The sequence below is a fragment of the Geomonas sp. Red276 genome (assembly GCF_054784495.1).
Window position 1 is genome coordinate 111,989 of record NZ_BLXW01000005.1, and the last position, 56,749, is coordinate 168,737.

General features: G+C 64.2%; 47 protein-coding genes, 1 tRNA gene and 1 other RNA gene (2 of these 49 cut by a window edge). 26 read left to right on the plus strand and 23 right to left on the minus strand.

Going from position 1 to position 56,749, the window contains the following annotated elements; genetic code table 11:
* From ACYVL5_RS05555 to ACYVL5_RS05565, 3 genes are all read right to left on the minus strand, one after another.
* Positions 1-298: the beginning of a peroxiredoxin gene (locus tag ACYVL5_RS05555; RefSeq protein WP_460594562.1), read on the minus strand. 311 nt of this gene lie to the left of the window's left edge; only the first 298 of its 609 coding nucleotides appear in the window; it begins with the start codon at positions 296-298; its stop codon lies beyond the left edge, outside the window.
* Positions 299-489: 191 nt separating this feature from the next.
* A complete protein-coding gene (locus tag ACYVL5_RS05560; RefSeq protein ID WP_460594563.1) occupies positions 490-1,227 on the minus strand; it encodes an ATP-binding protein in 738 nt (245 codons plus the stop codon).
* A 59-nt stretch (positions 1,228-1,286) separates the two neighbouring features.
* Positions 1,287-1,640, minus strand: coding sequence for a nitrous oxide-stimulated promoter family protein (locus ACYVL5_RS05565; protein ID WP_460594564.1), 354 nt, complete (start codon positions 1,638-1,640; stop codon positions 1,287-1,289).
* A 184-nt stretch (positions 1,641-1,824) separates the two neighbouring features.
* Here ACYVL5_RS05565 and ACYVL5_RS05570 point away from each other — a divergent pair, with 184 nt between their 5' ends.
* Positions 1,825-3,294, plus strand: a complete 1,470-nt coding sequence (locus ACYVL5_RS05570; protein WP_460594611.1) for a poly(A) polymerase — start codon at positions 1,825-1,827, stop codon at positions 3,292-3,294.
* Positions 3,295-3,442: 148 nt separating this feature from the next.
* Here ACYVL5_RS05570 and uvrB read toward each other — a convergent pair whose 3' ends face one another.
* Together uvrB and ACYVL5_RS05580 are read right to left on the minus strand one after the other, a co-directional pair.
* Complete coding sequence (gene uvrB / locus ACYVL5_RS05575; RefSeq protein WP_460594565.1) at positions 3,443-5,428, minus strand: excinuclease ABC subunit UvrB; 1,986 nt, start codon at positions 5,426-5,428, stop codon at positions 3,443-3,445.
* 102 nt (positions 5,429-5,530) lie between these two features.
* Positions 5,531-5,977, minus strand: coding sequence for a response regulator (locus ACYVL5_RS05580; protein WP_460594566.1), 447 nt, complete (start codon positions 5,975-5,977; stop codon positions 5,531-5,533).
* A 266-nt stretch (positions 5,978-6,243) separates the two neighbouring features.
* On the opposite strand from ACYVL5_RS05580, the gene ACYVL5_RS05585 reads away from it, so the two are divergent.
* The 3 genes from ACYVL5_RS05585 to ACYVL5_RS05595 all read left to right on the plus strand — a co-directional run bounded on the left by ACYVL5_RS05585 (position 6,244) and on the right by ACYVL5_RS05595 (position 9,375).
* Positions 6,244-6,432, plus strand: a complete 189-nt coding sequence (locus ACYVL5_RS05585) for a twin-arginine translocase TatA/TatE family subunit (protein WP_460594567.1) — start codon at positions 6,244-6,246, stop codon at positions 6,430-6,432.
* A gap of 153 nt (positions 6,433-6,585) precedes the next feature.
* Positions 6,586-8,478 carry a GspE/PulE family protein gene (locus ACYVL5_RS05590; protein ID WP_460594568.1) on the plus strand — a complete coding sequence of 631 codons (1,893 nt, stop codon included), beginning with the start codon at positions 6,586-6,588 and terminating at the stop codon, positions 8,476-8,478.
* Between the two features lie 30 nt (positions 8,479-8,508).
* On the plus strand, positions 8,509-9,375 hold the full coding sequence (locus ACYVL5_RS05595; protein WP_460594569.1) for an HDOD domain-containing protein: 867 nt from the start codon (positions 8,509-8,511) through the stop codon (positions 9,373-9,375).
* Here the strand turns inward: ACYVL5_RS05595 and ACYVL5_RS05600 are convergent.
* Positions 9,372-9,767, minus strand: coding sequence for a response regulator (locus tag ACYVL5_RS05600; RefSeq protein ID WP_460594570.1), 396 nt, complete (start codon positions 9,765-9,767; stop codon positions 9,372-9,374). The two genes, ACYVL5_RS05595 and ACYVL5_RS05600, sit on opposite strands and share 4 nt — an antisense overlap.
* Before the next feature lie 527 nt (positions 9,768-10,294).
* Between ACYVL5_RS05600 and ACYVL5_RS05605 the strand changes: the two genes are divergently transcribed.
* On the plus strand, positions 10,295-11,284 hold the full coding sequence (locus ACYVL5_RS05605; RefSeq protein WP_460594571.1) for an AI-2E family transporter: 990 nt from the start codon (positions 10,295-10,297) through the stop codon (positions 11,282-11,284).
* Between the two features lie 56 nt (positions 11,285-11,340).
* Here the strand turns inward: ACYVL5_RS05605 and ACYVL5_RS05610 are convergent, their stop codons facing one another.
* Both ACYVL5_RS05610 and ACYVL5_RS05615 read right to left on the minus strand, forming a co-directional pair.
* Positions 11,341-12,003 carry a flavodoxin family protein gene (locus tag ACYVL5_RS05610; RefSeq protein ID WP_460594572.1) on the minus strand — a complete coding sequence of 221 codons (663 nt, stop codon included), beginning with the start codon at positions 12,001-12,003 and terminating at the stop codon, positions 11,341-11,343.
* A gap of 53 nt (positions 12,004-12,056) precedes the next feature.
* Positions 12,057-13,256 (minus strand): protoporphyrinogen/coproporphyrinogen oxidase, encoded by a 1,200-nt coding sequence (locus tag ACYVL5_RS05615; RefSeq protein WP_460594573.1) that lies wholly within the window; start codon positions 13,254-13,256, stop codon positions 12,057-12,059.
* Between the two features lie 261 nt (positions 13,257-13,517).
* Here ACYVL5_RS05615 and ACYVL5_RS05620 point away from each other — a divergent pair, with 261 nt between their 5' ends.
* Positions 13,518-14,450 carry a molecular chaperone DnaJ gene (locus ACYVL5_RS05620; protein ID WP_460594574.1) on the plus strand — a complete coding sequence of 311 codons (933 nt, stop codon included), beginning with the start codon at positions 13,518-13,520 and terminating at the stop codon, positions 14,448-14,450.
* Between the two features lie 173 nt (positions 14,451-14,623).
* Here ACYVL5_RS05620 and ACYVL5_RS05625 read toward each other — a convergent pair whose 3' ends face one another.
* The 3 genes from ACYVL5_RS05625 to mfd form a co-directional block, all read right to left on the minus strand.
* Positions 14,624-15,586, minus strand: a complete 963-nt coding sequence (locus tag ACYVL5_RS05625; RefSeq protein WP_460594575.1) for a peptidylprolyl isomerase — start codon at positions 15,584-15,586, stop codon at positions 14,624-14,626.
* Positions 15,587-15,665: 79 nt separating this feature from the next.
* A complete protein-coding gene (locus ACYVL5_RS05630; RefSeq protein WP_460594576.1) occupies positions 15,666-16,607 on the minus strand; it encodes a peptidylprolyl isomerase in 942 nt (313 codons plus the stop codon).
* A gap of 53 nt (positions 16,608-16,660) precedes the next feature.
* Positions 16,661-20,134 carry a transcription-repair coupling factor gene (gene mfd, locus ACYVL5_RS05635; RefSeq protein WP_460594612.1) on the minus strand — a complete coding sequence of 1,158 codons (3,474 nt, stop codon included), beginning with the start codon at positions 20,132-20,134 and terminating at the stop codon, positions 16,661-16,663.
* Positions 20,135-20,303: 169 nt separating this feature from the next.
* On the opposite strand from mfd, the gene ACYVL5_RS05640 reads away from it, so the two are divergent.
* The 8 genes from ACYVL5_RS05640 to ACYVL5_RS05675 all read left to right on the plus strand — a co-directional run bounded on the left by ACYVL5_RS05640 (position 20,304) and on the right by ACYVL5_RS05675 (position 27,930).
* A complete protein-coding gene (locus ACYVL5_RS05640) occupies positions 20,304-20,648 on the plus strand; it encodes a hypothetical protein (protein ID WP_460594577.1) in 345 nt (114 codons plus the stop codon).
* 120 nt (positions 20,649-20,768) lie between these two features.
* Positions 20,769-20,859: transfer RNA gene (locus tag ACYVL5_RS05645), tRNA-Ser, on the plus strand.
* A gap of 30 nt (positions 20,860-20,889) precedes the next feature.
* An RNA gene (gene ffs / locus ACYVL5_RS05650) (signal recognition particle sRNA small type) lies at positions 20,890-20,988 on the plus strand.
* A gap of 91 nt (positions 20,989-21,079) precedes the next feature.
* Complete coding sequence (gene dnaX, locus ACYVL5_RS05655) at positions 21,080-22,840, plus strand: DNA polymerase III subunit gamma/tau (RefSeq protein WP_460594578.1); 1,761 nt, start codon at positions 21,080-21,082, stop codon at positions 22,838-22,840.
* A gap of 50 nt (positions 22,841-22,890) precedes the next feature.
* Positions 22,891-23,205, plus strand: a complete 315-nt coding sequence (locus tag ACYVL5_RS05660; protein WP_460594579.1) for a YbaB/EbfC family nucleoid-associated protein — start codon at positions 22,891-22,893, stop codon at positions 23,203-23,205.
* 139 nt (positions 23,206-23,344) lie between these two features.
* Positions 23,345-23,938 (plus strand): recombination mediator RecR, encoded by a 594-nt coding sequence (gene recR / locus ACYVL5_RS05665; protein WP_460594580.1) that lies wholly within the window; start codon positions 23,345-23,347, stop codon positions 23,936-23,938.
* A gap of 122 nt (positions 23,939-24,060) precedes the next feature.
* The gene (nifJ, locus tag ACYVL5_RS05670; RefSeq protein ID WP_460594581.1) at positions 24,061-27,636 is read left to right on the plus strand and encodes a pyruvate:ferredoxin (flavodoxin) oxidoreductase; all 3,576 of its coding nucleotides are present in this window, start codon (positions 24,061-24,063) and stop codon (positions 27,634-27,636) included.
* A gap of 93 nt (positions 27,637-27,729) precedes the next feature.
* Positions 27,730-27,930, plus strand: coding sequence for a cold-shock protein (locus ACYVL5_RS05675; protein WP_460594582.1), 201 nt, complete (start codon positions 27,730-27,732; stop codon positions 27,928-27,930).
* A gap of 229 nt (positions 27,931-28,159) precedes the next feature.
* Here the strand turns inward: ACYVL5_RS05675 and ACYVL5_RS05680 are convergent, their stop codons facing one another.
* The gene (locus ACYVL5_RS05680; protein WP_460594583.1) at positions 28,160-28,822 is read right to left on the minus strand and encodes a pentapeptide repeat-containing protein; all 663 of its coding nucleotides are present in this window, start codon (positions 28,820-28,822) and stop codon (positions 28,160-28,162) included.
* A gap of 374 nt (positions 28,823-29,196) precedes the next feature.
* On the opposite strand from ACYVL5_RS05680, the gene uvrA reads away from it, so the two are divergent.
* From uvrA to ACYVL5_RS05700, 4 genes are all read left to right on the plus strand, one after another.
* The gene (uvrA, locus tag ACYVL5_RS05685) at positions 29,197-32,052 is read left to right on the plus strand and encodes an excinuclease ABC subunit UvrA (protein ID WP_460594584.1); all 2,856 of its coding nucleotides are present in this window, start codon (positions 29,197-29,199) and stop codon (positions 32,050-32,052) included.
* An 81-nt stretch (positions 32,053-32,133) separates the two neighbouring features.
* Positions 32,134-32,313 carry a hypothetical protein gene (locus tag ACYVL5_RS05690; RefSeq protein WP_460594585.1) on the plus strand — a complete coding sequence of 60 codons (180 nt, stop codon included), beginning with the start codon at positions 32,134-32,136 and terminating at the stop codon, positions 32,311-32,313.
* Between the two features lie 79 nt (positions 32,314-32,392).
* Positions 32,393-32,968, plus strand: coding sequence for a hypothetical protein (locus ACYVL5_RS05695; RefSeq protein WP_460594586.1), 576 nt, complete (start codon positions 32,393-32,395; stop codon positions 32,966-32,968).
* A 39-nt stretch (positions 32,969-33,007) separates the two neighbouring features.
* On the plus strand, positions 33,008-34,528 hold the full coding sequence (locus ACYVL5_RS05700; RefSeq protein WP_460594587.1) for a class I SAM-dependent methyltransferase: 1,521 nt from the start codon (positions 33,008-33,010) through the stop codon (positions 34,526-34,528).
* 8 nt (positions 34,529-34,536) lie between these two features.
* Here ACYVL5_RS05700 and ACYVL5_RS05705 read toward each other — a convergent pair whose 3' ends face one another.
* The 7 genes from ACYVL5_RS05705 to ACYVL5_RS05735 form a co-directional block, all read right to left on the minus strand.
* Entirely contained in the window at positions 34,537-35,523 is a 987-nt protein-coding gene (locus tag ACYVL5_RS05705; protein ID WP_460594588.1) for a stress response kinase A, read from the minus strand.
* Positions 35,524-35,593: 70 nt separating this feature from the next.
* Entirely contained in the window at positions 35,594-36,193 is a 600-nt protein-coding gene (locus tag ACYVL5_RS05710) for a shikimate kinase (protein ID WP_460594589.1), read from the minus strand.
* Between the two features lie 84 nt (positions 36,194-36,277).
* On the minus strand, positions 36,278-36,994 hold the full coding sequence (locus tag ACYVL5_RS05715) for a PilZ domain-containing protein (RefSeq protein ID WP_460594590.1): 717 nt from the start codon (positions 36,992-36,994) through the stop codon (positions 36,278-36,280).
* Between the two features lie 155 nt (positions 36,995-37,149).
* The gene (locus tag ACYVL5_RS05720; RefSeq protein WP_460594591.1) at positions 37,150-37,581 is read right to left on the minus strand and encodes a hypothetical protein; all 432 of its coding nucleotides are present in this window, start codon (positions 37,579-37,581) and stop codon (positions 37,150-37,152) included.
* A 9-nt stretch (positions 37,582-37,590) separates the two neighbouring features.
* A complete protein-coding gene (locus ACYVL5_RS05725; protein ID WP_460594592.1) occupies positions 37,591-37,887 on the minus strand; it encodes a hypothetical protein in 297 nt (98 codons plus the stop codon).
* 63 nt (positions 37,888-37,950) lie between these two features.
* Positions 37,951-38,739: a hypothetical protein gene (locus ACYVL5_RS05730; protein ID WP_460594593.1), complete on the minus strand. Its 789-nt coding sequence runs from the start codon at positions 38,737-38,739 to the stop codon at positions 37,951-37,953.
* Complete coding sequence (locus ACYVL5_RS05735; RefSeq protein ID WP_460594594.1) at positions 38,736-39,458, minus strand: SprT family zinc-dependent metalloprotease; 723 nt, start codon at positions 39,456-39,458, stop codon at positions 38,736-38,738. The genes ACYVL5_RS05730 and ACYVL5_RS05735 overlap by 4 nt, the downstream gene beginning before the upstream one ends.
* Before the next feature lie 315 nt (positions 39,459-39,773).
* Between ACYVL5_RS05735 and ACYVL5_RS05740 the strand changes: the two genes are divergently transcribed.
* Positions 39,774-41,501 carry a hypothetical protein gene (locus ACYVL5_RS05740; protein WP_460594595.1) on the plus strand — a complete coding sequence of 576 codons (1,728 nt, stop codon included), beginning with the start codon at positions 39,774-39,776 and terminating at the stop codon, positions 41,499-41,501.
* An 81-nt stretch (positions 41,502-41,582) separates the two neighbouring features.
* A complete protein-coding gene (locus ACYVL5_RS05745) occupies positions 41,583-42,917 on the plus strand; it encodes a LysM peptidoglycan-binding domain-containing protein (protein WP_460594596.1) in 1,335 nt (444 codons plus the stop codon).
* A gap of 19 nt (positions 42,918-42,936) precedes the next feature.
* On the opposite strand, the gene ACYVL5_RS05750 is transcribed toward ACYVL5_RS05745, so the two are convergent.
* A complete protein-coding gene (locus ACYVL5_RS05750; protein WP_460594597.1) occupies positions 42,937-43,680 on the minus strand; it encodes a lytic transglycosylase domain-containing protein in 744 nt (247 codons plus the stop codon).
* A 132-nt stretch (positions 43,681-43,812) separates the two neighbouring features.
* On the opposite strand from ACYVL5_RS05750, the gene ACYVL5_RS05755 reads away from it, so the two are divergent.
* Positions 43,813-44,535 (plus strand): YceH family protein, encoded by a 723-nt coding sequence (locus ACYVL5_RS05755; protein WP_460594598.1) that lies wholly within the window; start codon positions 43,813-43,815, stop codon positions 44,533-44,535.
* Between the two features lie 126 nt (positions 44,536-44,661).
* On the opposite strand, the gene ACYVL5_RS05760 is transcribed toward ACYVL5_RS05755, so the two are convergent.
* The 3 genes from ACYVL5_RS05760 to traF all read right to left on the minus strand — a co-directional run bounded on the left by ACYVL5_RS05760 (position 44,662) and on the right by traF (position 49,329).
* Positions 44,662-45,732, minus strand: a complete 1,071-nt coding sequence (locus tag ACYVL5_RS05760) for a type IV pilus twitching motility protein PilT (RefSeq protein ID WP_460594613.1) — start codon at positions 45,730-45,732, stop codon at positions 44,662-44,664.
* Positions 45,733-45,825: 93 nt separating this feature from the next.
* Positions 45,826-47,565, minus strand: coding sequence for a DUF4388 domain-containing protein (locus tag ACYVL5_RS05765; protein ID WP_460594599.1), 1,740 nt, complete (start codon positions 47,563-47,565; stop codon positions 45,826-45,828).
* Positions 47,566-47,760: 195 nt separating this feature from the next.
* Positions 47,761-49,329 carry a conjugal transfer protein TraF gene (traF, locus tag ACYVL5_RS05770; protein WP_460594600.1) on the minus strand — a complete coding sequence of 523 codons (1,569 nt, stop codon included), beginning with the start codon at positions 49,327-49,329 and terminating at the stop codon, positions 47,761-47,763.
* 321 nt (positions 49,330-49,650) lie between these two features.
* Between traF and ACYVL5_RS05775 the strand changes: the two genes are divergently transcribed.
* From ACYVL5_RS05775 to priA, 5 genes are all read left to right on the plus strand, one after another.
* Positions 49,651-52,143 carry a penicillin-binding protein 1A gene (locus ACYVL5_RS05775; RefSeq protein WP_460594601.1) on the plus strand — a complete coding sequence of 831 codons (2,493 nt, stop codon included), beginning with the start codon at positions 49,651-49,653 and terminating at the stop codon, positions 52,141-52,143.
* A gap of 220 nt (positions 52,144-52,363) precedes the next feature.
* Complete coding sequence (locus ACYVL5_RS05780; RefSeq protein ID WP_250677546.1) at positions 52,364-52,639, plus strand: HU family DNA-binding protein; 276 nt, start codon at positions 52,364-52,366, stop codon at positions 52,637-52,639.
* 554 nt (positions 52,640-53,193) lie between these two features.
* Positions 53,194-54,516, plus strand: coding sequence for a DEAD/DEAH box helicase (locus ACYVL5_RS05785; RefSeq protein ID WP_460594602.1), 1,323 nt, complete (start codon positions 53,194-53,196; stop codon positions 54,514-54,516).
* Between the two features lie 237 nt (positions 54,517-54,753).
* A complete protein-coding gene (locus tag ACYVL5_RS05790) occupies positions 54,754-55,941 on the plus strand; it encodes an FprA family A-type flavoprotein (RefSeq protein ID WP_460594603.1) in 1,188 nt (395 codons plus the stop codon).
* Positions 55,942-56,047: 106 nt separating this feature from the next.
* A protein-coding gene (priA, locus tag ACYVL5_RS05795) for a primosomal protein N' (RefSeq protein WP_460594604.1) crosses the window boundary here: on the plus strand, positions 56,048-56,749 show its beginning. The gene runs 1,563 nt beyond the window's last position; only the first 702 of its 2,265 coding nucleotides appear in the window; the start codon lies at positions 56,048-56,050; its stop codon lies off the right edge, out of view.

A 56,749-nucleotide genomic window follows, 5' to 3' on the forward strand; every position in this document is an offset into this window, starting at 1 on the left:
GGATGTTCCCGATGCCGCCGTTGTCGACCGGGGTGTTTTTCCAGGCGAGATGGGTAAAGCGGGAGTCGATGGACACGCCGATCACTTCGCAGTTTTTCTCCTTGAACTCGGCCAGACGCTTGTTGAAGGCCAGGATCTCGGAAGGGCAGACGAAGGTGAAATCGAGCGGGTAGAAGAAGAGCACGACGTACTTCCCGCGGTAGTTGGAAAGGGTCATCTCGGCGAAAGTGTTGTCAGGCATAACGGCCTGGGCGGTAAAGTCGGGAGCTTCTTTGGTAACCAGGGTGGTAAGGCTCATTCGCTGTCTCCTTTGCTCGGAAATAAGTTCTAATGGGGGAAACTGTACCAGCCTCCTAATCCCTTGTCAATGGAAAAAGACAAAAATTATCCTTTTTGTCCCGTAGAAAATTTAGACGAAAAAAAGGCCGGTTAGGGACCGGCCAGGGAACCCCGACCGTTTCCGGAAGGGGAGGAGAGTTGTATGGGCGCCTACTTGACGTCGCCGCGGATGCCGATGGTGACCTCCTTGAAGGGGATCTCTTTCCCGGAGGCGGCCAGCGCCTGGCGTGCGGCCATGACGATGCCGCCGCAGCAGGGGACTTCCATCCGCAAGACGGTGATGGATTTGATGGACGAGACCCGGAAGAGCTCGGTCAGCTTATCGCGATAGGCGTTGTTGTCGTCGAGTTTGGGGCAGCCGACCACGACGGCCTTGCCGGCCAGGAAGTCGCGGTGGTAGTCGGCGTAGGCGAAGGGGACGCAGTCGGCGGTGATGAGGAGGTCGGCATCCTGGAAGTAGGGCGCGGAGACCGGCACGAGGTGCAGCTGGACGGGCCACTGGGCGAGCTGGCTTTGCTGCTTGGCGCCCGGTGCCGCCGGGGCGGCCGAGGGAGCCGGTGCAAATGAGGCCACCCGGGAGCCGGGGCAACCGCCGTGGCCGGCGTGATGGGGCGCGGGAGCCGGCTTCTGCGGCGCGGCGGCCTGGGGCTGGGTATGGAGGTGCTTCTCGACCGCTTCCTCGTCGAAGGCGTCGGCCTCCCGTTCGATGATGGTGATGGCGTCCTGCGGGCAATCGCCGAGGCAGGCACCGAGCCCGTCGCAGAGGTTGTCGGCGGCTATCTGCGCCTTGCCGTCAACGATCTTGATGGCGCCTTCCGCGCAGGACGGCACGCAGAGTCCGCAGCCGTCACACTTGTCCTGGTCGATATGCACAATTTTTCTGATCATCTTCATCCCCTTGGAGCTTTAGAAATTCGGGTTCGGCAGGTCTCGAACACCATAACGGATTAAAAGAAATAGTGCCACAGGAGATCGAGGCGCCCCCTGAGGAGCAGCCGGCGCCCCGAGTAGGCCATCACCTCGCGGATGGCGGCCCGCTGGTTCTTGCCGTAGCAGTGAATCGGGCAGTGTTTGCAGTCGGGCTTGGGATCGAGCGGGCACCGGGACCGCTTCGTACGTGCGTAGGCGAGAAGCTCGGCGCAGCTCGGGCAGAGTTCCCCTTTGCGGGAGCCGTGCCTGCCGCGGCAGTAGACACCGATGAAGGCGTCGAGGACCTTGATGTCATTGGCCTCTTTGGCAGCCTTGCGCTCACGCTGTTTCTGATCGATCGACCCCGCTTGCACGGGAGGTACGTCATTCATGGAAGCCACCGGGAACCTCGCAAATCACTTACAGCGCTAGCGCGTCATCTTTGCCGGCCGCGCTCCGCTTTCCTTGATGATGGTGACCATACCGCTAAAAGTCACTTAAAAGCATGACTAAAATCAAGAAACAAAAGTCAGCACCCTTTGCCTTTGCGGATAATCTGTGATATTTTTGGCCGCAATGAACACCAACATGCCCACAGTCGTCATACCTCGCGCGGAACACGGTATCTCGCGCTCCCTTCTCAGTCAAAACAGCGTACGGGTCCTTTACAAGCTCAAGGAGCAAGGTTTCATCGGCTACCTGGTCGGCGGCGGCGTCCGCGACCTCCTCCTCGGCCGGGAGCCCAAGGACTTCGACGTGGTCACCGATGCCACCCCCGGTCAGCTGAAAAAGCTTTTCCGCAACTGCCGCCTGATCGGCCGCCGTTTCCGGCTCGCCCACCTGCACTTTCACGACGAGATCATCGAAGTCGCCACCTTCCGCTCCACGGTCGACAGCGCGGAGGCTGCCGAAGCGGCCGAGCCGGCCACCGCCGAAGCGGCCGAGCCGGCCACCGCCGAAGCGGCCGAGCCGGCCGCACCCGTCGAGCCCCGCGACGAGGCGGAGCAGATCGCCCGGGACCGCGACGCCCGCCGGCACGGTCCCCGCCTTTTGAAGAGCGAGGACGGGATGGTGCTGCGCGACAACGTCTTCGGCACCCCGGAGGAGGACGCCGTCCGCCGGGATTTCACCGTCAACGCGCTCTTCTACAACATCGCCGACTTCTCCATCATCGACCACGTCGGGGGGATGGAGGACCTGAAGAGGGGGGTCATCCGCACCATCGGCGATCCCGTGGTCCGTTTCACCGAGGACCCGGTCCGCATGCTCCGCGCGGTCCGCTTCGCCTCCATGCTCGGCTTCAACATCGAGGAGAGGACGGCGGCCGCCCTCCACGAGCTCTGCTCCACCATCAGCAAGGCCACCCCCCCCCGCCTCTACGAGGAGATGCTCAAGATGCTCCTCAAGGGGGAGGGTGAGCGCACCTACCAGATGATGAGGAGCACCGGGCTCTTTGCGCCGCTCTTCCCGCACTTCGATGCCTGGCTGGCCAGGGAGTCGGGGGGCTTCCCGCACGCGCGGGTCGGCAAGGCCCTGGAATGGGTGGACGAGAAGGTGGGGTGCGGGGAGCCGGTATCGCCGCAGCTCCTGATCGCCCTCATGTTCGGGGAGTACCTGGAGGAGAAGATCGCCGCCTTCCGCGCCGAAGGGGCCGCGCCGCAGCTCGCCACCGACATGGCGGTGGCCTCTTTTGCCGGGGAGCTCGGCCTCACGGTGGCCATCCCCAACCGGGTACTGATCGCCGTGCGCGAGATCCTCTCCTGCCAGCACCGCTTCCAGAAAACCCCCGGCCGCAACGGCCGCGGCGTGGTGGCGAGGGCGGTCTTCCCCGACGCCCTCGAATACCTCCGCTTCATGGAGAGCATCACCCCTGCCAAGAAATCGCTGGCGCAGTGGTGGGAGCGTTTTGCCGCCGAGCAGCCGGTTGCCGAGGCACCGGCCACCGAAGAGGGGGCAGCCGGCGAAGAGGCGCCCGCCAAGAGGAAGCGGCGCCGCAGACGGCGGCGGAAAAAGCCGGGCGGCTCACCGGCACCGGCCACGGAATAATGAGAAGGGGACCGGCACCACAGGTGCCGGTCCCCTTTTATTTTGCCCTTCTGTATTATTGCCCTTCAGGGGCGGCCGAAGGCTTTTAATTATACCCTCGCCCCTTCAGGGGAGAGGGGAGAAAGTTCCAGTGCCCCGTTAGGCGAGATCACCCTTTCGCGAGCTCCCCCGTTTCCAGCCGCTTGATGCGGTCGCGCAGCTCGGCGGCGCGCTCGAACTCCATCGCCTTGGCCGCGGTCAGCATCTCCTTCCTCAGCTTCTTCACCAGCTTCGGAATGTCCTTCACCTTCTCGACCTCGTCCGGAACCGTCGGCACCGTCACCCAGTCGCGCTCCTCCGGCGCCTGCAGTGCGTCGCCGATCACCCTCCGGACGCTTTCCGGGGTGATGCCGTTCTCCACGTTGTAGGCGGTCTGCAGCTCGCGGCGGCGGAGCGTCTCATCGATGGCATCCTGCATGGAGCCGGTCACCTTGTCCGCGTACATGAGGACGCGGCCGGAGACGTTACGGGCGGCGCGCCCGCAGGTCTGGATGAGCGAGCGGGTGGAGCGGAGGAACCCTTCCTTGTCGGCATCCAGGATGGCCACCAGGGAGACCTCGGGGAGGTCGAGCCCCTCCCTCAAAAGGTTGATCCCGACCAGCACGTCGAACTCGCCGAGCCTGAGCTCGCGGAGGATCTGCATCCGCTGGAAGGTATCGATGTCGGAATGGAGGTAGCGGACCTTTACCCCGAGCTCGCGGTAGTAGTCGGTCAGTTCCTCGGCCATCCGTTTGGTCAGCGTGGTCACCAGCACCCGCTCGCCGCGGAGGGCGGTCTCCCGCGCCTCGTGCAAAAGGTCGTCGACCTGGCCGGCGGCCGGACGCACCTCGATGGCGGGGTCGATGAGGCCGGTGGGACGGATCACCTGCTCCACCACCACGCCTCCCGAGGCCTTCAGCTCGTAATCGGCCGGGGTGGCTGAGACGTAGATGACCTGGCTAAGCTTCTTCTGGAACTCCTGGAAGGTGAGGGGACGGTTGTCCAGCGCGGAGGGGAGCCGGAATCCGTAGTTGACCAGGGTCTCCTTGCGGCTGCGGTCGCCGCGGTACATCCCCCCCACCTGGGGGACGGTGATGTGCGACTCGTCGATCACCATCAGGTAATCGGGGGGGAAGTAGTCGAGCAGGGTGTAGGGGGCCTCCCCCGGGGCGCGGCCGTCGAAGTGGCGGGAGTAGTTCTCGATCCCCTGGCAAAAGCCCATCTGCTCGATCATCTCGATGTCGAAGAAGGTCCGCTGCTCGATCCGCTGCTCCTCGAGGAGCATGTTCTGTCCCCGGAAGTAGCGGAGCCGCTCCTCCAGTTCGAGCCGGATCTGTTCGACCGCCCGCTCCTGGGTGGCGCGGGTGGCGACGTAGTGGGAGGCGGGGTAGATGGCGAAACGGGTGAGCTTTTGCAGCTGCACGCCCCGCAGCGGATCGATCTCGCCGATGGCGTCGATGGTGTCCCCGAAAAACTGGATCCGCACCGCCCGCTCGTCGTCGTGGGCCGGGAAGACCTCGACGGTGTCGCCGCGCACCCGGAAGGTGCCGCGGTGGAAGTCGACGTCGTTTCGCTCGTACTGGATGGCCACCAGGCGCTGCAACAGCTCGTCGCGGCCCAGCTCGTCCCCCTCCCTCAGGCGGATCTGCATCTCCTGGTACGACTCCGGCGAGCCGATCCCGTAGATGCAGGAGACCGAGGCGACGATAATGACGTCGCGGCGGGTCAGGAGGCTTCGGGTGGCCGAGTGGCGGAACTTGTCGATCTCGTCGTTGATGGACGAGTCCTTCTCGATGAAGGTGTCGGAGGCGGGGATGTAGGCTTCCGGCTGGTAGTAGTCGTAGTAGGAGACGAAGTACTCGACGGCGTTATGGGGGAAGAGCTCCTTGAACTCGCCGTAGAGCTGGGCGGCCAGGGTCTTGTTGGGGGCGAGCACCAGGGCGGGGCGGTTGGCGCGGGCGATCACCTGGGCCATGGTGAAGGTCTTGCCGGAGCCGGTGACGCCGAGGAGTACCTGGTGGCGGTCGCCGCGCTGCACCCCGTCGCTCAGCTCGTCGATGGCCCGCGGCTGGTCCCCCCGCGGCTGAAATCCGGTCACGAGTTCGAATTTTTCCATGGCGGGGATCATACCACGGAGCGTTGGGGGCTACAAGGGCGCCGGTCGTCGCAGGTCCTGTAAGGGGGACGTGTCCCCCGTAGCCCAACGGGCAAAGGGGGATCAGGGGGCGCAGGTCCTATGGGGAGGGAGCTGGTTGACGCTCAGCCAGTAGGTCATCACCTGCTTCAGGTCGTCGCAGAACTGACCGTAGTCGACCGGCTTTCTGATGTAGCTGTTGGCTCCCAGCCGGTAGCTGTCGAGGATGTCCTGCTCCTCGGTGGAAGAGGTGAAGATCACCACGGGGATGGCGCGGGTGCGGCCGTCCTCCCGGATCCTCCTCAAGACCTCGAGCCCGTTCACCTTAGGGAGCTTCAGGTCCAGCAGCACGAGCAGCGGCGCGATCGACTGGTCGCGGGTGGCGTGGCTCCCGGTGGCGAACAGGTAGTCCAGAGCCTCGGCTCCGTCGCGGGCCACCACGATGGCGTGCGGCATGTGCTTCTTTACCGCCCTCAGGGTCAGTGCTTCGTCGTCCGGGTTGTCTTCCACCAGCAGAATGGTCTTGTTCACGGGAATCTCCTGGAGCTAAGCCGTTGGGAAGCGGTTTTCCTATAGCAAAATCTCCATGAAAAAACAATCATTTTTAATGGGTGATTGATAAAAACAATTTTCATGGGAAGAGGCGGGGACGCTAAAGGTGTGCCGGCGGCTGCCGAAGAGCTCTCCACGCCCCTGCTGAGAGCGGGTTGACCGCTACCGGCCGCAACTGCTTGACTTTTTTCAGGCTTCGGTGCGATACTGGCAAAACTCATGAACTTAGCGAGAAAGGAGTGCTTATGTTCGGATTCGGGATGCCTGAACTGATCGTGGTACTTGTCATCGTGCTGGTGGTTTTCGGCGCCAACAGGCTACCCGAGATCGGCGGCGCGCTGGGAAAAAGTATCAGGAACTTCAAGAAAGCCTCTTCCGGAAAGGACGAGATCGAGATCAAAGCCGGTCGCGACGACGAGAAGAAGGAAAATTGATACCTTCCCCCCTATTCAGCAGAAGGCTCTCCACCAGCGGGAGCCTTTTCTGTATCTAGCCAACGAGCCCGCCGAACCGGTCCCCCGGACAGGGGGATATCCTTCCCCCACGCCGGCCAGGCCGCGGCCGGCTCGACCACCTGAGGGAGCACCATGACGGAGACGACACCCCAGCCCCGGCAGGGCGAGGCCGCCGGAGAGATCGCCGCCCTCCTCGTGAAGGAAGGGGTCATCACCTCTCAGCAGCTCGCCTACGCCCAGCGCGTCCACGGCAAGCTCCAGACCGCCAAGACGCTCATCGACGTGCTCCAGGAACTGGAGTACCTCACCCACGACGACCTCGCCCGCACCCTGCGCAAGAACTCCCCCTCGCTGAGGATCGGCGACTTCCTGGTGGAGCTCGGTTACCTGAGAAAGAGCGAACTGGAGGCTGCCCTCAACATCCAGCGGGAATCCACCGAGCGCAGGATGCTCGGGGACATCATCGTCGAGAACGGCTACATCAACGAGCGCAAGCTGATCGAGGTGCTCTCCTTCCAGCTGGGGTTTCCGGTGGCCGAGCTCGAGTTCAGGAAGCTCGACCGCAAGCTCTTTTCCCGGGCCCCGTTCCATGTGTTCCGCGAGGGGCTCTTCGTGCCGCTCGGGATCGAGAACGGCGTGGCCTCGGTCGCCTTCGCCAACCCGCTCGAGCAGCGGGCGCGGGTCACCGCCGAGTCCCTCTTCGGCCATAACCTCGAGCCCTCCATCGCCAGCCGCAAGGCGATCATCTCCGCCATCTCCACCGCCGAGACCAGCGCCGTCAGCGAAGAGGTCCTCGAGGCCGATGAAAACACGGTGGTGGGGATCATCAACAAGCTCTTCGACGAGGCGATGAGCCACGGGGCGAGCGACATCCACATCGAGCCGTTGAAGGACCGGCTCCGGATCCGCTTCCGCCACGACGGCGTGATGACCCCCCACCTCGAGCTTCCGCTGGAGATCGCGCCCCAGCTCTGCTCCCGCATCAAGGTCATGGCCCAGGCCGACATCGCCGAGAAGAGGCGCCACCAGGACGGGAGGATACTCTACGACAGCAGGCAGCACGGCTTCACCCTCGACCTGAGGGTCTCCTTCTACATCACCATCTTCGGCGAGAAGGTGGTCTTGAGGCTTTTGAGCAAGAAAGAGTCCATCCTGGACGTGAAGGAGATCGGCATGGCGCCCCGCATGCTGGACCAGTTCGTCGAGGACTCCCTCGAGGCCCCCTCCGGCATCATGGTGATCACCGGCCCTACCGGCCACGGCAAGACCTCGACCCTCTACAGCTGCGTCAGCAGGTTGAACAGCCTCGACACCAGCATCATCACCGCCGAGGACCCGGTCGAGTTCGTGCTGGACGGGATCGCCCAGTGCTCCATCAACCCCAAGATCGGGGTGACCTTCGAGGAGACCTTGAGGCACATCGTGCGCCAGGACCCGGACGTCATCGTGCTCGGGGAGATCCGCGATACCTTCTCGGCGGAGACCGCCATCCAGGCGGCGCTCACCGGCCACAAGGTGCTCACCACCTTCCACACGGTCGATACCATCGGCGCCATCCTTAGGCTTGTGCACATGCAGATCGAGCCGTTCCTGATCTCCTCCACCATCACCTGCGTGGTCGCCCAGCGCCTCCTTAGGCTCGTCTGCAACGACTGCGCGGAACCGTACGTGCCGACCGCGGCCGAGTTCAGCCGGCTCGGCTACACCGCCAAGGACCTCGGGGGGACCGAGTTCCGCATGGGGCGCGGTTGCAAGAGCTGCCGCTTCACCGGTTTCCGGGGAAGGATGGCGGTCTTCGAGCTTTTGACCATGAGCGAGGCGATGAAGGAAGGGATCATGCAGAACCGCTCCTCCACCGAACTCCGGAAGCTCGCGATGGAGACCCCGGGGATGGTCACCCTCTTCGAGGACGGGCTGGTGAAGGCGGCCAGGGGGCTGGTCTCCATCCACGAGGTGCTCCGCGACCTCCCGCGCGTCGGGGTGCCGCGGCCGTTTAGCGACCTGCGGCGTATCCTGGGGTGCTGAGACTGTTCGAACCATGGACGAGGAAACGAGATGAAGACATCGAATTCGCTGGTTGAAGTGGTCAAGGCGAGAATGGCGGCGGGAACCCCGAGCATACCGGTTTTCCACGCGGTGGCGCTCAAGCTTCAGCAGGTTTTGGCCCAGAAGGACTACAGCATCGAGGACGTCCACCAGCTGATCATCGCCGACCCCGGCCTCGCCTCCAACGTGCTGCGGGTGGCCAACTCCGCCTTTTACGCGGGGCTCAGCAAGGTGGAAACCATCAGGGAGGCGATCATCCGGCTCGGCGCCGGTGAGGTGACCAACCTGGTGATGCTGACCACCCAGCAGGATCTCTACCGCTCCCGGGACGCGAGGTTCGGGAGCCTGATGCAGACCCTCTGGCGGCACGCCCTGAGCTGTGCGGTGGGAAGCAAGTGGCTGGTCCAGAAGTCCGGCTACCCGGTCAAGGCCCAGGAGGCCTTCCTGGGAGGGCTTTTACACGACATCGGGAAGCTCTATCTCCTGAAGCTGATGGAGGGAGTCTGCAAGGAGGAGCAGTTCAAGGCCGCCGCCAACCTGGCGGTGTTGACCGAGGTGCTGGAGACCCTGCACGTGGAGGAGGGGCTCCGGCTGATGGTCCAGTGGCACATGCCGGAGGTTTACTGCGGGGTGGTGGCCGGACACGACGCCGACCAGTGGGATCCCGGCGACGTCATCCTGGCGGCCGTCCGGCTGGCCAACCTGACCTGCAGGAAGCTCGGGGTGGGGCTAAGGACCGAGGCGGACGTGGTCCTCTTCGCGAGCGCGGAGGCACGTGCCCTGGGACTGAAGGAGATTTCCCTGGCCGAGCTGGAGATCGTCATCGAGGACGCCCTGAAGACGCCGGTGGCCGGTAAAAGGAAGCAGGCGGCCTAGGCCGCCTTGTCGGGAAAGTAGAGCTTGATGGTCTCCGGGTCGAGCGGCTTGGGGAGCACCGCCAGCACACCCAGCTTGCAGCACTCCTCGAGCTCGCTGGGATCCTCCGAGGACGACAGCGCGAAGACGTTGAGGTCCTTGGTCCGCTCGTCACCGCGGATCCGCTGCAGCACCGTGATGCCGTCGATCTTGGGGAGCTTGATGTCCAAAAGGACGATCCGCTCGCTCCCCTCGCCCCCCTGGGGCCCCCCTTCGCCGAAGAGCAGGGAAAGGGCCTCCACCCCGTCCCTGGCCACCGTCACCCGGTGGAAACCCGCCTTGTTCAATGCCCTGAGCGACAGTTCTTTCCAGTTGGTGTCGTCCTCTACAAGCAGAATGTCCGCCTGACGCATGGTGTCTCCAACTCGTCCCGATACCTTGGCACGCCCCCCCTCGGGGGTGGTTTGCTGCGCCCCTCTCAGACCGTCCGGAGAATCTCTCCGGGCTGCGTCAGCTTCCTCTACCAGGAAAGTCTCTTCAGCGGATGTTCCTCTCTCTCAGATCGGGTCGGGAAAACTCAGGATATAGGCGAGTACTAACATTAAATTAGTTAAATTTGTTTATTCTCTATTTATCATTTGTTGCGGTCTATTGCAAGGGATTAATTTTGCCTCAGAAAGACTCCGCTGGCAGTCAAAGGGGCTTCAACTCATCCATTTCCTTGAAAATGCGATGATTATCCGGCGGCTTCTGGTCCTGAAAAAATTTCCGCTGCGGCAGCCGCTTTGCCTGTGTCGGGAAATTACTGATACAGTGATAGGGAAAATCAGCAATAATTAACAAAATATAATGCATCTGTTGTAAATCCGGTCGCCGAGCGTAATATTCTCCAATGAATCCACCAGCAGTCGCGGCATGACGGCTGAAGCGGAGGTGCCCGATGGCGGCTTCCTTGCTCTGGAGTTACCTGTTGGCGGTGGCCGCGGTGGTGACCGTCCTGTATAACCACCTGCTGCCGGCGGTGCTCTCGGGGCTGGCGGTTTACGTGCTGACCGCCAAGCTGGCCCGGCACCTCCCAGGGCGATGGGGGAAAAAGGCGCACGCGGTGGCGCTGGCCGGAATCATCCTCGTCGTGGCGCTGGCGGTGTCGGGCGGCTTCATCGGGCTCTGGCTCTTCGTACAGGGGCACGAGGGGATGGGGGAGCTCATGGGGGCCGCGGCGGAGCGGCTGGAAGACCTGAAGCGGAGCCTCCCCGCATGGCTCACGCCCTACGTGCCGGACAGCATGGAGCAGGTGCGGCAAAAGGTGGCCACCGTGCTGGGAGAGCACAGCCGCAACCTGTCTCATGCCGGTGTCTGGGGGGTGAGAACCGTCGCCCACGTCCTCTTCGGCCTGGTCATCGGCGCGATCGCCGTACTGCACCGCTTCCAACGGGACAAGCCCCAGCCCCCGCTGGCCGCCGGGCTGGAGGGGAGGCTCGGCAGGCTGACGGAAGCCTTCGAGAAGGTGGTCTTCGCCCAGGTGAAGATCTCGCTTTTGAACACCGTGCTGACCACCCTCTACCTGGCGGTGATCCTTCCTTTGTGCGGGGTGCACCTCCCGATGGTCACCCTCCTGATCCTGTTGACCTTCGTGGCCGGCCTGCTCCCGGTGGTGGGAAATCTGATCTCCAACAGCATTATCGTCCTCCTCAGTCTCGGAGAATCGCCGGCCGTCGCCCTGGCCTCGGTCGGATTCCTGCTCTTCGTTCACAAGCTCGAATACTTCACCAACGCGAAGATCGTGGGGGGGCGGGTCGATGCGAGCGCATGGGAGCTGCTGACCGCCATGCTCGTGCTGGAGGCCATCTTCGGTATGGAGGGGATGATCGCGGCGCCGATCGTCTACGCCTGGCTCAAGGCGGAGCTGACGGAGCAGGGGTTGGTGTAAGGGGAGCGGAAGAGCTTCCAGAGCTGCGGGTAGGGGAGGCCGGCGGGCGTCCGAGGCTAGCTAACCCCCTTGGCGGCGGACTTGGCCAGCCGTTGGCCGAGGTCGAAGGCCTTTCGGCAGTCGTTGGGGAAGATGATGGTGTGCCGCTTCTTGCGCTCCTCCGGGTCGAAGTATTCGAAGACCACCTTGCCGTAGTCCTCGAACTGCAAGGTCTCGTTGCAGATGAGGGTTTCGCAGGGGCCGAAGACGCGAGTCAGGTAGTTCTGGTTCATCCCCAGGTGGACGGGGTAATGGAAGTCCTTCATGGTCTCTTCGGAGACGTTCATGGTGTACACGAAGGCGGTGGGGATCCGGCGGCTGAAGAGGGAGGTGGGGGGGCTCGTGTAGGCGAAGTACTGGAAGAGGAGCCGTTCCATGAACGAGCGCATCTCTCCGGTGACGGTACCGAAGTAGATCGGCGAGCCGAGGAGGAAGGCGTCGGCGGTGGCCAGTTTCTCCAGGACCGGGGAGAGGTCGTCCCTCATGGCGCAGACTCCATAGCTTTTCCCCCCCTTCAGTTTGCAGGCGAAGCAGCTCGAGCACCCCTTGTAGGTGAGGTCGTAGAGATGCACGATCTCCGTTTCCGCCCCGCGGGAGCGCGCCCCTTCCAGGGCCTTTTCCAATAAGGTGGCGGTGTTCCACTTTTTCCGCGGACTGCCGTTGATGGCGATGATTTTCATGCGGTCACTCCCGTACGCTCCGTTCCTTCCGGCTGAGCAGCCCCACCCTCTTTTCACATCTTGGCGGAGAGTCTCGCGAATTCCTTCTTGGACCTCACGATGCAGTCCTCGATGGCCATCCCGGCGAAATAGTTACCGGTCACGAAGAGCTTGCTGTCGGCAATGGCGCGGTCGATCTCGCCCGTGAGGGCGCCGTGGCCGACCACCGGGGAGGGGAGGCGGCTTTCACGCTCGACCACCTGTTCGAGCTCTGCGGTCTTTACCCCCAGCACCTCGGCGATCCGCTTCAGTTTCCCCTCCAAGGGAAGCCGGCCCGCCTTGAAGTGGAAGGCGAAGCCGCGGTACTCGGGGTGGGAAAGGGTGTCACGGGAGACGGCCGAGTAGAAATCGTCCTGGGGGGCGATGATGCCGGCGAGCAGGGGGACCGAGAGCTTCGCCTTCTTGACGGCAACGCCCACCGTCTCGATGGTCTCAACGCTGATCTTCCCGAGGGCCTGGGCCAGGGGGGGGGAGATCTCCCCGACCAGCTTGGACCCTTCAGGCGGCGGCACCGCGATGGCTAGACGGGCGGTCTCGAAGCTCCTTCCGTCGGAGAGCTCGACGACGTACTGTTCGCCGCTCTTGGCCATCCGGGTGATGGTGACGCCGGTGGCCAGGGTGAGGCCGGGGATGGCCGACAGGGTATCGGTCACGCTGGAAAGCCCCCCCTTGAGGGTATAGCTCTTGATGACGTCCTTTCTCCGGGGGCGCTTGTTGAAAAGCATGTCGGCGGGGAAGTCGTTGGCCCGCTGGGAGATGACCGCGTTGAAGGCGGGGGCGAAGACCCGCTGGAAGTTTTTGCTCCCCACGATGCGGCCGTAGTAGGAGGCCACGCTCTCCCCTTCCTTCTTGAGGCTGAAGATCCGCCAGGCCGAGGTGAAGAGCTCGGGGAAGGAGAGCTGGGAAGCGATGCTCTTGATCTCGTTTCCTACCAGCATCCTGAAGGAGAGTTTCTCGCGGGGAAGGATGCTCCCCATGAGCCCGTATTGCTCCATGAGCCCGATGAGACCGCCGTAGGAGTTGTAGCAGGTGTGGGCGCCGAGTTCCAGCCAGAACCCTTCCGCTTCCCCCTGGAAGCGGTGGGAGTGGAAGCAGCCGCCGGTGCGGTTGCCCTTTTCCAGCACCAGGGTGGTAAGTCCGGCGGTGGTGGCGTAGCTTGCCAAGCTCAGGCCGCTGATGCCGGCGCCGACGACGATGAAGTCGTATTTGATCATGGGGAAGGGCTCCTTTGCGGGGTACCCCATTCTCCCCTCCCTTCGGCAGAGAGCGACGCCGCGGTGGCCGTCGTGGGAAACTCCGGGGCAGGTCACGGAGAACGGGATTGCGAAATGTAATGAGACGGAGTCGAAGCCGGATAAGTTCGCCTATTTAAGCGTGAGGATGCGGTAATGTCAACTGTTTACAACGGTTGACAAGGCCGGAGGCAGCCATTACATTCTGGGGAGAATCTTCCAGGACGAGAAAGGATCGATCTCATGGCTCAAAGGGACTACTACGAGGTACTCGGCGTCAAGAAAGGTGCCTCGATCGACGAGATCAAGAAGGCCTACCGCAAGCTGGCGGTCAAGTACCACCCCGACAAAAACCCCGGTGACAAGAAGGCCGAGGACCGCTTCAAGGAGATCAATGAAGCATACGCCGTCCTCTCCGACCCCAAGAAGAAGGAGCAGTACGACCAGTTCGGTTCCACCGATTTCCACCAGCGTTTCTCGCAGGAGGACATCTTCCGCGGTTTCGACGTCGGCGACATGTTCAAGGGGCAGCAGGGGTTCGGTACCGAAGACATCTTCTCCAGGATCTTCGGCGAGGCCTTCCGCCGCCAGCGGGGCGGCGGCCACGGACGTGGCGCCGGCACGGGCGGCATGGGCGGAATGGGTGGCATGGGCGGCAAAGGGGACGATTTCTCCATGGAGGTCCAGGTCACCTTCCGCGATTCCTATGACGGCGCCGAGAAGCGGGTGGCCTTCATGAGGGATGGCAACCGCGAGGAGCTCTCGGTCAAGATACCTGCCGGCATCGAAAGCGGTGCCAAGCTGCGGGTGGCGGGACGCGGGGGCCCCGGCCGCTATGGCGGGCCCTCGGGGGATCTCTTTCTCACCGTGGTGGTGGGGCCGGACCCCCTGTTCCAGCGTGAGGGGAATGACATCGTGCTGAACCACGAGATCAGGTTTTCCCAGGCGGTGTTGGGGGGAGCCATCGAGGTTCCCACCATGGAAGGGACCAAGCGAATCAAGATCCCGGCCGGCATCCAGACCGGCACCAAGGTGCGGCTCAAAGGGCTCGGTTTCCCGCTGATGGGGAAGCAGGGGCGCGGCGACCTGTACGTGAAGATCGCGGTGCACGTCCCGGAGAAGCTTACCGGGCGGCAGCGGGAGCTCGTCGAGCAACTGGCCGCCGAGGGGATGTAAGAGGCCAGCACGGTAGCGAGACCCCCATCCTCGCCCCGGCCCTCCCCTGGACGGAGGGCCGGGGCGGAAGGGATAAGGAGATAGTGGGCGGACAGGATGAAAAAAGGGCTGAAGGTTTTGGGGATCGTTCCCCACCTTCAGCCCTTTCCGTTTTCAGCTATCCCCGCCCGGATTTACTGCTTGATCTCGATGGCAGCGGAGTTGCGGAGGTCCTTCACCCACTGGGCGAAGCGCTCGTCCGATTTCTTCTTGTAGAGGATGTCCTCGATCTCCCCTTTCACCTCGTCGAACGGCTTGCCGGCGCTGACGGTCTTTTCCTCCAGCTTGATTATGTGGAGACCGGCGGGGCTCATGACCACCGGGCTGATCTCCCCCGGCTTCATGGCGGCCACCGTGTCGCCTATTTCGGCAACCATGTCGGAGCGTTTGAAGGTGCCGAGGTCCCCGCCGTCCTTGGCGGCGTTGGGGTCGCTGCTGTACTTCTTGGCCAGCTCGGCGAAATCCTTCCCTTCCTTGGCCTGCTTCAGCACCTCGTTGGCCTGCGCCTCGGCCTTGGCCAGCGATTCGGCGTTGGGGTTCTTGTCCAGCTTGAAGAAGATGTGGCGGGCTCGGTACTGCTCGTCCGCCCCGTAGCGGGCGCGGTTGGCGTCGTAGTACTCGTGCAGCTCCCGTTCCCCCACCTGGATCTTGCTCCGGACCTCCTGGCTCATGAGCCTCAGTCGCTCGAGCTGCTCCTTGAGCTGCGCCTTGTACTGCTCGAAGGTGCTACCCTGGGCGGCCAGTGCTTGGACCAGCTGGGCCTGGGTCATGTTGTTGTTCTGCCGGCGGACGTCGTCGATGGCGGCCTTGACCTCCTCGTCGGAGACCTTGATGTCGAGCTCCTTGATCTTCTGCTCGATCAGGCGCTTGTCCACCAGGCGGCTAAGCGCGGCGCTCTTCAATCCCATCTTCTCGGAGGCGGGGAGCTTCTCGGTCTCTTTGAGCAGCTGGGCGTACTCCTTGTCGACCTCGAGCTTGGTGATGATGTCCTCGTTGACGGTGGCGGCGATGCCGTCGATGACCTGCGCGGCGTGTGAAGGGAGGGAGGGGAGGAGAAGCAGTGCTGCCAGGGCGATGCCCGGAATGATCTTTGACATGGTCGTTCTCTATGGTGCTGGTTAGCAAAAGCGGCCGGACTTTCGCCCGGCCGCCTGGTTCCCGATTATCTGGTCGCTGCTACGGTTTCTTCGGCTGCGCCGGCTGGGCAGGCTCGGCCGGTTTGGCTCCGGCCCCGGCGCCACCCTCGGCGCCGCCGGTCTTCAGCTGCTTGAGGGCGTCTTCCTTGATGTCGATCTTGGCGCTTTTCTTCAGGTCCTCTTTGAGTTTCTTGAAGACTTCCTGCTGCTTCTGCGGGAGGATGGCCTGCTTGATCTGGTCCTTGACCTCCTCGAAGGAGCGGGTGCCGGCCGGACGCTTGCCGGTCAGCTTGATGATGTGGTAGCCGAACTTGGTCTTGACGATACCCGAGATCTGCCCTTCCTTGAGGCCGAAGGCGACGTTCTCGAACTCGGGGATCATGGAGCCGCGGCCGAACCAGCCTAAGTCGCCACCTTTCTGGGCGGCACCGTCCATGGAGTATTTCTTGGCGAGATCTTCGAAGTTGGCGCCGGCCTTGAGCTGCTTCTCGATGTCCTTGGCCTGTGCCTCGTCCTTCACGAGGATGTGGCTGGCATGGATCTGCTCGCCGGTTTTGAACTTGTCGATGTTCTTGTTGTAGAAGTCCTTCAGTTCGGCGTCGCTCAGGTTGGCCGACTCCTCGACCTTCTTCTTGAGGTAGGCCTCGACGATGACGCGTTTCTTCAGGTCCTCGAGCTTGGCGGCCACCGCCTCGCTCTTGTCGATGCCGTCCTTCTTGGCCTGCTGGATGATGAGGTCGCGCACCACCATGGTGTCGAGCATCTCCTTGCGCCCTTCCGGCGTTTCGGTCATCGGCTTCAGGTAGGGGGGGAGGTTCTCCTGCTCCCGGTAGAAATCCTGGTCGGTGATCTTCTCGCCGTTCACCTCGGCGATGACGACGCCGCTCGACTCGTTCTTGGTTTCGCCCGCCTCTTTCTTGCATCCGGTCACGGCCACGCAGAGGGCGAGGGCCAGCAGGATGCCAGTTTTCCTGAAGTGCACGGTTAGCTCCTTTTTTTCGTAAATATATTCAAATCCATGAGACGCTAGCATAATCACCCCAGGCATTTCAAGACATTTCTGGCCTCGTTGAGGACCCCGTCGAAGGAGCTGTCGGCGACCTTCGCGTAGAGCCGGAAGTCAGGCGTGAAGCGGTATTTCCCCTTCTCTTTCCTCAAGAGAGCCATGATGGCGTCGGGGGAGACCGGGGTCCTTTCGTGGAAGGCGAGCCCGAGCTCGTCGCCGGCCAGCTCGATCTCCTTGACCAGGAACTTCTTCAGGAGCACGCGGAGCCGCATCACCTCCAGGAGATAGACGGCGGCCTGCGGGAGCGCCCCGAAGCGGTCCACGAGCTCGGCCCGGATGTCGTCGATCTCGGCCTCGTCGGCCGGCTGGGTGAGTTTCTTGTAGATGAGGAGCCGCTGGTTGGGGTCCTTCACGTACTCCTCGGGGATGAAGGCGGGGACCTTCAGCTTGATCTCCGGCTCGATCCGCTCCGGCATCTCCTCACCCTTGAGGGTCCTGACCGCCTCGTCGAGGAGCTCCGCGTAGAGCTCGTAGCCGACCGCCGCGATGTCCCCCGACTGCTTCGCCCCCAAGAGCTCCCCGGCGCCGCGGATCTCGAGGTCGTGGGTGGCGATCCGGAAGCCGGCGCCCAGCTCGGTGATGTCCTGGATGATCTTCAGCCGTTCGCGCGCGTCCGGCGAAATGGCCCCCTCGCCGGGGATGAGGAGATAGGCGTAGGCGCGCTGCTTGGAGCGGCCGACCCTCCCCCGCAACTGGTAGAGCTGGGAGAGCCCGAAGGTGTCGGCCCGGTTGATGATCAGCGTGTTGGCGGTCGGGATGTCGATCCCGCTCTCGATGATGGTGGTGCAGAGAAGGAGGTTCGCCTCGCCGTGCATGAAGGAAAGCATCACCTTCTCGAGCTCCTTCTCGGCCATCTGGCCGTGGCCCACCACGATGCGCGCCTCCGGGACGATGCGGCGGAGCTCGTCCGCCATGGCGCCGATGGTCTGCACGCGGTTATGGACGAAGAAGACCTGGCCCCCGCGGCGAAGCTCCCGTAGGACCGCCTCCCGGATCAGCTCGTCCGAGGAGCGGGAGACGAAGGTCTTGATGGCGAGCCGGTCCACCGGCGGGGTGTCGATGATGGAGAGGTCCCGGATTCCCATGAGCGACATGTAGAGCGTCCGCGGGATCGGGGTCGCGGTCAGGGTGAGGATATCCACCACGGCGCGGAACTGCTTGAGCCTTTCCTTGTGGGCCACCCCGAAGCGCTGCTCCTCGTCGACGATCAAAAGCCCCAGGTCCTTGAAGACGATGTCCTTCTGCAAGAGGCGGTGGGTCCCGATGATGATGTCCACCTCCCCCTTCTTGACCCCTTCCAGGATCTGCTTCTGCTCCTGGGGGGTGCGGAAGCGGGAGAGCATCTCGACCCGCACCGGGTAATCCTTGAGGCGGCCGGAGAAGCTCTCGAGGTGCTGCTGGGCGAGCACGGTGGTGGGGACCAGGATGGCGACCTGCTTCCCGTCCAGGGTGGCCTTGATGGCGGCCCGCATGGCGACCTCGGTCTTTCCGTAGCCGACGTCGCCGCAGACCAGCCGGTCCATCGGGCGGGTGCTCATCATGTCGGAGAGCACCTGGTCGATGGCCGAGGCCTGGTCGGGGGTCTCCTCGAAGGCGAAGGAGGCTTCGAACTCCCGGTACATGTCGTCGGGCGGGGTGTACTGGAACCCCTGCTGGACCTCGCGGGCGGCGTGGATCTTCAAAAGTTCCGCCGCCATCTCCTGGACCTCGCTTCTCGCCTTGGCCTTGGCCTTTTCCCAGCCGGCGGCACCCAGGCGGTCGAGCCTGGGCTCCACCCCTTCGGCGCCGACGTAGCGCTGCACGAGGTTGATGCGGTCGACCGGGAGGTAGAGCTTGTCCCCGCCGGCGTACTCGAGGAGCAGGAAGTCCCCCTCCATCCCGGTCAGGGCGATGTGCTCGAGCCCCCGGTAGATGGCGACCCCGAAGTCGATGTGGACCATGTGGTCGCCCGGCTTGAGCTCGGCGAGCGAGGTGAGGAGCTGCTTCTTCCTCGCCTCGGAGAGCCCGCGCCTTTTCACCCTCTTGCCGAAGATCTCCTCCTCGGCGATCACCACCAGTTTTTCGGCCTGAAGCCTAAAGCCGCGCGAGATCTCGCCGATGAGGATCTCCACCCGGCCGGGGGGGCGCTGGGCGGCACCCGGGAAGCGCTCCTCGGAGATCTCCAGCGGGAGGCGGTAGTGGGAGAGGAGCTCGTAGAGGCGCCGGGCCTGCCCCGGCTGGTGGCAGGGGATGAGCACCCGGTTCTGGGCCGCGATCCAGGAGACGATCCGGTCGGTGAGCGGCGCGAGCCCCCGCTCCCCTTCGGTGTTGAGCTCCGGTTTGAGGTCGGCGTTTCCCTGGGTGGCCAGGCGGATCACCTCGCCTCCCGCCCCCTCCAGCTGGAGGCGGGGAAGGAGGAGCCGGCGCCCCTGGGCGAGCCTCTCTTCGAGGAGGGCCGGGGAGTGGAAGAGCTCCGCCGGGTCGCAGGTGATGGCGTCGCGGAGCTCGGCGCGGGTGTAGGCCGCCTCGAGCTCCGCGCTGAAACGCTCGGCCGCCTCGGCCAGGGCCTCGGGATCGACCCCGACGTAGACGGCATTCGCCCCGGCGTAATCGAGGACGCACTCCAGGTCGGGATGGAAAAGGGGCTGCAGGAAGTCGATGCCGGGGGGGTAGATGGCGCTTTGCAACTGCTCCAGGAGCTCCCGGCGGCGGTCGGCGCCGATCCCCAGGTGGTCGCAGCGCCGCTTGAGCCGGGGGGCGAAGGCCTTGAGCACCTCCTCGGAGAGGATCACCTCGCGGGAGGGGAGCAGCACCAGCTCCTCCAAGGGCTCCAGGGAGCGCTGGGTGACCGGGTCGAACAGGCGCATGGTCTCCACCAGGTCGCCGAAGAACTCGACCCGGACCGGCTTTTGCTGGTCGGGGGGGAAGATGTCCAGGATGCCGCCCCGGACCGAGAAGCTCCCGCGGTCCTCGACGACCGGGACATGGGAGTAGCCGAGCTTGACCAGCTTGGCCACCAGTTCCTCGCGATCGATCTCCTCGCCCGCCAGGAGGTACTGGCAGACTTCACCGAGGGTCTGGCGCGGGATGACCCGCTGCAGCAGGGAGGAGAGGGGGAGGACCAGGGCGCGTACCCGGCCGTCCAAAAGGCGCACCAGGGCGTTCAGCCGTTCCCCGACCACGTCCGGATGGGGCGATGCGGTGTCGAAGGGGGTGACGTCCCAGGAAGGGAAGCCGAGGACGGAGTCCGGGTGGCTCGCGTAGAAACGGAGTTCCTGCGCCAGTTCGTCGGCCCCCTCCTGGTCGGCGGTCACCACCACCAGGGGGAGGGCCATCTCCTGGGCGAGCCGGGAGAGGAGGTAAGCCGGGGCGGACCCCTCGAGCCCGGATACGCTGACGAGAGCGGCGGGTGAGGCGAGTTGCCCGGTTATGCGGCGTATGTAATCGGGATCAGGCATGGTCATCACGAATGGAGAGGCCGTTCCGGTAGGAGGAACGGCCCGATCAACCATACCACAGTGGGCATCCCCTTTGGCAAGAGGGATCGATAAAAAATATAAAGTAAATGGCCGGTGCTGCCGAAAACGTAGGTATGTGCCGCGAACACCGGGCTATCGCGCAAAAAGGTGAACCATGAAAGACGACGAGATCATCCACTCAGACGTGCTCAACTACTTCAATGCCGAGTTCGACGCCCTCGATGAGCGGCTGAGAACCGGGAAGCTCGATTACAAGGAGCGCGTGCTGGTGAGCCGTAAGATCGACGAGGCGGTGCACCTGCTGGCCCCCTACGTGCGAAGCGACCCCCGTGCGCGACACCTGGTCAGGAGCGCGGAGGCGCTCAAAAAGGAACTGCTGTCGGTTCGTGAGATGATCGTGAAGCAGCTGAAGACCGAGGACCAGCAGGCCCTCTGGCAGGCCATCATGGAGCGCAAGGCCTCCGACCAGGGGGGCGACGGCCCCGATACCGCCCATTGAAGAGCCCGCTCCGGCCGGCGCCTCCCCGCGAGAGCGCCCGGCCGTCCTTAATGAATTTGCCTCCCCCTGCAAAAATCGCTTTACAATTCTCAAACCGTATATTATATATCGTCTTCCTGTGGAGAGATGTCCGAGTGGTTGAAGGAGCACGCCTGGAAAGCGTGTGTACGTTAACAGCGTACCGCGGGTTCGAATCCCGCTCTCTCCGCCATAATTTAAATTCTTTGCGGACAGATCTGATAGCTGGGTCCCGCGCAACGGAAGGTTATGAACCCCGTCAGGTCCGGAAGGAAGCAGCGGCAGTAACCGCCACCGTGTGCCGCGGGGTAGCCCAGCTATCAGCTCTTTCCGCAACCCCCCGCACTCCTTTCCCCGCTTTTCACTCTTCGTCATCACCATTTACAGCGACTTGAGCCAAGAGGTTTTCTCCCTTGTCCTATCTCGTCCTTGCCAGAAAGTGGCGTCCCCAGACCTTCAGCGACTTGGTCGGGCAGGAGCATGTCAGCCAGACGCTCAAAAACGCCATCGAGGGGGGGAGGGTCGCCCACGCGTTCCTCTTCACCGGCGCCCGCGGGGTGGGTAAGACCAGCTCGGCGCGCATCCTTGCCAAGGCCTTGAACTGCGAGTCCGGCCTCACCGTGGAGCCGTGCAACAAGTGCTCGGCCTGCCTGGAGATCACCGACGGCAACTCGGTCGACGTCTTCGAGATCGACGGCGCCTCCAACACCGGGGTCGACGACATCCGCGAGCTCAGGGACAACATCAAGTACCTCCCCTCCCGCTCCCGCTACAAGATCTTCATCATCGACGAAGTGCACATGCTGACCACCAACGCCTTCAACGCGCTGTTGAAGACGCTGGAGGAGCCCCCCGCCCACGTCAAGTTCATCTTCGCCACCACCGAACCCCACAAGGTCCCCATCACCATCCTGTCGCGCTGCCAGCGCTTCGACTTCAAGAGGATCCCGCTGCCGCGCATCGTGGCGAGGCTCCGCTACATCGTCGACCAGGAAGGGGTGAGCGCTTCCGACGAGGCGCTGACCGTGGTGGCGAGGAAGGGGGACGGCTCCATGCGCGACTCCCTCTCCACGCTGGACCAGGTGCTCGCCTTCTGCGGGAACTCGGTCTGCGACACCGAGGTGACCGCCCTTTTGGGGGTGGTGGACCGCCGGCTGATCACCGAGGCGACCCGCGCGGTCTTGGACGGCGAGGTGCGCCAGGTGCTGGAGATCGTGGCCCGCGTCGACTCCTTCGGCTACAGCATGCGCCAGTTCTGCCACGAGCTGATCGACCAGTTCAGGAGCATCTCCATCCTGAAGGCGGTGGGGAACGAGACCGGGGAGCTCCTCGATCTCTCCGAGGCCGAGCTGGAGGATCTCCGGCAGCTTTCCGCCGCCACCACCCTGGCCGACCTGCAGAGGCGGCTGACCCTCCTTTTGAAGGCCGAGGGGGAGATGGCCCATTCCGGCTTCCCCCGCCTCATGCTGGAGCTGGCCCTGATGAAGATGGCGACGCTCCCGCCGGCGGTCCCGGTGCAGGAGCTCCTGGCCCGGCTGGCCGCGCTGGAGGGGGGCGCCCCGATGGCACCCCGCCCGGCCCAGCAGGGGGCCCCGGTTCCCCGGCCGCAGGCGGCTCCGGCGGCTCAGCAGCCCCCCCGTCCCGCGCCTTCGGCGCAGCCGGTCGCGCGCGATCAGGCTCCGCCAAGGGGACAGGCACCTGCGGAGCCAGTCCCCACGCGCGCCGCGGCGCAGGCACCTTCCGGCCCCCCGGTCGACGAGGGAGATCTCTGGGGGAGCCTGGTCCGCTTCGTCAAGGGTAAGAAGCCGATGCTCGGTTCCGAGCTCGAGCAGGTCTACCCGGTTAAGGTCACCCGCTCCCACCTGGAGATCGGCTGCCTGGCCGGATCGTTCCAGTTGAAAAGGCTCCAGGACCCCGACCAGTTGAACGAGATCAAGGGGCTAGCCAAGCTGCACTTCGGAGGCTCGCCGGTAGTCAAGGTGGTGGCCCTGAACGAGGTCCCGGCCAACGCGCCTCCCACCCTGGAGGAAAAAAAAAGCCTTGAAGACGCCGAGCGGAAGGCAATCCTGAGGCGCGAGGCGGAGGGGCACCCGCTGGTGGCGGCGGCCGTGGAACTTTTCGACGGCGAGATAGCGGACGTGACGGAGCGTCCCAAGGAACTCCCTGAAACATAACAACGTTAGACGGTTTACGTTTACGACAATACAGAAACGGAGGAACGACGATGTCCAAAGGTTTAGCTCAGATCATGAAGCAGGCGCAGATGATGCAGCAGAAGATGGGGAAGCTGCAGGAAGAGGCGGCCCAGAAGACTGCCGAAGTAACCACCGGCGGCGGCGCGGTCACCGCGGTCGTCAACGGCAAAAACGAGGTCCTTTCCCTCACCATCAAGAAGGAAGCCGTTGACCCGGAGGACGTGGAAATGCTCCAGGACCTGGTGATGACCGCCATCAACGAGGCCCTCAAGAAGGTCCACACCCAGATGTCCGAAGAGATGAGCCGGATCACCGGCGGCCTCAGCATCCCGGGCCTTTTCTAAAGCTAAGGCAGGTTTGTACCGGCGGTTGAGAGAGGGCGCAGGCTGCATGCCGTGCGCCCTTTCGATTACCGGCTGCTGGTACAAAAATTTTTTTAGTGAAATCAACCAATAAAAAAATGTTTTATCCGCGGTGGGAAATATGCTACATTTTTCGGACTCGTTGACCCGGCTGGTGGGAGAGTTGAAAAAACTCCCCGGCGTGGGCGAAAAAAGCGCCCTCCGGCTCGCCTTTCACCTGATGAAATCGCCGGCCAACATGGAGGCCCTGGCGGAGAGCCTGTTGCAGGTGAAGGAGCGGGTCGGTTTCTGCTCGCTCTGCTTCGCCATCACCGAGACCGATCCCTGCTGGATCTGCTCCGGCGAGCGCGACCCCGCCACCCTCTGCGTGGTGGAGGAGCCCCAGGACCTCCTGGCCCTGGAAAGGAGCCGGGCCTTTAGGGGGCGCTACCACGTGCTGCAGGGGGCGCTCTCCCCGTTGAACGGCGTCACCCCGCGCGATCTGAGGATCGCCGAGCTTTTGGAACGGCTCAAAACGGGAGAGGTCCGCGAGGTGCTGATCGCCACCAACTTCACCGTGGAGGGAGAGGCCACCGCCCTCTACCTCACCAAGCTGATCAAGCCGCTGGAGATCAAGGTCACCAGGCTGGCCCACGGCATCCCGATCGGAAGCGACCTGGAGTACGTGGATGCGGCTACCGTCCAAAGGGCCGTCGAGGGGCGTTCGGAGCTTTAGTCCCGCCCCCCCTGGCGGCCCGTGTTTGTTCCCGTTTAATTGCTTTGAGACTACTGATTCGCTGAGATAGCAATTTCACCCCTAGCTTCGACCGGTTCTCTAAACCCAACAGGAGGAAATCAATGTCCCGCAGAATGGTAACAATCGACGGCAACACTGCAGCAGCCCACGTGGCCCACGCGACCAACGAGGTGATCGCCATTTACCCGATCACCCCGTCGTCGGTGATGGGCGAGATCTCTGACGAGAAGAGCGCTCGCGGCGAAAAGAACATCTGGAATACCGTCCCCTCGGTAGTCGAGATGCAGTCCGAGGGGGGCGCTTCCGGTGCCGTCCACGGCTCCCTGCAGGCCGGCGCGCTGACCACCACCTTCACCGCCAGCCAGGGCCTTCTTCTCATGATCCCGAACATGTTCAAGATCGCCGGCGAGCTGACCTCCACCGTCTTCCACATCTCGGCCCGCGCCATCTCGGCCGCCGCCCTCAATATCTTCGGCGACCACTCCGACGTCATGGCCGCCCGCGCCACCGGCTGGGCCATGCTCTGCTCCAACAACGTGCAGGAGGTCATGGACTTCGCCCTGATCGCCCAGGCCGCGACCCTCAGGTCCCGCGTCCCCTTCATGCACTACTTCGACGGCTTTAGGACCTCCCATGAGGTTCAGAAGGTCGAGGAGCTCACCTTCGACGACATGCGGGCCATGATCACCCCCGAGCTGGTGCAGGCCCACCGCGACCGCTGCATGACCCCGGACCGCCCGGTGATGCGCGGTACCGCCCAGAACCCGGACGTCTACTTCCAGGGTCGTGAGACCGTCAACCCGTACTACCCGAAATGCCTGACCATCGTCCAGGAGGAGATGGACAAGTTCGCCAAGGTGGTCGGCCGCCAGTACCAGCTGGCCGAGTACGTCGGCGCCCCCGACGCCGAGCGCGTCATCATCGTGATGGGCTCCGCCGCCGACACCGTCCAGGAGACCGTGGCCACCTTGAACGCCGCCGGCGAGAAGGTCGGCCTCCTCAAGGTCCGCCTGTTCAGGCCGTTCCCGGTCGACGCCATCGCCGCCGCCCTCCCGGCCTCGGTGAAGAAGATCGCCGTCCTCGACCGCACCAAGGAGCCGGGTTCCCTCGGCGAGCCGCTCTACCTCGACGTCCGCACCGCCATCGGCGAGGCGCTGGCCGACGGCAAGTGCACCTTCAAGCAGTACCCGACCATCGTCGGCGGCCGTTTCGGCCTGGGCTCCAAGGAGTTCACCCCGGGCATGGCCAAGGGGGTCTTCGACAACCTCAAGGCGGACAAGCCGAAGAACCACTTCGTGGTCGGCATCGTCGAGGACGTCACCAACTGCTCGCTCGACTACGATGCCAAGTTCGTGAACCCCTCCGCCGGTACCTACGCCGCCATGTTCTACGGCCTTGGCTCCGACGGCACCGTGGGCGCCAACAAGAACTCCATCAAGATCATCGGCGAGACCACCGACAACAACGTCCAGGCCTACTTCGTGTACGACTCCAAGAAGGCCGGCTCGGTGACCACCTCGCACCTGCGGTTCGGCAAGAACGAGATCCGCTCGCCGTACCTGATCAGCCAGGCCGACTTCGTCGCCTGCCACAACTTCTCCTTCCTCGAGAAGTACGACATGCTCACCAACGCCAAGGACGGCGCCACCTTCCTCCTCTGCTCGCCGTTCGAGCACGACAAGGTCTGGGACTCCATGCCGGTCGAGGTGCAGCAGCAGGTCATCGACAAGAAGCTCAAATTCTACGTGATCAACGCCATCGAACTGGCCGAGAAACTCGGCCTGGGCGCCAGGATCAACGTGATCATGCAGACCGCCTTCTTCAAGATCTCCAACATCATCCCGCTTCAGACCGCGCTCGCCTCCATCAAGGACGCCATCAAGAAGTCCTACGGCAAGTCCGGCGAGAAGGTCGTCGAGATGAACAACAAGGCGGTGGACGCCGCCCTCGAGAACATCTTCGAGGTGACCGTCCCGGCATCCGCTTCCAGCAAGCTCCACAAACCGCCGGTCGTCGGCGCCCACGCCCCCGACTTCGTCCAGAACGTGACCGCCATCATGATCGAAGGCTTGGGCGACCAGCTCCCGGTCTCCAAGATGCCGGCCGACGGTACCTTCCCGACCGGCACCTCGCAGTACGAGAAGCGTAACATCGCGGTCGACATCCCGGTCTGGGACGAGCAGCTCTGCATCCAGTGCGGCATCTGTTCCTTCATCTGCCCGCACGCCACCATCCGGATGAAGGTCTACGACGCCGACAAGCTCGCCGGCGCCCCGGCCACCTTCAAGTCCGCCGATGCCCGCGGCAACGAGTTCAAGGGGATGAAGTGCACCATCCAGGTCGCCCCGGAAGACTGCACCGGCTGCGGCGCCTGCGTCGCCAACTGCCCGGCCAAGTCCAAGGAAGACCCGAAGCACAAGGCCATCAACATGAAGTTCCAGGCCCCGCTCCGCGCTTCCGAGGCCGCCAACTACGACTTCTTCCTGGCGCTGCCGGACACCAACCCGGCCCTCGTCAAGCCGGAGACCCTCAAGGGCAGCCAGCTGATCACCCCGCTCTTCGAGTACTCCGGTGCCTGCGCCGGCTGCGGCGAGACCCCGTACCTGAAGCTCCTCTCCCAGCTGTTCGGCGACCGGGCCCTGATCGCCAACGCCACCGGCTGCTCCTCCATCTACGGCGGCAACCTCCCGACCACCCCGTGGGCCAAGAACCGCGACGGCCGCGGTCCGGCCTGGTCCAACTCGCTGTTCGAGGACAACGCCGAGTTCGGTTTCGGCATGAGGCTCGCCGCTGACAAGTTCAACCAGGCCGCTCTCGAGCTGCTCGCCCAGCTCCAGGGCTGCTCCTGCTCCGCCTGCGCCGGCATCAAGGACGTCATGGCCGAGATCGCTTCCGCCGACCAGGTCACCCAGGCGGGGGTCGAACTCCAGCGCGGCCGCGTGGCCAAGCTGAAGGAAGCCCTCGCCACCTGCAACGAGCCGGCCGCCAAGCAGCTCCTCCCGCTGGCCGACTACCTGGTCAAGAAGTCGGTCTGGATCGTGGGCGGCGACGGCTGGGCCTACGACATCGGCTACGGCGGCCTCGACCACGTCATCGCCTCCGGCAAGAACGTGAACCTCCTGGTCCTCGACACCGAGGTCTACTCCAACACCGGCGGCCAGGCCTCCAAGTCGACCCCGATGGGCGCCGTCGCCCAGTTCGCGGCGGGCGGCAAGCCGCAGGCCAAGAAAGACCTCGGCATGATCGCCATGGCCTACGGCAACGTCTACGTGGCCAAGGTCTCGCTGTCCAACCCGGCCCAGTGCGTGAAGGCCTTCATCGAGGCGGAAGCCTACGACGGCCCGTCCCTCATCCTGGCCTACAGCCACTGCATCGCCCACGGCATCGACATGGCCACCGCCGTCGAGACCCAGAAGCGTGCGGTCGCCTCCGGCCACTGGCCGCTTTGCCGCTACAACCCCGAGCTGGCCGAGCAGGGCAAGAACCCGCTCATCCTCGACTCCAAGGACCCGAGCATCTCCCTCGAAGAGTACGCCTACGGCGAGAACCGCTACCGCGTCCTCAAGAAGAACAACCCCGAGGCCGCCGCGGCCCTCATGGCCCGCTCCAGCGAGCTCACCGCCCGCCGCTACGACCTTTACAAGAAGATGGCGGAGATGGAGTTCGGGAAAGAATAGCTTGACACTCCCGGGGCCAATCCATAAAATCCAAGATGTGCCGGGAATCCTCCCGGCACTAATTAAAGCAGTCAGTAACAGGAGAACGCAGTAATGGCAAAAGGTGTAGTTAAGTGGTTCAACGACAGCAAGGGGTTTGGTTTCATCGAGCAGGATAACGGGGAGGACGTGTTCGTACACTTCTCCGCGATCAAAGGCGACGGTTTCAAGTCCCTTGCCGAAGGTGATGCCGTTGAGTTTGACGTGCAGAAAGGGCCGAAAGGCCTGCAGGCCGCCAACGTCACCAAAATTTAAAGCCGAGCTTTAAAGCGACCCAAAAGCCCCGGAGTGATCTCCGGGGCTTTTTTAATTGGGGTGACCCCGTTTCTCAAGTGGGAGGTTGCCCGCAGGCCTGCTGGCGGAAGGCTCGTCCGCAGGGCGTCACGAAGGTCCCCTCGCCCCTTGAGGGGAGAGGGTGGCCGAAGGCCGTGTGAGGGTAGGTTTTAGAGGTTCTCCCCGCAGCTGCCGGGGATGATGGCGGGAGCTATTCGATGCAGATCCCGATCGACCCCTTGCGGCAGACGGTGCGGTCGATCCAGAGGGCCCCCTCCATGCGGGTCCCGTCCAGCCGGGTCCCGCGCAGGCGCGCCTGGTTGAGCGAGGCGCCTTTGAGGTTGGCGCCGGAGAGATCGGCGAGTTCGAGGTCGGAGTCGGCCAGGTCGGCCCGCTCGAGGTTAGCCTGCTTCAAGTTGGCGCGGTTGAAGCGGACGCCGGTCAAATCCATCCCGACCAGGCTCAGGCCGCTCAGGTCGGTTCCCGACAGGTCGCGGGTGGTGGCGAGGATCCCCTGGACCTCGGCAGAGGTGAGCCTGCGGTTGGTGATCTTGGCGACCTTCCCTGCCGCGGCGCCGGCCTCACCTTTCTTCTGCGCCTTCGCCGACCGCCTTTTCTTCGCGTGAGTCTTCTTCGCCGCCTTCTTGGCCTTCGCCTCGGGAGGGGTGTTCGCCTCGCGGGCGAGAGCGGCCAGCTTCAGTTCCGCCTCCTTGAGGGCGGCGGCCTCGTCCTTGCCGCTTGCGGGGGCGGCAGGTGTCCCCGCGGCAGGCGACCCTGCCGCCGGGCCGGGGGCCGGGGGCGCGGGCCAGGCCGGGGCGGCCAGACTCAGGCCGAGGATGACGGGCGTGACGATACGGGCAAAGGAGGGTTTCATGATGCTCTCCCTGAAAGATGATTGGCTCACATGCCAGCCGGTGCCAGGGCACCGCTACAGCTACCTTATCGGCCCGGGCTGGAAAAACTGTATATCTAAACGAACCCCCCTCCCCCGCCCTTGTCCAGGTATTCCCTCTCCCCCGGGAGAGGGTGGCCGGAGGCCGGGGGAGGGAAGATTTTTAACCCCGCCCTCTCCCTGCCCCTTCGAGGGGAGTTCACCCCGTACCCGGTCCCTTCGTGAAGGGCGGAGAGGGGACCCGCAGGGGGAGGACGGATCTTCAACAACCCCGTGCCGTGTGAAAGGCCTCCCGGGTATGCTACTATTGAGGCTGCATCACGTGCAAAGCCAGAGAACGACAGATTGGGAGTAAAATGGCGACTGATAAAATAGTGGTAAAGGGTGCCTGCGAACACAACCTCAAGTGCATCGATGTTGAGATACCCCGCGACAAACTCGTTGTCATCACCGGCATCTCCGGTTCCGGCAAATCAACCCTCGCTTTCGATACCATCTACGCCGAAGGGCAAAGGCGCTACGTAGAGTCACTCTCCGCCTATGCCCGCCAGTTCCTGGAGCAGATGGAGAAACCGGACGTGGAGTCGATCGAGGGGCTTTCCCCGGCCATCTCCATCGAGCAGAAGACCACCAGCAAGAATCCCCGCTCGACCGTCGGGACGGTGACCGAGATCTACGATTACCTGAGGCTCCTCTTCGCCCGCATCGGCAAGCCCCACTGCTACAACTGCGGGCGCCTCATCACCTCGCAGACGGTGACCCAGATGGTGGACCAGGTCATGGCGCTCCCGGAAGGGGCGAAGATCACCCTCCTCTCCCCCATCGTCCGCGGCAGGAAAGGGGAGTACAAGAAGGAGCTCCTGCAGCTTCGCAAGGACGGCTTCGTCCGGGTCATCGTGGACGGCTCCACCTACGATCTCGCCGAGGAGATCGTCCTCGACAAGAAGAAAAAACACGACATCGACATCGTGGTGGATCGCCTGGTGGTCAAGCCGGGGATCGAGCGGCGGCTGGCGGACTCGCTGGAGACCGCGCTCTCCCACGCCGAGGGGATCGTCAAGGTCGCCCTCTCGCCGGACAAGGAGCGGGAGATCGAGGAGGAGACCCTTCTCTTCTCGGAGTCCTCGGCCTGCATCGAGTGCGGCATCTCCTATCCCGAGATGACCCCGCGCATGTTCTCCTTCAACAACCCCTACGGCGCCTGCCCCGACTGCACCGGCCTCGGCACCAGGATGTACCTGGACGAGGAACTGGTGGTGCCGGATGCGACCCTTTCGCTGCGCGAGGGGGCCATCGCCCCGTGGGAGAAACGCTTCTCCGGATGGTACCAGCAGACCCTGGAGGCGCTCGCCAAGTCCTACGGCTTCGACGTCCACACCCCCTACCAAAAGCTCTCCAAGAAGGCCAGGGAGGTCATCATGAACGGCTCGAACGGGGAACTGGTCGACTTCTGGTGGGAGGACGAGAGCGGGAAGCGCCACTTCTACCGCAAGGCCTTCGAAGGGGTGCTCAACAACCTGGAACGCCGCCACCGTGAGAGCGATTCCGAGATGGTGCGCGAAGAGCTCGAGAAGTACATGAACGTGATGCCGTGCCCCACCTGCAACGGTGCCCGCCTCAAGAAGGAGGCGCTCTTCGTGCTGGTGGGGGAGCGGAACATCCAGCAGGTGACCGCCCTTTCCATCAAGGACTCCCTGCACTTCTTCGAGTCGCTTGAGCTGACCGAGAAGGAGGAGGACATCGCCCGCCGGATCCTGAAGGAGATCAGGGAACGGTTGAACTTCCTGGTCAACGTCGGCCTCGATTACCTGTCGCTCGACCGCTCCTCTGGCACCCTGTCGGGGGGCGAGGGGCAGCGGATCCGGCTCGCGACCCAGATCGGCTCGTCGCTGGTCGGGGTGCTCTACATCCTGGACGAGCCCTCCATCGGCCTCCACCAGCGGGACAACACCCGGCTTTTGAACACCCTCAGGCACATGCGGGACCTGGGCAATACGGTGCTCGTGGTGGAGCACGACGAGGAGACCATCGAGGAGGCCGACTGGGTGATCGACATGGGCCCCGGCGCCGGCGTGCACGGCGGCGAGGTGGTGGCCCAGGGTACCCCGGCCGAGATCATGGCCAACCCCCATTCGCTCACCGGCCTCTACCTCTCCGGCAGGCTCACCATCCCGGTCCCCAAGAAGCGGCGCCAGGGGAGCCGCTTCCTCACCATCGAGGGGGCGAGCGAGAACAACCTGAAGGGGGTCTCGGTGGAGATCCCGCTCGGGGTGATGACCTGCGTCACCGGGGTGTCCGGCTCGGGAAAATCGACCCTGGTGATCGACACCCTCTACCAGCTCCTGAACCAGAAGCTCTACAAGAGCCGGGAAAAGGCGGGTACCGTGCGCGACATCCGGGGCATCGAGGTGCTCGACAAGGTCATCAACATCGACCAGTCCCCCATCGGCCGCACCCCGCGCTCCAACCCGGCCACCTACACCGGGCTCTTCACCGAGATCCGGGACATCTTCGCCCAGCTCCCGGAGTCCAAGATGCGCGGCTACAAGCCGGGACGCTACTCCTTCAACGTGAAGGGGGGGCGCTGCGAGGCCTGCTCGGGGGACGGCATCATCAAGATCGAGATGCACTTTCTCCCCGACGTCTTCGTCCAGTGCGAGGTCTGCAAGGGGGCGCGCTACAACCGCGAGACCCTGGAGGTGAAGTACAAGGGGCGCTCGATCGCCGAGGTTCTCGACATGACGGTCTCCCAAGCGCTCACCTTCCTGGAGCACATCCCCCGCATCAAGGGGAAGCTCAGGACGCTGGAGGAGGTCGGGCTGGGCTACATCAAGCTCGGCCAGTCGGCCACCACGCTCTCCGGCGGGGAGGCCCAGCGGGTCAAGCTCGCCAAGGAGCTCTCCAAGCGGGCGACCGGGCGGACCATCTACATCCTCGACGAGCCGACCACCGGCCTGCACTTCGCCGACATCGCCAAGCTCCTCGAGGTGCTGCACAAGCTGGTCGACGCCGGCAACAGCATCGTGGTCATCGAGCATAACCTCGACGTCATCAAGACTGCCGACTGGATCGTCGATCTCGGCCCGGAGGGGGGCGACCGGGGGGGCGAGATCATCGCCACCGGGACACCGGAGCAGGTGGCCAAGGTCCCCCGCTCCTATACCGGTCAGTACCTCAAGAAGATGCTCGAAAAGGGTGGGAAGAAGGGATAGCCGCCCGGGGCCTTGCCGACGCAGCCCCGTGGGAGCGGGGTGGCGACGGTCAGCCGGCGCCGGGTCGGCCGGGGGTACGCCATGGGTAAGGAACCAAGCGGGTGCGGTTGCGGCGGGGTGCAAAACGGGGAATGCCTGTCCTGCGGCATGGACGCCATGCTGCCGTACTGGTGCGCCTCCTGCCGCCGCCCGGTCCCGGAAAAGCGCTGCCCGCATTGCGGGTTGAAGGCCAAACGCAAAAAGCCGAGCCCGGGGGAGTAGCACTATCTATAGAATAGATTAAGGTTAACAGTAAGGGTCAAATTACACCGGGACTGGATGAAGCGACTGGATCTCCGCCATGACAAAGTTGCTGCTACTTCGACTGCTGGTCGTTATCTGCTTGACGGTCCAGATGGGTTGTGCTTCCCTATTGCCTCGCAGCAAGCAGGTAGCGGAATCCCCTTGGTCGGAGTATGCCGACGCCAAGAAGGCGTTCGATGCCATCATCATCGGCAAGACAACGGTGGACGACCTGAAGGAGCTGGGCTTCGACATCAAGGCCGCCCCTAACATCAAGGTGCTGAACTACCTCGACATAGCGGCCTCCGTCCAGAGTATCCCGCTGCAGGAACTGGATCCCGGCCTGCAGGCGTGCCTGAAGGCGCGCGTCGACTGCCGGGCCTATGTCTTCGAACCGTCGCGTATAAACAGCAAACGGATCGGCAGCTTCTGGCTGGACATCTTCAACTTCAAGAAAAAGACCCACGAGACCGGATGGCGCTTCAAGGCGCTGATCGTCTTCATCGACCACCACGTGTCCTACAAGCTCTCCAGTGGCGAGCCGAAGATCGACACCATGCAGGAGCAGGTGAACCCGCTGGGTCCCTTGCAGTCACCGGCCGGGATCTTCACCAAGATGATCCCCGGGATGTAGCTTTGCGTTGGGATGCAATGGCAGTACGTTGAGGATGGCATGGATTGGAAGGACGGTTACATAACCGGAATAGAGTACGTGCACGGCGTCTACCGGGAGCTGGCCCCCTCCGTGCTCAACATGGCGCTGCTCCTCCAGAGCCTCGAGCCGATTCCCCTCCAGGAGGGATTCACCTACTGCGACCTCGGATGCGGGCAGGGGGAGTCCGTCAACCTCTTCGCCGCCTGCCACCCGGAAGGGCGCTTCCACGCCGTCGATTTCAATGCCGCCCACATCGCGGGAGCCCGCACCCTCGCTTCCCGCACCGGCCTCAAGAACACCACCTTCTGGGAGGCGAGCTTCTCCCAACTGGAAAGCCTCGCCCTCCCCGACTTCGATTTCGTCGTCATGCATGGGATCTACAGCTGGGTCGGGGAGGAGAACCGGCGGTACATCCGCGAGTTCCTCCGCAAGAAGCTCAAAACGGGGGGCGTCGTCTACCTGAGCTACAACTCCCTCCCCGGCTGGAGCCCCCACGCCCCCCTGCGCCAGCTTCTCTCCTCCTATGCCGACAGCCAGTCCGGAACCCTCGAGCAGCGGGTCGAGCGCGCGGTCGCCTTCGCCGAGCGGCTGAAGGAGGCCGGCATCGCCCTCTTCGACAGCGGCACCTCCACCAGGGAGTTCTTCGAATACCTCTGCACGCTCCCCCGCAACTACATCGCCCACGAGTTTTTCAACCGCGAATGGACCCCCTACTACCATGCCGACGTGGTGCGCGAGCTGGCGCCGGCAGGCCTTGCCTTCGCGGGGGCGGCCAATTTCGTCGACCATCAGGACATGCTTCGCTTTTCACAGGTCCAGCAGGAGATCCTGGACGAGGTGACCGACCGGGTGTTGAGGGAGACCCTGAAGGATTTCACCGCCTGTCCCATGCTGCGCCGGGATATCTTCACCAAGGGGCGCCCGCGGCTCACCCCCGAAGAGCAGGTGGAGCGCTTCCGGGCCCAGCGGCTGGCGCTGGTGGTCCCGCAGGGATCTCTGGAAAGAAAGGCGCTATTTCCGGTGGGGGAGGTGCTGTTCGACCGGGAGCTCTACGATCCCATCCTGGCCGCCCTGGATGAACGGCCCCAGACGCTGGATCAGCTGATGCAGCGTGACGAGCTCGCCTCGCTGCGGATCGGGAGGGTGGTGGAGGCGCTGCTGGTGCTCCTGTCAGCGGAGTACCTGATGCCCGCCGTGGAGCCGCTGCTTCTCGCCACCATCGCGGCGAAGAATCTGAACGCGGCACTCCTGGACCGGGAGCTGAACAACCTGGAGAAGCTCGCTCTTGCCTCCCCCGTTGTGCAAAACGGCCTCAAGCTGGAATGGCTGGAACGGCTGCTGATCGCCTGCCAGTCCACCGGCGCGGGGCGCGACCCGGTCCCCTGGATCTGGGACAACATGAAGGCCCACAACCACAAGCTCTCCCGCGACGGCGAGGTCCTCATGTCCGAGGAGGAAAATCTCGCCGAGCTCCACTCCCAGGCCGAGACCTTCCGGAAGGAAAAACTCCCCCTGCTGCGAAAGCTGGGGATCGTCTAGCCCTCACCTCATTCAAGCTCCAGCGGCTCCTCTTCCAGCGCGGCCAGCTGCTCGCGCAGCTGCAGGATATGCTCCCCCCAGTAGCGCACCGTGTTGAACCAGGGGAAGGTGCTCGGGAAGATGGGATCCTCCCAGCGGCTTGCCAGCCAGGCGCTGTAATGCAGCATGCGCAGCGCCCGTAGCGGTTCCACCAGCCGGAGCTCGCGACGGTCGAAGGCGCGGAACTCCCGGTATCCCTTCATCAATGCCTCCAGCTGGGCCATCCTCCGTGGCCGTTCTCCCGAAAGCATCATCCAGAGATCCTGCACCGCAGGCGCCATCCGCGCGTCGTCGAAGTCGACGAAGTGAGGATTGTCGTCCCGCCAGAGGATGTTCCCGGCGTGGCAGTCGCCGTGGGCCCGCAGGTAGCGGATCTCCCCGGCTTCGGCGAAGGTCGCCTCGATGGCGGAGAGGAGTTGGGCGGTGACCGCGAGGTAGCTTTCGCGGTATTCGGCGGGGATGAAGCGTTCCGAGATGAGTGCCACGCTTTGGTGGCCGAAACTGTCGCTGTCCAGCCGGGGGCGCTCCTCGAAGGGGCGGACGGCGCCGACGTTGTGCATGCGGCCGAGCAGGCGCCCGAGGATCAGCAGGTTGTCGAGGTTGTCGAACTCGGGGGCGTGTCCGCCCTGCCGGGGGTAGAGGGCGAACCGGAAGCCGTGGAAATGGAAGACGCTCTCCCCCTCCCCGTTGCGGATGGGGGCCACCACCGGGAGCTCGTGCCCGGCAAGCTCCGCGCAGAGATCGTGCTCCTCGGCAATCTGCCGGTCGCTCCACCGCCCGGGGCGGTAGAACTTGGCGATCAGCGGCGCTTGCTCCTCGATTCCCACCTGGTAGACGCGGTTCTCGTAACTGTTCAGGGCAAGGGTGCGGCAATCGCTTCGCAAGCCCTGGCTTTCGACGGCGTCGATGATGAAGTCGGGGGTGAGGGTGTGAAAGGGGTGCTGGCTGTGGGACATAGTGCTCTCCTGGTTCGGGATGCGGCATCATAGCACCAATGGCTCCGGGAACAAAGGAGAACGCGGCCGGTCAGGGGATGGGCGAAGCTCCCGCGGGGTGGGCGAGGGCCCCGGCGTTTCGTAAGGCCGCGAGGACGTTTTCCGCCTCCTCTTCCGGTGGTTCGTGGGAGGTCCGCACCACGACGGTCGCGTGGCGCTGGTAGAGAGGGAGCCGCTCCCGGTGGAGCGCTTCGATGCCACCCTCAGGCATACCCACGATCCCGCGGGGAGCCTCTCCCTCCACGTGCCGCTGGATGACCTCGGTGGGGGCATCGAGAAAGACCAGGGTGGCGAGGGAGGCGAGGTGTTCCATGGCGGCCTCCGAGTATACGACGCTCCCGCCGGTGGCAATCACGGTCGGGCGGGGTGGATCCAGTTCGAGCACGGCCCGTTCCTCGGCCCGCCTGAACTCCTCCCCTCCCAACTCGTGCACGATCTCCTGCAACGGCTTGCCGTGGGCCGCCTCGATCACCTTGTCGGTGTCGATGAAATCCCACCCAAGCCGGGTGGCGATGATCCTCCCGACGATGCTCTTCCCCGAGCCGGGCATGCCGATCAGGGTGAGGTTGGGGCGGGCGGGGAACACCGGGGCCGGGGGGGCGGGGTGATGTCGATGGTCGCGGTTGGGCATGATTGGATCTCCGGGATAGCCTTTCCCATTAAGAATGCAACGGGAGGAGGGAGGACGCAAGTGGATTGAGTCCTCTCATCCCGTTCACAGGGAGGCGCGGAGCTCCTTCAAGAGTTCGTGTTGACGCTGGTTGATGTACACCGACAAAAGGTGCTCAGAGTGCTGGGTGTGGCAGAAACCCAGCACAAGCTTGTAGGGAGGGGTCTCGCCGGCGATACGGATCACGGAGGAGGGGATTTCGACGTCGAGAGTTTCGTTGGTGAGGGGGGCCAAAAGATGGAGCTGCAACTCGGCAGGGTCTCCCGGCGCCAGGGGGGGGCGGCCAAGGGTCAAGAGGCAGCAACCCTCCAGGGAGATGTCGTGGGCCAGCCCGTGGATCTTGCTCTCCCCGGCCGTGGCGACCATGTTGACCGGCCGCTTGAAACGGACCCGGACGGCACTGCGGCGGTTGACGTAGAGCTCGCAGTAGCTGAAGTTGTGCAGCCGCACGGTGCAGCGCCGGATGTCGATGCTCTCCAGTTGTGCGAGGACGGGGTTTTCGACCAGGGGGGACTGGATGTAGGCCTCGCTGCAGTGGGAGATCGCCGCCAGTTGGAGCTCGCAGGTTTCGAGCTCGACGTGGTTTCCCTTGACCTCCCACAGCGAGGCCGGGTGGGAGATCGGCATCTCCTTGTAGATGTTGGTCAAAACGATGCGGGGATCGCCAGCGCCGTCCATCAGTTCGGTGAACCGGTCGATAAACGCCTGCTGCTCGTCGGCGTTGGGGGGAGCTGGAAGGGTGCGGTCCTGATTGCTGTCCATGGCGGTCGTCCCTTGGCTGCGAAAGGCAGTGAAACGATGACTACCCGATGGGCGAAACGGGCTCCAGGCAACGTGTCGTGGGGATGGCGGCGGTCTTGTAGCGGCGAGAATGCATTAGCAAAGACTAATCCAGAAAGGGCTCTCGTGCAACCGGATCAATACCAGGGATACCCCTGGGCCCGGCGGCGTACGAAGTGTTCGACGAGAAAGAACGGGCGGATGAAGATCACCTTCTTGCGGCGCAGGTCGTAAAGATCGATGGCGAAGTGGTAGAGGCAGCCGGCCAAAAGGTAGATGAGGGGGGGATACCAGAGGGCGAGGAGGGCGAGGAGGATGAAGAAGTCGATGGTGTGGAAGAGGCAAAGCCCCACGTAAGGGATCCGGGTCTGGATAGGCTGCAGATCATTGAAGTAGGCGAACATCCCGGAGACGCTCAGGTTCCTCCTGCGCTGCACGTACAGGAGGTAGTGGTCGACGTCGATCAGCACCGAGCCGGCTGCGAAGAGGGCGAGCTCGTGGCCGGTGAGGAGCGGAGAAAGGGGCGCCGCCGCCACCGCGGTCAGCGCCAGGTGCTGGGTGAGCGTCATCCCCTTCTCCTACAGAAGCGTCGCCTTCAGGAGGGATTCAAGCTCGCGGTTGCCGCCGGACTCGTTTCTGACGATGGCCTTACGCTCCTTGCGGCTCAGGAACGCGGAGATGTGCTCGTTGGCGAGCTCCGAGCTCCCGGCGATCGAGGTGGAGAGGATGCAGAGTATCTGGACCGGGAGGCCGTTGCGGTAGCCGTCCACCAGTTTGCCGATCTCGGCCCGGCGCTGGTCGTGGCTCCAGCTCTGGTAGAGCTCGTCGCCGAGGTTGTTGAGCTTGTCGTCTATACTGCTGAGTTTGTCGAGCATGATCCCTCCGTGTTTCGGTGGTGCGGCGCCGGGGCGCGGCCGGTAGCCGCCGCGGCCGGGGCGTTACTTCTTGTGTTCGTGGCGGAAGATGTGCTCCCGGCAGTAGCCGTACTGGCCGTTACACTGCGGGCAGTAGCGGAAATCCATGTCGGGATGGGTCTGGTCGGTGATCCCGCAGACCGTGCAGCGGTGATGGGACTCGCGCTCGCGGCGGGGAAGGGCACCGGCGGCCCTCTTCATGAACTGCTTGCGGCCGTAGCGGGCGGAGGTGACGATCTCCCTGCCGAAGAAGATCAGGTAGTTGCCGGTGGCCGCCAGCACCGAGACCCGGGCGGCCCAGCCACCGAAAAGGAGGAGGTAGAGGTACCCGGCCCAGGTCAGCATGGCGAGCCACTTGATCCGGACCGGCAGCACGAAGAAGAGGAGGATCTGGTAATCCGGGAAGAGGGTGGCGAAGGCCAGGAACACCGAGCCGGCCAAAAAGGTGTTGCCGACCGGCAGGTGGGGCACCAGGAACGAGGCGCCGACGGTGATCAGGCACCCGAGGAAGAGGAAGGCGTTGTAGCGGAAGGTTCCCCAGTGCGCCTCGAGGGCGGACCCCAGCAGGTAGAAGAAGTACCACGCGAAGAGCGCGAAGAGCAGGCTCTGACGGGGCGGGTCGAACGGGAGGGTGAAGATGCGCCACCACTCTCCCGCCAGCAGCCGGTCGGCCGAGAGGAGGGTGGCGGCGGGATCGAGCTTGCCGGTCATGTACATCACGTAGAAAAGCGATTGACCGGCGATCAGGTAGATCGTGAGGTTCGGTATTGCGAAGCGCCCGAGTTTGCGCTCCAGTGAATCGAGTAGTCTCATCTATTTCCCGTGGCAATCGCTGAAGCGGCCGGCTTTTGCGGAGTGCTGACCGCGGCAGGGGGCGTCTTGGGGGTGGTGGCCTCCACTTTCGCGGGAAGGGGGGCGTCCGCCGGCAGCGACTTGAGGATCGCGGCGCACTCCTCGTCGGAAATCAGCTTGATGGCGTTCAGTTCCTTGATGTCTTCGCGCCTCGCGTTCTGCATCGCGTAGGCGAAGTCCTCGGTATCCCAGGTCCGGGGATCGGGGTAGGCCATCCGCACCAAGGCCTGTGCCGTACTCGGATTCTTGATCAGGTACTCCTTCCACTCGTCTCTTTGCGCCACCGACATGTAGTTGAACCAGATGTGGTGGGCGAGCTCGTGCACCAGCAGGTCGCGCAGCTCGCGGTCGTTGTATTCCCGGTAGAGGTTGCGGTAGATCTGCTTGGTGTCGGGGCGGTAGGCGCCGAGGTGGTATTTCACCTCGCTCGGCATCATGACCTCCTCGAAGGAGGAGCCGCCGAGCCTGAGCGTGAACCGGTCCTTGTCGAAATGCTCGAACAGGGTCATGAGGGTGGTATCGGTGTGGGACAGCTCCTTCGGCTTGTTCCCCAACCCCCAGCTGACGGGAATGTAGGTGGTGTTACAGCCGGCCAGGATGTCGGCGAATAGTAGCAGAAGCAGCGCCTTGATAGCCAGTCGGCTGCCGATGAATCCCTTACATACGGACAGATAGGCCATGTCAGGTTTCCTCCCACCGATCACCGCCCACGGGTTGACGGGGCGGGAAGTGTTCACGATGCTCCCGGCGTCCTGATCAGGACCCTCCAGGAGATCCACCACAGAAAAGACAATGGGGAGATGCCATGTAAAAATAACAGGATATACTTACCGGCTGAAAAAGCATCGGCCAATTTAGCACACTCCCCACCTTTCGTGCAACAAACTGCTAACGTTAGGACGCTTTTACCTGTAAAAAACCTTTCTCATGAGCGGATTGATATTGATTATTTCCGGTCGCTCCCCTAAAATGCGCCGGAACAGCAAAGGGTATCAATGACTTCCATCTTACTGATCACCGACATCGAACGCGTGCAGCGGGTATTCCAGTCCCTGGAAAAGGACGGACTCCTGCAACTGCGAACCTCCGCCACCCTCTCCCTTTCCGCCGAAGAGCTCGGGGATCCCGCTCCGCGGCTCATCTTCGCCCAAAGCAGGATTTCCGGCTTTTCCAGCGATATCGCACTGCGTCACCTCAAGAAGATCCTCCCTCCCAAGGCCAAAGTGGTCATCCTCGCCGTCGATCAGGAGGACGCCGAGCTGGCCCAGAAGCAGGCCAAGCTGTACCTCGACCTGGCGGATGACGATCAGGCGCTGGCCGAGGAGATCAGGGGAATCCTGTCCGGAAAACGTCCCCGGGCGCAACGAAAGGCGGCTGACAAAGGGGAGGGGGCCCCGGCAAAGAAGAAAGCAAAGACGAAGGTCGAGCCTGCCGCTGCCCCTGAAGGAGAAGGGGCTGGCGAAGAAGGGTGCCTGGTGAGCGAAGCGGTCGGCGGGCAGCTGCCGGCGGCTAACGTTGTTCCCTCCTCCCCGCAGCCTCCCGCGGCCGAGGAGCCCGAGGCCGAGCGTCCCGGGGCGCAACCTCCGGTGCCGCAGCCTCCGACGGCGCAACCTCCCGTGGCGGCTGCCGCCCCCGCTGGCGTCCCAAACCCCGCGGCCGCTCCCTACATTCCGACCCGGGAGTGGTTCACCGCCGAGGCCGCCGCCAAGAAGGAGGAGGCGAGCGCAGCCGGGGAGAAAAGCGCCCGCGCCGAGGAGGCCCCGGCTGGCGAGGAGGAGACTTTCGCCGAAATGATGCGCCGCGCTTCGTCCCGCCAGGGGGCGGAAACGGAAGCCGAGCAGGTGGAGAGCCACCCCGAACCGGCGGCAACGCCGGCGCGGCCGGGGCGGGAAGGGATGGGACCCGGCCACCCCATTTATGTAGACGACTTCCTCCAGAGCCTGGACGCGCAGGAGAAGGCCTCCTCGGTCAAGAAACGGGCCGCCTGGAGCATCCCGCTGGCCGTGGCCCTCATCTTCATCCCTCTGGTCCTTTACATCGTGGGGCCGTTCGGATCCCGTTCCGCTTCGGTGAAGAAGCCGGCCGCCGGGGTCGCCCCGGCCGCGCCAGGAGCAAAGCCGGCGCCTTCCGGAGTGAAACCTGCCCAGCCCGCTTCCCCTGCGGCGGCACCCAAGGCGGCCATCGCTCCCCCGGCACCCGGAGGTCCCGCTCCCGCACCCAAGGCTGGTGCCGCTCCTGCACCCAAGGCGGCGACCGCTCCTGCCGGGACGGTCCCCGCCGGAGCCGCCAAGCCTGCCGCCCCGGTGGTGCCGCCTGCCGCGCCGCCCGCGGCCAAGGCCCCGGCCAAGGTCAAGGTCAAGGTCAAGGGGGTCACGGCTCTCCCCCCCTTCCTCGCAGGGGTCACCATCGACCCCGCCTACGGCAAGAGGCATCCGGGATGGCAGCGGCTGGTGGGTACCCGGGCGGAGTACAAGCTGTATAAAGAGGGGAACGTCTACAAGGCACTCCAGGTGCTCGCGCTGAGCGGTCAGACCATCTCGGACCAGATCTACCAGCGGGCACTGCTCGAGTTCGGCGGTATCGACCATTACCAGGTGAAGTCGACTGAGACCAAGGGGGGCTTCCTCGTCGAGCATGGAGTCGCGCCGGGTGGTCTCGGACTCACCATCTATCGAAAAAAGAGTGATCACGCCCTCAAGGGGCTGGTGGTTTTTTACCCCTGAGGCGGGTCCGGTCCTGGCAAGGAGTCATAGTACGTGATGAAACATCGAAATGAAGCACCGGCATCAGAAAAGAGGCGCCTGTTGAAAGGGGTCAAACAGGGGGGCATCCTCCTCCCCGCCCTCTTCTGTCTGCTGGGACCATCGCTGGTATTGGCTGAAAAGGCACCTTACGATATCGACATCAAGGAGCTGGAGCGGGAAAAACCGCCGGCCGCGCCCAAGGCGGAGAAGAAGAAAAGCGTCCGCCATAAGAAGGAAGGAAAGGCGAAGGAGCAGACCGCCGAGCGCGGCGAGCAGTCCGAGCACCGTGAGCCGTCCGAGCATCCCGGCTACTGCCGCTACACCATCCGGCGGGGGGATTACATCTTCAAGATCCTTATGGGGCACGTCGGGATGTCCAACGAGCAGGCCGAGCGGCTGATCCCCGAAATCGTCAGGATCAACCATGTCGCCAACATTCACGACCTGAAGGTGGGGAGCGAGCTGCTGGTACCGTGCGGGAAGCAGGAAGCCGCGCGGCTGGCGGCCAAGACCCCGGCGGGAAAGGAAGAGGCACACCCGAAGGCGCCCGGCACGGAAGAGCGAGCATCGACCGCGACGGCCGAACAGGCGCCTGTCCAGCCTCCGGTCGCCGCCAAGCAGGAAGCCGGCGAGGGGGAGAGGCCGTCAGGGCAGGAAACGGCTCCTCCCCGGCAAGCTCATCCGGCAACCGTTGCCCCGGCCGCTCCCGCTCATCCGTCCGCTCCGGCCCCGTCGCACGCCCCGGTAGCCCCGGCAGCCAAGCAAGCTCCCGCAGCCAAGCAAGCTCCCGCAGCTAAATCAGCTCCGGCAGTTCCAGCTCCCGTGGCTAAAGCTCCCGCGGCTACTGCTCCGGCTCCTGCCGCTCCGGCTCCTGCCGCTCCGGCGGCGCAGGCACCCCCCGAGCCGCAGGTGGTTACCGGGCCGGTCTGGTACTGTGCGGTCGCCGACCACAATGCCGGGCAGATCGTCGAATCCGTTCTCAATTCCCTTTCCATCACCTGGTCGAAAAACAAGATCGTCGACTCGGGAAGCGCCTATTCTCCCCCCTTCAGCATCATGGTGGACCGCTACTTCGAGTTCAAGGGGGGGCGTTACATCGTGAACCTGGGGGCGCCGGACGCCTACACCGAGACGCTCATGAGGCTTCTGGAGACGGCGGGGTACCATGTGCTGCGGGTCGATGCCAGGAGTGACTTCCGGGGAATCGTGAAGGATCTGCTGCAGATGCTCGGCATCACGCCGGACTTCGGCGCGCACCCGCTGGAGGGAGGGGGGGCGCCGGTCGGCTTCCTCGTCCAGCCCGAGGATGCGGCGGGGCGGAAGGTCCTGATCGCCGACCGGGTAGCGGCTGCCAAGCAGCAGTGGGTCCTCCCGTCGGGATGCAGCCAGCGTTGATGGTGATGGCGGAATCCGGCTAGGGCATGACGCCGGTGTTTTGGAGTTGGGGTAATTCAGCCTCAGGCGAGGAGGACGAGGATTCGTTGCTCTTCAGACCGCTGGAGAGTTCCGGCGGCGCAGCGGCTGCCGGAGGGGGAAGGGCGTGCTGGAGGGATGATTCGTTCATCGCCGGCGGCTCCTGGAGCACCTCTTTCGGCACCGGCACGTACGGTTTTCCCTTGGCGACGAACTCGCGTTTCTTCCCTTGGGCCGCCGCCTCCACCCAGCCGTCCACCTTCTCCTTGACCAGCGCCTCGACGTTTTCCTTGAGCGGAGCGTAGGCCGCCTCCTGCTCCACCGGCTTCACCTTCTGCAACTGGGCGAAAACCTTCCTGGCGTAGACGTCCCGCTTCTGGGGAGTCTGGCTGTTGTAGCAGCCGATGGCCTTCCAGTTGTAGCCGTACTTGCTGATGCACATGGCGAGGATCCAGGCCCCGGTCTTGGTGTTGTAGCAGGCGTCGCCGAGGTTGTTCCAGCGCTTCTTGCCGAGCACCGAGGCCCAGCTGGAGTTGATCTGCATCAGTCCGAAGTCGAAGGTGCCGTTGGCGTTGCGATTGACCGCGGTGGGATTGAAGTTGGACTCCACCTTGGCGATGGCGCGCAGGATCTGGGGATTGATACCGTACTCGGCGCCCGCTTCGTCGAAGCAGAAGCAGTAGCCCTGGGTGGTGATCCCTACGGTGAGCAGCGTGGCGAGTATGGCGGTTCGAATGGCCGGCATCATGTTTCCTCTCTCGAAGCCTCCGCGGCGGGTGCCGGGCTGAGGCGGACAGAATTCCGTCTATCATACCCATTTCGGGTGCCGCTGTCACCCCCGCAAAATCGCATAGTTTGAAAAGGGCAGGAGAATCGCATGAGAATGAACCTCGACCGGCAGGAAATCAGGGTGCTCGGCAGCCTCATCGAGAAGGAGCTCTCGACGCCGGAGAACTATCCGTTGAGCCTGAACGCGCTGGTGGCGGCCTGCAACCAGAAGTCCAACCGTGAGCCGGCCATGGCGCTCTCCGAGGCGGAGGTGCTGGCCGCGCTGGAACGGCTCGGGGCGCGGGGGCTCGCGCGGCTGACCACGGTGGGGGGAAGGGTACCCCGCTACTGCCACTCGGTGACCGACAAGCTGAGCCTCGCCGAAGGCCCCCGCGCGGTGTTGGCGGAACTGATGCTGAGGGGACCCCAGACCCCCGGTGAATTGAGGAGCCGTTGCGACCGCATGGCCGCCTTTACCGACCTCGCCGCGGTGGAGGGCGCCCTCCTGAAGCTGTTGCAGGCCGGCCCCCCACTGGTGGTCAGGCTTCCGCGGCAGCCGGGTCGCAAGGAACCGCGCTACGCACAGCTCTTCGCCGGGATGCCCGAGATTGCCGAGATTGCCGAGGAGAGCGAGGCGGAAGACCAGCGGTGGGAGAGCGAAGAGAGAGCGGCTGATGCTGGGGGGGGCACCCCGGTGCGGGCGGCGAGAAGCGGAGGCGGCGGAGCGGCCGCTGCGCGGTTGGCCACCCTGGAATCCGAGGTGGGCGAGTTGCGGGGGGAGGTAGCCGGCCTGCGGCGGGAGATCGAGGAGTTGATCGCCTCCCTGTCGTAAGCGGAAAAAGAGAGGGGACTGGCTCCGCAAGGTGCCAGCCCCTTTTTGTTGTCCCTGCGGAAACCCATCCTCACCCTGTCCCCTTGAGGGGGAGAGGACCGCGGGTCAGCCGGTATGCCAACGCGTCTAGTTGGTGAACATCATCTTCCGTTCCAGGTCCATCGAGTGCGACAGCCGCTTGGCCTCCTCGATGGTGATCAGGTCCTGCTCGTGGAGCTGGATCAGGTGCTGGTCCAGCGTCTGCATCTGGTACTGGCTCCGGCTGTTCTCCATGTGCCCTTCGATCTCGTCCAGCCTTCCTTCCCTGATGCAGCTCTGGATGGTGGTGGTCCCCCGCATGATCTCCAGGACCGGGAGGATGAATTCCCCGGTCTTGTTCATCACCAGGCGGATCGATACGGTGGCGACCAGGATGTCGGCCAGCCGGTGGCGCACGATCTCCTGCGCCTCGGGCGGGAAGTGCCCGATGATCCGGTTGATGGTCGAAACCGCCCCCTGGGTGTGGAGCGTCGAGAGGACCAGGTGCCCGGTCTCCGCGGCCATCAGGCAGGCCTCGATGGTATTCCGGTCCCGCATCTCGCCGACCATGATCAGGTCCGGGTCCATGCGGAGCGCGGCTTTCAAGGCCGAGCTGAAGCTGTCGGTGTCGATCCCCACCTCGCGCTGGATGATGCAGCTCTTTTGCGAGGTGAAGAGGAACTCGATCGGGTCCTCGATGGTGATGCAGTTGTAGGAGAAGTTCTCGTTGATGTAGCGGAGCATGGAGGCGAGCGTGGTGGACTTGCCGTTGCCGGTGGGGCCGGTGACCAGCACGAGCCCATTGGGCGCCTTGACCACTTCCCCCAGCACCGGCGGGAGGCGGAGCTCGTCGAAGTTCCCGATGTGGGCGGGGATCACCCTCATGATGATCCCGAAGCAGCCGCGCTGGCGGAAGATGCTGACCCTGAAGCGGGCGCCGCTGGGGAGCGAAAAGGAGGTGTCGAACTCCTTCTGGTCCTGCTCCCACTTCCTGTTGTTGTGGGCCATTATCTGGTGGGCGATGAACTCGGTGTCCTCGGCCAAGAGAGCCGGGAGCTTGGAGCGGATGATCTGCCCTTTGCCCCGGAAGAAGGGAGGATTGTCGACCTCGAAGTGGACGTCGGAGACCTTCTTGCTGAAGGCGATTTCCAGGATCTGTACGAAAACCTTGGCATCGATGGCCATGAACTACCCTCCTCTCTTACTGCCGCTCACATCACATTACAAATAACCCGTTCATCCTTCCCCGATCGGGGAGGGTGCCGATGGCGTCTATTTCTGTGCGGCGCACCGCTTGCGGTACAGGGCGTTGTCGATCACCACACCCGCGTGCTGGGCCAGTACTTCCAACAGCTCCAGCTGGGGCTCGCCCCCCGCCCGGTCGCCGAAGTCGGCGTAGATGAGGGCGATGACCCGGCCGAAACTCTTCACCGGCAGGAGCAGGGCCTTCATGCTGGCCGGCAGCCCGATCGAGCCGCGGATGGTCTCGCGCAGCGAGGCGTCGGCGTCCCCGTAGTAGCACTGGCCGTCCAGGGCCTGCTGCAGCAGGGAGTGGGGATCGACCGCCAGTCTCAGCCGGAGCGAGGTGATCTCGCCGGGAGCGGTGACGCCGATACCGCGCTCGGCGACGAGCTCGGAGCGCACCGCCACGAAGGTCACGGCGCGGGAGAAGAACCCTCCCACCGACTTCAACAGGGTGAAGGTCACCTCGGAAGGCTCGCGCAGATCGGCGAAGGAGGAAAAGAGCTCCTTGACCCGCGGCAGGCTTCCCTGGCTCCCCTCCTTGAGCGCCGGGGCGCCTTTGCTGAGCACGGTATCGAGGGCGCGCGAGCATTCGACGGTGTCGGAGATGAAGGTTTCCCTCCGCTCCGCCCGGCTCGCCTTGGGGACCACCGCCTCCGCGCCGGACTGAAGGGCGTGGGCGCTCAGCTCGAGGTCCCAGGGGGCGCACAGCACCAGTACCCGCAGGGCGGCGAATTTCTCCACCTTCTCCTGGACGAGTGCCACGGTTTCCCTGGCGGCCGCCGGTCTCCCGGCCGCCTCGGCCCCGTCCACGATCAGCACGGGGCGGCGCCCCTTCGAGTGGAGCTGGTCGATGATGGCGTCGAGCCCCGCCGCGTCACGGGTGGCGCAGACAAACCCGGCACCGCTGACCGCGGAGACGCACTCGCGGACCACCGGGTCGGCGGAGAAGAGCACCACCGCCGCCTCGGCGGGGAGCGGTTCGGGGCGGCCGGCCAGGCTTTCCAGGTAACGGAAGAGCTGCTGTTGCTCTTCGGCGGCGATACCGGTCAAAACCCCCTGCAGCCGCTTCTTCGGGGTCTCCTCCTCCACCTCGTCCAGGGCGGAGAAGGCCTTGGGGATCTTCCTCTCCAGGCCGTCCAGCTCGTCCAGCCCGAGGTCGGCGGCGGAGAGCCCGGCATCGGCAGGTTCGGCTGCCATGGCAAGTCCCGGGGCGAGCGGGCGGAAGAGGGAGCCGTCGTCCAGGGTGCCGTCGCGCTTGCGCTCGTCGTAGATCCTCAGGGCGTCCATCAGCACGCTCTGGGTGTTGAGATGGATGTCCTTCTTGAGCTGCTCGGGGAAGTAGCGGTATTCGACGCTGGCGACGGTCTTCTCGACGTCGAGCGAGAAGGTCCCCCGGATCCAGGTCAGCACCTCCACGATGGTCATCTCGATCAGCACTTCCAGCCCGTGGTAGGCCTGGTCGGGGTGGATCCTCCCCCCCTCGATCAGCGTCTGGATGATCGGCTTGCGGCCGGAACCGGCCTTTTGCTGCTCGTGGAGGGCGCTCTCCAGCTCTTCCGCGGTGATGACCCCCATGTCCATCAGGATCTGGCCGATGCGGACGCTGTTGTTCACATGGTTGGCGCTGACGATGTAGCCGTCCTGGAAGACCAGCTGGCTCTCCCCCTTGAGGCTCCTCAGGGTCAGGGTGCCGGACTTGGCGGTGGCGTGCAGAAGCTGGATGACGTCCGCGATCGGGAAATGTTGTAAATCGCCGTCAAAAGACATACGGAAACCTTCCGGTTATCGGTGGTGGAGAAAGCGGCAGCTGCGGAATCGGAGCCGGATTCTAGCATGAGGCTTTGTTTAAGTAAACGGAGAAATCTCGGGAATCCCCAAGCCAAAACGGGGCGTTACGGGCGGGAATCCGGAGGGGGAGGAGGGCGGGAGCGGGCGCCCCGGAGGAGACCCGCTCCCGCTCGGCTAGAACTGGATGTTGAGGGTGGTCTGCACCCTGGCCTCTTTCGGGTAGTTCTTCTCTTTGAACTTGGCGGTTTCCAGGCCGTAGGCGCCGTCGATGTCGAAGTAGAACCACTTGATCCCCAACGAAAGGCCGGCGGTGGCCACCGGGCCGATGTCGTTGTTGGCGAGGTTCTTGTACATGCCGCCGCGCAGCTTCAGCCAGGTGAAGGGGTGGATCTCCAGGCCGCCGCCCAGGTTGCGGCTGGTGTAGTCGGCGCTCGGGAGTACCGTCTCGTTCTTGGTGATGTCGAGGTCGGCGGCGAGGGTCAGCCAGGAGAGCGGGTCGAGGGAGATGCCCGCCCTTACCTGCGGCTTCAGGGTGACGCCCGAATTGTCGACCGGGTTCCCGTTGGCGTCGGTGGTGACCAGGTTGCCGTGCTGGTCCTTCAGTGCAGGCGCCGAGAACTTCGGCGAGGTGAGGTTCTTGCCGACCAGGCCGAAGTTGAACCAGTCGCTGTATTTATAGAACATGCCGAGGTCGAAGGTGACTGCGGTGCTCTCGGTGTAGTTCTTGGTCAGGTTGCTGGTGATGTTGCCGGAGCTGACGCTGCTCCCCTGGTTGACCAGCAGCAGTTCGGACGAATAGACGCGCCCCACGATCGGCTTCACGGAGGCCCCGATGCCGAGCTTGCCGTAGCCCCCGAGGTCGATCGGGTGGCCGTAGGCGATCGGGAACTCGACATAGGCGAGGTTTCTCAAGACGACCGCGGTACGGTTGTTGTCGATGGTGAGTCCGCCGCCGGTACCGTTGTTGCTGGCGATCAGGGTCGGTAGGAAGTTGCCGATGGTGGTGGTAGATATCTGGTCCTGGGTAACCCCATGATTATTGGTGGTAAGGGTGTTGTCCATGGTGGCAAGGATGTCGTTGGCCTGGGAGGCGGTGAAGCCGGCGCCTTCCAGGGAGGTGATCAAGTTTCCCCTGATGGTGGCATCGGTGAAGTACGTGTAGTTGTGGCTGGTGCCGATGCCCGGGGTGACGGCGTTAATGATGTCGGCGTTGGTGAGCGTGACGCCGGAGGAGTTGCTGGGAAGGATGTTCTTCATATCGATGTCGGGGCGGGCGAACCCTTCCATGTTTCCGAAGGCGCCGAAGGCGAAATGCTTGATCTGCATCGCGAACTCGGTGTTGGCCTCCAGGGAGACGGTCCCCTTCTTGTCCTCGATGTCCTTAAGGACCGAGAGGAGTGCGACCACGTCGCCCAGCGCGTCCGGATTCCCGCTGATGTTCTTCAGGTTGTCGAAGGTGGATTGCCCGTTGGCGCCCTTCTCGGTGAACTTCTCGACCTTGTCCACGTTGTCGGCCAGCCCTTTCGACACCCTCAAGCCCGCGCTCACCTCGATCGGCATGCTGAAGGTGGTCTCGTTGAAGGCGAGCCCGGCCGGGTTCCAGTAGGCGGCCAGGGCGTTGGTGGTGCGGGCCACGCCAGCACCGCCGATGCCGAGGTTCCCGATCGGTTGGAAGGTGGCGGCGTGGGCGGTTCCCGCCAGGGTCATTGCGCACAGTGCCAAGGGTATTGCGAGTTTTCTCATCGGTTACGGTCCTCCCTCGTGTTAATGAAACGGCGCCACTCTCGGCGCGGGATCTTAGCCTACAAACTGCCGGTGCACAACGGAAAAGTGGCGGTTTTCACCGTGCCGCACTGGGGGAATCGATGACCCATGGGCGGCCTCCCTTTTCATGGGGAAACATTGTCCCTTGAATTCATTGGGCATTCTGCGATAATCTTGCTCTTCGGACGTTTTTACCGATTGTTTAGCCCCAGCTGTTCGCATGCTCGTAATTTCGGCCCCGGCCCCCGCCGCCTGGCCTTTTGCGCATTAGACGGACAGACGGCACGGAGACCCCCGCCAATGGAGATTTACAAAGCCCCGTCCCGCAGGATCAAGAAGAGCCGCTCGTACGGGAAGCTTTTAGGCACCATCCTGGGAAGCTGTTGCGTCATCGGGATGCTCGCCTTCGTCGGCTATCTTTTCTACCTCTTCAACGCCCTTCCCAAGGTCGACCGGCTGGCCGATTACCGCCCCCCCATCCTCTCCCAGGTCTTCGGGGCCGACGGCAGCCTGGTCGGTGAGTTCTACCTCGAGCGGCGGACCGTGGTCCCGGTGGACAAGATCCCCCGGCGCCTGATCCAGGCCTTCGTCTCGGCCGAGGATTCCAACTTCTACCAGCACAAGGGGATCGACTACGTCGGCATCATGCGGGCGGCGTTCAAGAACATCATCTCGCTGCGGAAGAAGGAGGGGGCCTCGACCATCACCCAGCAGGTCGCCAAGTCGATGCTCCTCACCCCGGAGAAGAAGTTCTCCAGAAAGCTCAAGGAGGCCATCCTCGCCAAACGGATGGAGGAGCGGCTCTCCAAGGACGAGATCCTCTACATCTACCTGAACCAGATCTACCTCGGGGCGGGGGCCTACGGCGTGGAGCTCGCGGCGGAGACCTACTTCGGCAAGGAGGTCGACAAGCTGAACCTGGCCGAGATGGCCATGCTCGCCGGGCTCCCCAAGGCACCCAACGCCTACTCCCCGATCAAGCACTTCGACAAGGCCAAGGAGCGCCAGTCCTACGTCCTGGAGAGGATGGTCAAGGAGGGGTACATCACCCGGGTGGAGGCCGACTACGCCAAGGCGACCCCGATCGTTATCCACGCCCTCAAGAAGGTGAACCCGGAGCAGTCCGCCTACTTCCTCGAGCAGGTACGGCAGCAGCTCGAGGAGAAGTACGGGGAGGAACGCCTCTACAAGGACGGCCTGCGGATCTACACGACCATGAACGCCGAGATGCAGAAGGGTGCCTACGACAGCGTGGTGAACGGGTTGAAGGCGCTCGACAAGCGGCAGGGGTTCCGGGGGGCGGCGCGCTACCTCACCGAGCAGGAGGTCGACGCCTTCTGCAAGAAGGTCGAGGACGGGATCGACTACGTGACCCTCAAGCAGGGCTCCACCTACCAGGGGGTGGTGGTCGGGATCGACCCGGCCAGGCAGGAGCTCAAGGTGCGGGTGGGTGACCGCACCGGGACCCTCATCAGGAAGAACATGGAGTGGGCCGGCAAGGTCGAATTGGTCAACGCCTGGGGGAAACCGGAGGCCAAGCGGGCGATCGGGCTCGGCGCGGTGCTCGAGCTGCAGGTCAAGGAGCCGGACCAGAACAAGAGCGGGGCGGTCTTCGCCCTCGACCAGATCCCCGAGACCCAGGCGGCGCTGGTGGCCATGGACCCGATGACCGGTGCGGTGCGGGCCATGGTGGGAGGCTACGACTTCAAGAAGAGCCAGTTCAACCGCGCCATGCAGGCCAGGAGGAACCCCGGTTCCGCCTTCAAGCCGGTGATCTACGCGGCGGCCCTCGACAAGGGGCTCACCCCGGCTACCGTCATCGACGACTCCCAGGTGGAGTACGAAAGCGGCGGCGACAAGGCCTGGAAGCCCAAGAACTACGACAACGTCTACCGCGGACCGGTCACCATGCGGGAGGCCCTCACCAACTCCATCAACGTGGTGAGCGTCAAGATCCTGGAGCAGATCGGGGTCTCCTCCGCCATCGAGTACGCGAAGAAGCTCGGGATCACCTCCCCGCTGGCCGCCAACCTGACCCTGGCGCTGGGCTCCTCCAGCGTGACGCCGCTCGAATTGACCAGCGCCTACGCGGTCTTCGCCTCCGGCGGCTACCGCACCACGCCGTACTTCATCACCAAGGTGCTCGACCGCGACGGCCGGGTGCTCGAGGAGGTCCCCGAGCCGAAGGTTCAGGCCCCCGCTTTCGCCAACCTCTCCACCCCGCAGCCGGACGGGACCGCCGCGGGCGACGACCAGGGGGATGGGGGCAAGGCCGAGCAGCCGGCACCCGCTCCGGCGGCCGTGGCGGCCCCGGCCACCGGCCCCTCCGCGGTGCCGGTCGTCTCGCCGGAGATCGCCTACCTGATGACCAACCTGATGGAGAGCGTCGTCAGCAGCGGTACCGGCGGACGGGCGCGTGCCCTCGGCCGCCCGGTGGCGGGCAAGACCGGTACCACCAACGACATGAAGGACGCCTGGTTCGTCGGCTACGTCCCCCAGCTGGTGGCCGGGGTCTGGGTCGGCTACGACCAGGAGCGGAGCCTCGGCGCCGGAGGCTCGGGCGGGCAGGCCGCGGCCCCGATCTGGACCGAGTTCATGCAAAGGGCGCTGGCCGGGGTGCCGGTCAAGAGCTTCGCCGCTCCCGCCAACGTCACCTTTGCGCTCATCAACCCCCATACGGGGAAATTGGCGCGCGAAGGGAGCGGCGACGCGATCCAGGAATGTTTCATTAGCGGCAGTGAGCCGACGAGCTACGATCAGGATCCCGCGCCCGAGCCGGCTCCCAAGCAGTAACTTATTGAAATCAGACGATGTTTATCCCAGTCCCGCGCCGGGTGCGACGGCCGGGGGGCGATGAGCCGGAGCATGGCCGGCGAGGGTTCAGCGGAGACCAGATCGGGCTAGATCCGCTCCTGTCCTGGAGAAAATGCCGGGAATTCTGCACAAAACCCTTGCAAATTGCGTTTTTATGATTATAGTGGCATTTAATTTAATACAGCCAAGGGGGGTTCACATGACTAAGGCAGAACTGGTTGAGGCAGTTGCTAAGTCCGCAAACATCTCGAAGGGAGCAGCCGAAAAAGCGGTCGGCGCTTTCATCACCAGCGTGAGCGGCGCTCTCAAGAAAGGCGAAAGGGTAACCCTGGTCGGCTTCGGCAGCTTCGAAGTCTCCGACCGCCAGGCACGCACCGGTCGCAACCCGCAGACCGGCAAGGAGATCAAGATCTCCGCCGCCAAGGTTCCCAAGTTCCGTCCGGGCAAGGCTCTCAAAGACGCCATCGCCAAGTAATTCAGCTCAGGCAGCCGAGCGCCCTCCGTTCGGCTGCCTGACCGTGCCGCACCGAAACCCCGCAGACCGGGAATGTCTTCCGCGAGGAGCGCTTCCCCATCGTCTGGCGGGGTTTTTTTCGGAAAGCCGGTGCCGGCGGGAACGAGCGCCGCTCAGGTTTTTTCAGGCGGGGCGAAAGCCGCCAAAGCCGCGCCCATGGCCTCGCGGCGACCCGGGAGGAAGTCGCAAAAGCGCGGAGTAGAAAAGAAAAGCTTGCCTTCGCGGTGATCATGTAGTAAGTGTGATCGGCTGACTGACTCAGTTTCATCCGGAGCCTCGAGCTCCTCCCATCGATCCAACCCCTCGCATTACCGGTCAATCCCCTCGACAATGCGGCAGCAGCAAATGGTTGGCGACGATGTACGATCTGCCGGTCATCACCTGTTGTCGTCCCGAAGCTGCGGCCTTTGCCGCGGCCACTCTCTCACGTCCTCTATCTGCCACTTCCCTGGCAAAATTCGATCCCCGCGCTCCGCAGCGGCTGGCGCCCTGTCGTCGTGGGAAAAAGGAAACGCATGTCTTTCGAATCGTTGAACCTCTCCGCCCCGATCCTCAAAGCCCTTTCCGCCTGCGGCTACAGCGCGCCGACCCCGATCCAGGCCCAGTCCATCCCGCTGGCCCTCGAGGGTAAAGACCTCATCGGCTCGGCCCAGACCGGCACCGGCAAGACCGCCTCGTTCGTGCTTCCCGCCCTCGAGCGCCTGCTGGTCCCCTCCGCGGCGCGGGGCAAGGGGCCGCGCGTCCTGGTGCTGACCCCGACCCGCGAGCTCGCCACCCAGGTCTCCGACGCCGTCCGCTCCTACGGGAAGTTCATGCGGGTGAGAAGCGGCTCCATCCTCGGGGGGATGCCGTACCGTTTCCAGATGGATCTCCTTTCCCGCCCGGTCGACTTCATCGTCGGCACCCCGGGTCGCATCATCGACCACCTCGAGCGCCGCACCCTGAACCTCTCCCGTCTGGAGCTTCTGGTGCTCGACGAGGCGGACCGGATGCTCGACATGGGGTTCTCCGAGGACGTGGACCGCATCGCCGCCGCCTGCCCGGAAGGGCGCCAGACGCTTCTCTTCACCGCCACCATGGATGACGCCATGGCCAAGCTGGCCGCCCGCCTCTTAACCGACCCGGTCAGGGTGGCCGTGGAAGGGAAGGAGGTCGCCGAGCTCCAGATCGAGCAGCGCCTGCACGTGGCCGACGACATGCGGCACAAAAACCGCCTGCTGCAGCACCTGATCTCCGACGCCAGCGTCAGCAAGGCCATCATCTTCTCCGCCACCAAGAGGGACGCCGACCAGCTGGCCGCCGACCTCTACGCCCAGGGGCACGCCGCGGCGGCCCTGCACGGCGACATGTCGCAGGGGGCCCGCAACCGGACCATCGTCAACATGCGGCGCGGCAAGGTGCGTCTCTTGGTGGCCACTGACGTGGCGGCCCGCGGGCTCGACGTGAGCGGCGTCACCCACGTCATCAACTACGACCTCCCGAAGTTCGCCGAGGACTACGTGCACCGGATCGGCAGGACCGGGCGCGCCGGGGCCACCGGGGTCGCCATCTCGTTCTGCTCCCTGAACGAGGTCGCCTACCTCGACCGCATCGAGCGCTACACCGGCAAGACCCTTCCCCAGCACGTGATTCCCGGGCTCGAGCCGACCCGGCAGCTCCGCAGGGCCAACGCCGGCCCCGGCGGCAAGAAGGGGCGTCCCTCCTTCGACCCGCGCCGCAAGACGACGGGCCCCAAGGGGCGCTTCGGAGCCCCCGGCGGGAAACCGGGGCGCCGCGACCAGGACGTGGTGGTCGAGTACCGCCGTGGCGGCCGCCGCGACGGCGGCAAACAGGGGTAGCAGCGCCTTCTGCCGCTAACCGACTGCCGTATCCCGCACGCCGGGGTACGGCTGTTTTTTCGCCGGTGAAACGCCGGGAGAGGCGGGACAGGGAAGGGGGGCGGAAGGGGAAGAAGGGTTGCGTTGCCCTCCTCTTTTTGGTAAGGTGCCGTGAATCAAGGGTGCCCGCTGAAAGTGACCGGGGTGCCTACGTGCCGCGCAGGGCGCGAGCGCAAATCGACCGACAGGGGGTGCCCGATGGCTGGAGCCGTTGAACTTGGAAAGGATCTCTACTGGATCGGGGTGAAGGATCCCGGCCTGACCGTTTTCGATGATCTCTTCCCGACCGAGCACGGTACCACCTACAACTCGTACCTCGTCCGCGGGGCCACCCATACCGCCATCATCGACACCGTCAAGGCCAAGCGCTGCGAGGAGTACCTGGAGAACATCCGCTCCCTCGTCGACCCGGCCGAGGTGGACTACATCGTGGTCAACCACTCCGAGCCCGACCATTCCGGCTCGCTCGCCTTCCTGCTCAAGCACTGCACCAAGGCGTGCGTGATCTCCAGCCAGGCGGCCAACACCTTCCTCAACAACCAGATCCATAAGCCTTTCTCCTCCCGGGTGGTCAAGGACGGCGAGACGCTCGACCTCGGCGGCCGCACGCTGAAGTTCATCTCGGCCCCCTTCCTCCACTGGCCGGACACCATGTTCACCCTGCTCGAGGAGGACGGCGTCCTCTTCCCGTGCGACGCCTTCGGCGCCCATTTCGCGGCCGACGGGATCTTCGACGACGAGGTCCCCGACTTCCAGGCCGATACCCGCTTCTACTTCGACTGCCTCATGCGCCCCTTCAAGGACCGGGTGCTCGCCGCGGTGGGCAAGCTGGACGGGATCGATCTCAAGCTCGTCTGCCCAAGCCACGGCCCGATCTCGCGGAGCAACCCGCGCAGGATGATCGACCTCTACCGGAAGTGGTCCGAGCCCAAGGCGGGAGGGAAACGGGTCTCCATCCTGTACATCTCCCCGCACGGCAACACCGAGAAGATGGCCGAGGCGGTGGCCCGCGGGGCGAATCTCCCCGGCATCCACGTCACCCTCTGCCACATCAACCACGCCTCGGTGGCCGACATCCGCGACCTGATGGAGGAATCGGACGCCCTTATCTTCGGGACCCCGACCATCAACCGCGACATCCCGAAACCGATGTGGGACGTGCTCGCCTACCTCTCCACCGTGAGCCTCAAGGGGAACATCGGCGGGATCTTCGGAAGCTACGGCTGGAGCGGCGAGGCCTGCCGCTTCGTCGAGGAGCGCCTCAAGGGGCTCGGCTTCAAGCTCCCGGTCCCCTTCATCCGCTCCCCCTTCATGCCCAGGGGGGAGATCATCGCCCAGTGCGAGGCGATGGGACGCACCATCGCCGAAGAGGTCCTCAAGAAATAGCGTCCATCCCGCCGGCCCCGCCGGCGGCCTGCTTTCCCCCCCTCCCCGCCCGGGGAGGGGTTTCCTTCCTCCATCGATCCCGTTGCCAACCCGTACGAGAATTCCCATGCCGACGCCGTCACCTGAGATCGTCGAGGTCGCCATCCCGCTGCCCTTGGAGGGGAGTTTCCATTACCTCCTTCCCGGGCGTCTGCAGGGTCAGGCCGCCCCGGGCAAGCGGGTGCTGGTCCCCTTCGGCCGGCGCAAGCTGACCGGCTATCTCCTCGGCGTCGCCACCGGCGCCCCCGGCGGCACCGGCGAGCTGAAGGAGGTGCTGGAAGTCCTCGACGAGGAGCCGCTCTTCACGGCGCCCGAGCTGGAATTCTACCGTTGGATCGCCTCCTACTACCTCCACCCCCTGGGAGAGGTGATCAAGATGGCGCTTCCCGCCGGGATCAACCTGGTGAGCCGCTACCGCTGCGAGAAGGGAGAGGACGGCACCCCCATCATGCGCGAGTACCTCGCCGGCGGGAAGAACGTGCGGACCGAGCGGTTCTACCGGGTGGTTCCCGGTTCCGGGGAACGGCCGCGCGGCAAGGGGGGGGAGATCCTCGACTACCTCGCCGAACAGGGGGAGACCCCGGCGGGAGCCCTCCGGGAGCGCTTCGGGGGCTGCACCCCGCAGCTGAATCGCCTCGTGGAGCTGGGGGCGGTCAACTGCGAAGAGCGCGAGGTCTACCGCGACCCCTTCCGCGCCGCGAGCTTTGGCCACGACCAGCCGCTGCCGCTCAACCCGGGGCAGCGGGCGGCCTACGAGAAGATCATCGCC

Excerpts from the sequence above, each read along its gene's own strand:
- ACYVL5_RS05560 (WP_460594563.1), bottom strand. The coding sequence starts at position 1,227 with ATGATCAGAAAAATTGTGCATATCGACCAGGACAAGTGTGACGGCTGC.
- ACYVL5_RS05565 (WP_460594564.1), bottom strand. The coding sequence starts at position 1,640 with ATGAATGACGTACCTCCCGTGCAAGCGGGGTCGATCGATCAGAAACAG.
- ACYVL5_RS05570 (WP_460594611.1), top strand. The coding sequence starts at position 1,825 with ATGAACACCAACATGCCCACAGTCGTCATACCTCGCGCGGAACACGGT.
- uvrB (WP_460594565.1), bottom strand. The coding sequence starts at position 5,428 with ATGGAAAAATTCGAACTCGTGACCGGATTTCAGCCGCGGGGGGACCAG.
- ACYVL5_RS05585 (WP_460594567.1), top strand. The coding sequence starts at position 6,244 with ATGTTCGGATTCGGGATGCCTGAACTGATCGTGGTACTTGTCATCGTG.
- ACYVL5_RS05590 (WP_460594568.1), top strand. The coding sequence starts at position 6,586 with ATGACGGAGACGACACCCCAGCCCCGGCAGGGCGAGGCCGCCGGAGAG.
- ACYVL5_RS05595 (WP_460594569.1), top strand. The coding sequence starts at position 8,509 with ATGAAGACATCGAATTCGCTGGTTGAAGTGGTCAAGGCGAGAATGGCG.
- ACYVL5_RS05600 (WP_460594570.1), bottom strand. The coding sequence starts at position 9,767 with ATGCGTCAGGCGGACATTCTGCTTGTAGAGGACGACACCAACTGGAAA.
- ACYVL5_RS05605 (WP_460594571.1), top strand. The coding sequence starts at position 10,295 with ATGGCGGCTTCCTTGCTCTGGAGTTACCTGTTGGCGGTGGCCGCGGTG.
- ACYVL5_RS05610 (WP_460594572.1), bottom strand. The coding sequence starts at position 12,003 with ATGAAAATCATCGCCATCAACGGCAGTCCGCGGAAAAAGTGGAACACC.
- ACYVL5_RS05615 (WP_460594573.1), bottom strand. The coding sequence starts at position 13,256 with ATGATCAAATACGACTTCATCGTCGTCGGCGCCGGCATCAGCGGCCTG.
- ACYVL5_RS05620 (WP_460594574.1), top strand. The coding sequence starts at position 13,518 with ATGGCTCAAAGGGACTACTACGAGGTACTCGGCGTCAAGAAAGGTGCC.
- ACYVL5_RS05625 (WP_460594575.1), bottom strand. The coding sequence starts at position 15,586 with ATGTCAAAGATCATTCCGGGCATCGCCCTGGCAGCACTGCTTCTCCTC.
- mfd (WP_460594612.1), bottom strand. The coding sequence starts at position 20,134 with ATGACCATGCCTGATCCCGATTACATACGCCGCATAACCGGGCAACTC.
- ACYVL5_RS05640 (WP_460594577.1), top strand. The coding sequence starts at position 20,304 with ATGAAAGACGACGAGATCATCCACTCAGACGTGCTCAACTACTTCAAT.
- ACYVL5_RS05660 (WP_460594579.1), top strand. The coding sequence starts at position 22,891 with ATGTCCAAAGGTTTAGCTCAGATCATGAAGCAGGCGCAGATGATGCAG.
- recR (WP_460594580.1), top strand. The coding sequence starts at position 23,345 with ATGCTACATTTTTCGGACTCGTTGACCCGGCTGGTGGGAGAGTTGAAA.
- nifJ (WP_460594581.1), top strand. The coding sequence starts at position 24,061 with ATGTCCCGCAGAATGGTAACAATCGACGGCAACACTGCAGCAGCCCAC.
- ACYVL5_RS05675 (WP_460594582.1), top strand. The coding sequence starts at position 27,730 with ATGGCAAAAGGTGTAGTTAAGTGGTTCAACGACAGCAAGGGGTTTGGT.
- ACYVL5_RS05680 (WP_460594583.1), bottom strand. The coding sequence starts at position 28,822 with ATGAAACCCTCCTTTGCCCGTATCGTCACGCCCGTCATCCTCGGCCTG.
- uvrA (WP_460594584.1), top strand. The coding sequence starts at position 29,197 with ATGGCGACTGATAAAATAGTGGTAAAGGGTGCCTGCGAACACAACCTC.
- ACYVL5_RS05690 (WP_460594585.1), top strand. The coding sequence starts at position 32,134 with ATGGGTAAGGAACCAAGCGGGTGCGGTTGCGGCGGGGTGCAAAACGGG.
- ACYVL5_RS05695 (WP_460594586.1), top strand. The coding sequence starts at position 32,393 with ATGACAAAGTTGCTGCTACTTCGACTGCTGGTCGTTATCTGCTTGACG.
- ACYVL5_RS05700 (WP_460594587.1), top strand. The coding sequence starts at position 33,008 with ATGGATTGGAAGGACGGTTACATAACCGGAATAGAGTACGTGCACGGC.
- ACYVL5_RS05705 (WP_460594588.1), bottom strand. The coding sequence starts at position 35,523 with ATGTCCCACAGCCAGCACCCCTTTCACACCCTCACCCCCGACTTCATC.
- ACYVL5_RS05710 (WP_460594589.1), bottom strand. The coding sequence starts at position 36,193 with ATGCCCAACCGCGACCATCGACATCACCCCGCCCCCCCGGCCCCGGTG.
- ACYVL5_RS05715 (WP_460594590.1), bottom strand. The coding sequence starts at position 36,994 with ATGGACAGCAATCAGGACCGCACCCTTCCAGCTCCCCCCAACGCCGAC.
- ACYVL5_RS05720 (WP_460594591.1), bottom strand. The coding sequence starts at position 37,581 with ATGACGCTCACCCAGCACCTGGCGCTGACCGCGGTGGCGGCGGCGCCC.
- ACYVL5_RS05725 (WP_460594592.1), bottom strand. The coding sequence starts at position 37,887 with ATGCTCGACAAACTCAGCAGTATAGACGACAAGCTCAACAACCTCGGC.
- ACYVL5_RS05730 (WP_460594593.1), bottom strand. The coding sequence starts at position 38,739 with ATGAGACTACTCGATTCACTGGAGCGCAAACTCGGGCGCTTCGCAATA.
- ACYVL5_RS05735 (WP_460594594.1), bottom strand. The coding sequence starts at position 39,458 with ATGGCCTATCTGTCCGTATGTAAGGGATTCATCGGCAGCCGACTGGCT.
- ACYVL5_RS05740 (WP_460594595.1), top strand. The coding sequence starts at position 39,774 with ATGACTTCCATCTTACTGATCACCGACATCGAACGCGTGCAGCGGGTA.
- ACYVL5_RS05750 (WP_460594597.1), bottom strand. The coding sequence starts at position 43,680 with ATGCCGGCCATTCGAACCGCCATACTCGCCACGCTGCTCACCGTAGGG.
- ACYVL5_RS05755 (WP_460594598.1), top strand. The coding sequence starts at position 43,813 with ATGAGAATGAACCTCGACCGGCAGGAAATCAGGGTGCTCGGCAGCCTC.
- ACYVL5_RS05765 (WP_460594599.1), bottom strand. The coding sequence starts at position 47,565 with ATGTCTTTTGACGGCGATTTACAACATTTCCCGATCGCGGACGTCATC.
- traF (WP_460594600.1), bottom strand. The coding sequence starts at position 49,329 with ATGAGAAAACTCGCAATACCCTTGGCACTGTGCGCAATGACCCTGGCG.
- ACYVL5_RS05775 (WP_460594601.1), top strand. The coding sequence starts at position 49,651 with ATGGAGATTTACAAAGCCCCGTCCCGCAGGATCAAGAAGAGCCGCTCG.
- ACYVL5_RS05780 (WP_250677546.1), top strand. The coding sequence starts at position 52,364 with ATGACTAAGGCAGAACTGGTTGAGGCAGTTGCTAAGTCCGCAAACATC.
- ACYVL5_RS05785 (WP_460594602.1), top strand. The coding sequence starts at position 53,194 with ATGTCTTTCGAATCGTTGAACCTCTCCGCCCCGATCCTCAAAGCCCTT.
- ACYVL5_RS05790 (WP_460594603.1), top strand. The coding sequence starts at position 54,754 with ATGGCTGGAGCCGTTGAACTTGGAAAGGATCTCTACTGGATCGGGGTG.